The sequence below is a fragment of the Verrucosispora sp. ts21 genome (assembly GCF_002879555.1).
Lineage (GTDB): Bacteria > Actinomycetota > Actinomycetes > Mycobacteriales > Micromonosporaceae > Micromonospora > Micromonospora gifhornensis.
Genome location: NZ_PNOZ01000043.1, coordinates 1 through 56,052, shown reverse-complemented (window position 1 = coordinate 56,052; position 56,052 = coordinate 1). Strand labels below are relative to the sequence as shown.

The 56,052-nt window shown below is 72.2% G+C and carries 56 protein-coding genes and 2 pseudogenes (1 of these 58 only partly in view); 39 read left to right on the top strand and 19 right to left on the bottom strand.

Going from position 1 to position 56,052, the window contains the following annotated elements; translation table 11 throughout:
* Positions 1–147: the 5' portion of an LLM class F420-dependent oxidoreductase gene (locus tag C1A38_RS19350; protein ID WP_102659175.1), read on the bottom strand. It extends 906 nt beyond the left edge of the window; the window shows 147 of its 1,053 coding nt (coding positions 1–147); its start codon is at positions 145–147; its stop codon lies beyond the left edge, outside the window.
* 138 nt (positions 148–285) lie between these two features.
* Here C1A38_RS19350 and C1A38_RS19345 point away from each other — a divergent pair, with 138 nt between their 5' ends.
* Both C1A38_RS19345 and C1A38_RS19340 read left to right on the top strand, forming a co-directional pair.
* Positions 286–1,257: an aldo/keto reductase gene (locus C1A38_RS19345; RefSeq protein WP_013734348.1), complete on the top strand. Its 972-nt coding sequence runs from the start codon at positions 286–288 to the stop codon at positions 1,255–1,257.
* Positions 1,258–1,326: 69 nt separating this feature from the next.
* Positions 1,327–1,518, top strand: coding sequence for a DUF5703 family protein (locus tag C1A38_RS19340; protein ID WP_102659174.1), 192 nt, complete (start codon positions 1,327–1,329; stop codon positions 1,516–1,518).
* A 24-nt stretch (positions 1,519–1,542) separates the two neighbouring features.
* On the opposite strand, the gene C1A38_RS19335 is transcribed toward C1A38_RS19340, so the two are convergent.
* On the bottom strand, positions 1,543–2,268 hold the full coding sequence (locus tag C1A38_RS19335) for a YoaK family protein (RefSeq protein WP_102659173.1): 726 nt from the start codon (positions 2,266–2,268) through the stop codon (positions 1,543–1,545).
* Positions 2,269–2,567: 299 nt separating this feature from the next.
* On the opposite strand from C1A38_RS19335, the gene C1A38_RS19330 reads away from it, so the two are divergent.
* Complete coding sequence (locus tag C1A38_RS19330) at positions 2,568–4,586, top strand: helix-turn-helix transcriptional regulator (protein ID WP_199180258.1); 2,019 nt, start codon at positions 2,568–2,570, stop codon at positions 4,584–4,586.
* Positions 4,587–4,659: 73 nt separating this feature from the next.
* Here C1A38_RS19330 and C1A38_RS19325 read toward each other — a convergent pair whose 3' ends face one another.
* Positions 4,660–5,805: a cupin domain-containing protein gene (locus C1A38_RS19325; protein ID WP_199180257.1), complete on the bottom strand. Its 1,146-nt coding sequence runs from the start codon at positions 5,803–5,805 to the stop codon at positions 4,660–4,662.
* On the bottom strand, positions 5,789–6,034 hold the full coding sequence (locus C1A38_RS19320; RefSeq protein WP_102659171.1) for a hypothetical protein: 246 nt from the start codon (positions 6,032–6,034) through the stop codon (positions 5,789–5,791). The genes C1A38_RS19325 and C1A38_RS19320 overlap by 17 nt, the downstream gene beginning before the upstream one ends.
* A gap of 321 nt (positions 6,035–6,355) precedes the next feature.
* Between C1A38_RS19320 and C1A38_RS19315 the strand changes: the two genes are divergently transcribed.
* Entirely contained in the window at positions 6,356–6,694 is a 339-nt protein-coding gene (locus tag C1A38_RS19315; RefSeq protein ID WP_233196908.1) for a DUF1275 family protein, read from the top strand.
* Between the two features lie 79 nt (positions 6,695–6,773).
* On the opposite strand, the gene C1A38_RS19310 is transcribed toward C1A38_RS19315, so the two are convergent.
* Positions 6,774–7,421: a hypothetical protein gene (locus tag C1A38_RS19310; RefSeq protein WP_102659170.1), complete on the bottom strand. Its 648-nt coding sequence runs from the start codon at positions 7,419–7,421 to the stop codon at positions 6,774–6,776.
* A gap of 56 nt (positions 7,422–7,477) precedes the next feature.
* The gene (locus C1A38_RS19305) at positions 7,478–8,806 is read right to left on the bottom strand and encodes a M20/M25/M40 family metallo-hydrolase (RefSeq protein ID WP_102659178.1); all 1,329 of its coding nucleotides are present in this window, start codon (positions 8,804–8,806) and stop codon (positions 7,478–7,480) included.
* Positions 8,807–8,959: 153 nt separating this feature from the next.
* Between C1A38_RS19305 and C1A38_RS19300 the strand changes: the two genes are divergently transcribed.
* From C1A38_RS19300 to C1A38_RS19290, 3 genes are all read left to right on the top strand, one after another.
* Positions 8,960–9,559 (top strand): hemerythrin domain-containing protein, encoded by a 600-nt coding sequence (locus C1A38_RS19300; RefSeq protein WP_102659169.1) that lies wholly within the window; start codon positions 8,960–8,962, stop codon positions 9,557–9,559.
* A 77-nt stretch (positions 9,560–9,636) separates the two neighbouring features.
* Entirely contained in the window at positions 9,637–10,635 is a 999-nt protein-coding gene (locus C1A38_RS19295) for a LysR family transcriptional regulator (RefSeq protein WP_102659168.1), read from the top strand.
* Positions 10,636–10,654: 19 nt separating this feature from the next.
* Positions 10,655–10,891: a hypothetical protein gene (locus tag C1A38_RS19290; RefSeq protein WP_102659167.1), complete on the top strand. Its 237-nt coding sequence runs from the start codon at positions 10,655–10,657 to the stop codon at positions 10,889–10,891.
* Between the two features lie 57 nt (positions 10,892–10,948).
* Here the strand turns inward: C1A38_RS19290 and C1A38_RS19285 are convergent, their stop codons facing one another.
* Genes C1A38_RS19285 through C1A38_RS19280 form a run of 3 tightly spaced genes read right to left on the bottom strand, consistent with a single transcriptional unit; the run spans position 10,949 to position 14,050 of the window.
* Entirely contained in the window at positions 10,949–11,299 is a 351-nt protein-coding gene (locus tag C1A38_RS19285) for a DUF3140 domain-containing protein (RefSeq protein ID WP_013734360.1), read from the bottom strand.
* Positions 11,299–11,463 carry a hypothetical protein gene (locus tag C1A38_RS31430; RefSeq protein ID WP_199180256.1) on the bottom strand — a complete coding sequence of 55 codons (165 nt, stop codon included), beginning with the start codon at positions 11,461–11,463 and terminating at the stop codon, positions 11,299–11,301. Before C1A38_RS31430 ends, C1A38_RS19285 begins: the two co-directional genes overlap by 1 nt.
* A gap of 31 nt (positions 11,464–11,494) precedes the next feature.
* Positions 11,495–14,050, bottom strand: coding sequence for an ATP-dependent Clp protease ATP-binding subunit (locus C1A38_RS19280; protein WP_102659166.1), 2,556 nt, complete (start codon positions 14,048–14,050; stop codon positions 11,495–11,497).
* Positions 14,051–14,353: 303 nt separating this feature from the next.
* On the opposite strand from C1A38_RS19280, the gene C1A38_RS19275 reads away from it, so the two are divergent.
* The 11 genes and pseudogenes from C1A38_RS19275 to C1A38_RS31925 all read left to right on the top strand — a co-directional run.
* Positions 14,354–14,731: a hypothetical protein gene (locus C1A38_RS19275; protein ID WP_102659165.1), complete on the top strand. Its 378-nt coding sequence runs from the start codon at positions 14,354–14,356 to the stop codon at positions 14,729–14,731.
* Between the two features lie 241 nt (positions 14,732–14,972).
* Positions 14,973–15,233 (top strand): hypothetical protein, encoded by a 261-nt coding sequence (locus tag C1A38_RS19270; protein ID WP_013734364.1) that lies wholly within the window; start codon positions 14,973–14,975, stop codon positions 15,231–15,233.
* Between the two features lie 9 nt (positions 15,234–15,242).
* Positions 15,243–16,232 (top strand): hypothetical protein, encoded by a 990-nt coding sequence (locus C1A38_RS19265; RefSeq protein WP_102659164.1) that lies wholly within the window; start codon positions 15,243–15,245, stop codon positions 16,230–16,232.
* Positions 16,225–18,888 carry an FtsK/SpoIIIE domain-containing protein gene (locus C1A38_RS19260; RefSeq protein WP_102659163.1) on the top strand — a complete coding sequence of 888 codons (2,664 nt, stop codon included), beginning with the start codon at positions 16,225–16,227 and terminating at the stop codon, positions 18,886–18,888. Before C1A38_RS19265 ends, C1A38_RS19260 begins: the two co-directional genes overlap by 8 nt.
* On the top strand, positions 18,885–19,544 hold the full coding sequence (locus C1A38_RS19255; protein ID WP_102659162.1) for a hypothetical protein: 660 nt from the start codon (positions 18,885–18,887) through the stop codon (positions 19,542–19,544). The genes C1A38_RS19260 and C1A38_RS19255 overlap by 4 nt, the downstream gene beginning before the upstream one ends.
* Before the next feature lie 342 nt (positions 19,545–19,886).
* Complete coding sequence (locus C1A38_RS19250) at positions 19,887–20,306, top strand: TraR/DksA family transcriptional regulator (protein WP_043725316.1); 420 nt, start codon at positions 19,887–19,889, stop codon at positions 20,304–20,306.
* Positions 20,307–20,374: 68 nt separating this feature from the next.
* Entirely contained in the window at positions 20,375–21,010 is a 636-nt protein-coding gene (locus tag C1A38_RS19245; RefSeq protein WP_102659161.1) for a signal peptidase II, read from the top strand.
* On the top strand, positions 21,007–21,951 hold the full coding sequence (locus tag C1A38_RS19240; RefSeq protein WP_102659160.1) for an RluA family pseudouridine synthase: 945 nt from the start codon (positions 21,007–21,009) through the stop codon (positions 21,949–21,951). Before C1A38_RS19245 ends, C1A38_RS19240 begins: the two co-directional genes overlap by 4 nt.
* A gap of 43 nt (positions 21,952–21,994) precedes the next feature.
* Positions 21,995–23,032, top strand: coding sequence for a hypothetical protein (locus tag C1A38_RS19235; RefSeq protein WP_102659159.1), 1,038 nt, complete (start codon positions 21,995–21,997; stop codon positions 23,030–23,032).
* A gap of 96 nt (positions 23,033–23,128) precedes the next feature.
* Positions 23,129–24,622 (top strand): MinD/ParA family ATP-binding protein, encoded by a 1,494-nt coding sequence (locus C1A38_RS19230; protein WP_102659158.1) that lies wholly within the window; start codon positions 23,129–23,131, stop codon positions 24,620–24,622.
* Positions 24,619–25,295: pseudogene (locus tag C1A38_RS31925) on the top strand (DUF2567 domain-containing protein); the annotation flags it as partial. The gene C1A38_RS19230 and the pseudogene C1A38_RS31925, both read left to right, overlap by 4 nt.
* A 208-nt stretch (positions 25,296–25,503) precedes the next feature.
* On the opposite strand, the gene C1A38_RS19220 reads toward C1A38_RS31925, so the two are convergent.
* Positions 25,504–26,205, bottom strand: coding sequence for an LON peptidase substrate-binding domain-containing protein (locus C1A38_RS19220; protein ID WP_102659156.1), 702 nt, complete (start codon positions 26,203–26,205; stop codon positions 25,504–25,506).
* A gap of 107 nt (positions 26,206–26,312) precedes the next feature.
* Here C1A38_RS19220 and hisD point away from each other — a divergent pair, with 107 nt between their 5' ends.
* From hisD to hisF, 8 genes are read left to right on the top strand one after another with little or no spacing between them, the layout of a single operon-like run.
* Positions 26,313–27,689, top strand: a complete 1,377-nt coding sequence (gene hisD, locus C1A38_RS19215) for a histidinol dehydrogenase (protein WP_102659155.1) — start codon at positions 26,313–26,315, stop codon at positions 27,687–27,689.
* Complete coding sequence (locus C1A38_RS19210; RefSeq protein WP_102659154.1) at positions 27,686–28,801, top strand: histidinol-phosphate transaminase; 1,116 nt, start codon at positions 27,686–27,688, stop codon at positions 28,799–28,801. The genes hisD and C1A38_RS19210 overlap by 4 nt, the downstream gene beginning before the upstream one ends.
* Positions 28,801–29,412, top strand: a complete 612-nt coding sequence (gene hisB / locus C1A38_RS19205) for an imidazoleglycerol-phosphate dehydratase HisB (protein WP_102659153.1) — start codon at positions 28,801–28,803, stop codon at positions 29,410–29,412. The genes C1A38_RS19210 and hisB overlap by 1 nt, the downstream gene beginning before the upstream one ends.
* Before the next feature lie 34 nt (positions 29,413–29,446).
* Positions 29,447–29,620 (top strand): CG2302 family histidine operon protein, encoded by a 174-nt coding sequence (locus C1A38_RS31425; RefSeq protein ID WP_373306831.1) that lies wholly within the window; start codon positions 29,447–29,449, stop codon positions 29,618–29,620.
* Entirely contained in the window at positions 29,617–30,270 is a 654-nt protein-coding gene (hisH, locus tag C1A38_RS19195; RefSeq protein ID WP_102659151.1) for an imidazole glycerol phosphate synthase subunit HisH, read from the top strand. Before C1A38_RS31425 ends, hisH begins: the two co-directional genes overlap by 4 nt.
* Positions 30,271–30,321: 51 nt before the next feature.
* Entirely contained in the window at positions 30,322–30,645 is a 324-nt protein-coding gene (locus C1A38_RS19190; RefSeq protein ID WP_102659150.1) for a hypothetical protein, read from the top strand.
* A gap of 19 nt (positions 30,646–30,664) precedes the next feature.
* Positions 30,665–31,390, top strand: a complete 726-nt coding sequence (gene priA / locus C1A38_RS19185; RefSeq protein WP_102659149.1) for a bifunctional 1-(5-phosphoribosyl)-5-((5-phosphoribosylamino)methylideneamino)imidazole-4-carboxamide isomerase/phosphoribosylanthranilate isomerase PriA — start codon at positions 30,665–30,667, stop codon at positions 31,388–31,390.
* 10 nt (positions 31,391–31,400) lie between these two features.
* Positions 31,401–32,168: an imidazole glycerol phosphate synthase subunit HisF gene (gene hisF, locus C1A38_RS19180; RefSeq protein ID WP_013735060.1), complete on the top strand. Its 768-nt coding sequence runs from the start codon at positions 31,401–31,403 to the stop codon at positions 32,166–32,168.
* Between the two features lie 16 nt (positions 32,169–32,184).
* Here hisF and C1A38_RS19175 read toward each other — a convergent pair whose 3' ends face one another.
* Together C1A38_RS19175 and yczE are read right to left on the bottom strand one after the other, a co-directional pair.
* Positions 32,185–32,646, bottom strand: coding sequence for a hypothetical protein (locus C1A38_RS19175; RefSeq protein WP_102659148.1), 462 nt, complete (start codon positions 32,644–32,646; stop codon positions 32,185–32,187).
* A 143-nt stretch (positions 32,647–32,789) separates the two neighbouring features.
* Positions 32,790–33,443, bottom strand: coding sequence for a membrane protein YczE (gene yczE, locus C1A38_RS19170; protein ID WP_373306834.1), 654 nt, complete (start codon positions 33,441–33,443; stop codon positions 32,790–32,792).
* A gap of 61 nt (positions 33,444–33,504) precedes the next feature.
* Between yczE and yczR the strand changes: the two genes are divergently transcribed.
* Entirely contained in the window at positions 33,505–34,962 is a 1,458-nt protein-coding gene (gene yczR, locus C1A38_RS19165) for a MocR-like transcription factor YczR (protein ID WP_043721521.1), read from the top strand.
* Between the two features lie 56 nt (positions 34,963–35,018).
* Positions 35,019–36,317: a low temperature requirement protein A gene (locus C1A38_RS19160; protein WP_102659146.1), complete on the top strand. Its 1,299-nt coding sequence runs from the start codon at positions 35,019–35,021 to the stop codon at positions 36,315–36,317.
* A gap of 75 nt (positions 36,318–36,392) precedes the next feature.
* Here C1A38_RS19160 and C1A38_RS19155 read toward each other — a convergent pair whose 3' ends face one another.
* The 3 genes from C1A38_RS19155 to C1A38_RS19145 form a co-directional block, all read right to left on the bottom strand.
* On the bottom strand, positions 36,393–38,216 hold the full coding sequence (locus C1A38_RS19155; protein WP_102659145.1) for an AMP-dependent synthetase/ligase: 1,824 nt from the start codon (positions 38,214–38,216) through the stop codon (positions 36,393–36,395).
* A gap of 139 nt (positions 38,217–38,355) precedes the next feature.
* On the bottom strand, positions 38,356–39,288 hold the full coding sequence (locus C1A38_RS19150) for a terpene synthase family protein (protein WP_102659144.1): 933 nt from the start codon (positions 39,286–39,288) through the stop codon (positions 38,356–38,358).
* 126 nt (positions 39,289–39,414) lie between these two features.
* Complete coding sequence (locus C1A38_RS19145) at positions 39,415–40,044, bottom strand: TIGR03085 family metal-binding protein (RefSeq protein WP_102659143.1); 630 nt, start codon at positions 40,042–40,044, stop codon at positions 39,415–39,417.
* A gap of 162 nt (positions 40,045–40,206) precedes the next feature.
* Between C1A38_RS19145 and C1A38_RS19140 the strand changes: the two genes are divergently transcribed.
* Positions 40,207–42,075 carry an ABC transporter ATP-binding protein gene (locus C1A38_RS19140; protein ID WP_102659142.1) on the top strand — a complete coding sequence of 623 codons (1,869 nt, stop codon included), beginning with the start codon at positions 40,207–40,209 and terminating at the stop codon, positions 42,073–42,075.
* Positions 42,076–42,187: 112 nt separating this feature from the next.
* Positions 42,188–43,966: an ABC transporter ATP-binding protein gene (locus C1A38_RS19135; protein WP_373306832.1), complete on the top strand. Its 1,779-nt coding sequence runs from the start codon at positions 42,188–42,190 to the stop codon at positions 43,964–43,966.
* Here C1A38_RS19135 and C1A38_RS19130 read toward each other — a convergent pair whose 3' ends face one another.
* The 3 genes from C1A38_RS19130 to C1A38_RS19120 all read right to left on the bottom strand — a co-directional run bounded on the left by C1A38_RS19130 (position 43,967) and on the right by C1A38_RS19120 (position 46,116).
* Positions 43,967–44,557: a TetR/AcrR family transcriptional regulator gene (locus C1A38_RS19130; protein WP_102659140.1), complete on the bottom strand. Its 591-nt coding sequence runs from the start codon at positions 44,555–44,557 to the stop codon at positions 43,967–43,969.
* Positions 44,558–44,629: 72 nt separating this feature from the next.
* On the bottom strand, positions 44,630–45,385 hold the full coding sequence (locus C1A38_RS19125; protein ID WP_102659139.1) for an ABC transporter permease: 756 nt from the start codon (positions 45,383–45,385) through the stop codon (positions 44,630–44,632).
* Entirely contained in the window at positions 45,385–46,116 is a 732-nt protein-coding gene (locus C1A38_RS19120; RefSeq protein ID WP_013735049.1) for an ABC transporter ATP-binding protein, read from the bottom strand. The genes C1A38_RS19125 and C1A38_RS19120 overlap by 1 nt, the downstream gene beginning before the upstream one ends.
* A gap of 175 nt (positions 46,117–46,291) precedes the next feature.
* Between C1A38_RS19120 and C1A38_RS32475 the strand changes: the two are divergent.
* The 4 genes and pseudogenes from C1A38_RS32475 to C1A38_RS19105 all read left to right on the top strand — a co-directional run.
* Positions 46,292–46,975, top strand: a pseudogene (locus tag C1A38_RS32475) (phosphoribosyl-AMP cyclohydrolase); the annotation flags it as partial.
* Positions 46,976–47,224: 249 nt separating this feature from the next.
* Complete coding sequence (hisI, locus tag C1A38_RS31915; RefSeq protein WP_102659177.1) at positions 47,225–47,653, top strand: phosphoribosyl-AMP cyclohydrolase; 429 nt, start codon at positions 47,225–47,227, stop codon at positions 47,651–47,653.
* A complete protein-coding gene (locus tag C1A38_RS19110; RefSeq protein ID WP_102659138.1) occupies positions 47,650–49,203 on the top strand; it encodes an anthranilate synthase component I in 1,554 nt (517 codons plus the stop codon). The genes hisI and C1A38_RS19110 overlap by 4 nt, the downstream gene beginning before the upstream one ends.
* Complete coding sequence (locus C1A38_RS19105) at positions 49,200–49,727, top strand: Trp biosynthesis-associated membrane protein (protein ID WP_102659137.1); 528 nt, start codon at positions 49,200–49,202, stop codon at positions 49,725–49,727. The genes C1A38_RS19110 and C1A38_RS19105 overlap by 4 nt, the downstream gene beginning before the upstream one ends.
* A 67-nt stretch (positions 49,728–49,794) precedes the next feature.
* On the opposite strand, the gene C1A38_RS19100 is transcribed toward C1A38_RS19105, so the two are convergent.
* A complete protein-coding gene (locus C1A38_RS19100) occupies positions 49,795–50,046 on the bottom strand; it encodes a hypothetical protein (protein ID WP_102659136.1) in 252 nt (83 codons plus the stop codon).
* A 441-nt stretch (positions 50,047–50,487) separates the two neighbouring features.
* Here C1A38_RS19100 and trpC point away from each other — a divergent pair, with 441 nt between their 5' ends.
* The 5 genes from trpC to C1A38_RS19075 all read left to right on the top strand — a co-directional run bounded on the left by trpC (position 50,488) and on the right by C1A38_RS19075 (position 56,048).
* Entirely contained in the window at positions 50,488–51,291 is an 804-nt protein-coding gene (trpC, locus tag C1A38_RS19095; RefSeq protein WP_102659135.1) for an indole-3-glycerol phosphate synthase TrpC, read from the top strand.
* Positions 51,292–51,328: 37 nt separating this feature from the next.
* On the top strand, positions 51,329–52,588 hold the full coding sequence (gene trpB / locus C1A38_RS19090; protein WP_102659134.1) for a tryptophan synthase subunit beta: 1,260 nt from the start codon (positions 51,329–51,331) through the stop codon (positions 52,586–52,588).
* On the top strand, positions 52,585–53,403 hold the full coding sequence (trpA, locus tag C1A38_RS19085) for a tryptophan synthase subunit alpha (protein ID WP_102659133.1): 819 nt from the start codon (positions 52,585–52,587) through the stop codon (positions 53,401–53,403). The genes trpB and trpA overlap by 4 nt, the downstream gene beginning before the upstream one ends.
* A 175-nt stretch (positions 53,404–53,578) precedes the next feature.
* On the top strand, positions 53,579–54,850 hold the full coding sequence (gene lgt / locus C1A38_RS19080; protein WP_199180255.1) for a prolipoprotein diacylglyceryl transferase: 1,272 nt from the start codon (positions 53,579–53,581) through the stop codon (positions 54,848–54,850).
* 13 nt (positions 54,851–54,863) lie between these two features.
* Positions 54,864–56,048, top strand: coding sequence for an FAD-dependent oxidoreductase (locus C1A38_RS19075; RefSeq protein ID WP_102659132.1), 1,185 nt, complete (start codon positions 54,864–54,866; stop codon positions 56,046–56,048).
* The last annotated feature ends 4 nt before the right edge of the window (positions 56,049–56,052 follow it).

The following is a 56,052-nucleotide window of genomic DNA, read 5'->3' as shown; positions in this document are numbered from 1 at the left end:
GGCGAGCATGCTCGGCGAGTCGGAACCGTACGCCTCCGCCGCCCACACCACGGAGTAACCGAGCCGGTCCGCCTCCTGAGCCAGGGCCAGATGATCAGCCGGCGTGCTCCACGCTGTCTGGTATCCGAGGCTTAGCCCGAGTCGCACAGAGTCCTCCCCTATCCGCAGTCGCATCAGGTTACGCAATGGTGGCGGTAGGGACGATCACCGGCTCACCCCGAATCGCGAGCAGACTCGGCAGGAGCGAGGATATCGGTCTGGCCCGGTTCGAAATAAGGTTCAACCATGCAGCAGCGACCGCTCGGCCGAAGCGGGCTGGCGGTTTCCCGGCTCGCGCTCGGCACCATGACCTGGGGTCGGGACACCGACGCCGATGACGCGGCCGCCCAACTGAAGAGCTACCTCGACGCGGGTGGAAACCTCGTCGACACCGCCGACGTGTACGGCGACGGGGACGCCGAGTCGGTGATCGGCTCGCTGCTGGGCGGTCTGGTGCCGCGCGAGGAGCTGCTCATCGCCACCAAGGCCGGCCTGCGTCCCGGCGGCAGCCGGCGTCGGGACGGTTCCCGGGGGCATCTGCTGCGTACGTTGGACGCCTCACTGCGCCGGCTGGGCACCGACTACGTCGACCTGTTCCAGGTGCACGGCTACGACCCGCAGACGCCGTTGGAGGAGACCCTGGCCGCGCTGGACCACGCGGTGGCCAGCGGTCGGGTCCGCTACGTCGGCGTGTCGAACTTCTCCGGTTGGCAGACGGCCCGGGCGGCGGCCTGGCAGGCGGCCTGGCCGGGGCGGGCCCCGGTGGTGGCCGCCCAGGTGGAGTACTCGCTGCTGGAGCGGGGGGTGGAGCGGGAGGTGCTGCCGGCCTGCGACGCGCTCGGGTTGGGTGTACTGCCGTGGTCGCCGCTGGGTCGGGGGGTGCTGACCGGTAAGTACCGGCACGGTCGGCCGGCCGACTCCCGGGCGGTCTCGCCCCATTTCGAGAGGTTCGTCGCTACCTATCTGGAGCCGCGCTGCTCCAGCATCGTGGAGGCGGTGGCGACCGCGGCGGGGGGCCTGGGGGTGTCTCCGCTGGAGGTGGCGCTGGCCTGGATCCGGGACCGCCCCGGGGTGACCGCGCCGATCCTCGGCGCCCGCACCTGCGGGCAGTTGCTCGGTGCGCTCCAGGTGGAGCGGATGACCCTGCCCGAGGAGATCACCACGGCGCTGGACGACGTCTCGGCGGTGGAGGTCGGCTACCCCGAGCGCGACGGCTGACCCGCACGTCCGAGGCGAGGTCAGCCCCAGGGTGGCGGTATGGGGGTCGGCCTGGGCAGCATAGGGCTCATGGACTACGAATACGCGCCGCTGCGGCTGCCGCCGAACGTCGACCGGTTGACCGCCGCGGCGCAGTTGGCGATTCAGGCGGAATTCTCCGGCTGGGAGTTGGCCCAGGTGCGGCTGTACCGGGACGGCACCCGACAGGTGGTGCTGCGCCGCCGTCGGGTCAACCAGCCACAGCCGGGACTGTCGTACTGAGGGTGGGCGCGGCCCACGGGTGGGTCAGGACCGGTGCCGGATCAGGGGCGCCACGGCCAGCAGGGCGACGGTCGCCCAGGCCGGCACCCACAGCGGTCGGTGCTGTGCCACGGTCCCGAGCGCACCACCCACCGCGTAACTGGCGAGCGTCCACAGCCCGAGCAGGAAACCCTTCCTGGCCCTGGTGCGGCCCGTCGGTGGGCCGAGCAGCCAGCCGACGATCCGTTCGCCGGTCTTCGCCACCGTGCCCGACTGGTAGGTGATGGTGGTGGCCACCCCGGCGGTGCGGACGAACAGCGTGGCCAGGGCCCCCATCGCGAACCCACCGACAGCTGCCAGCAGCGCCCGAAGCTGCGGATTGTCCCGGCCGTACTGGAACACCACGTTGAGCGCCGTCCACAGCGCGACGGCGACCACGGCGACGGCAAGCCCACGGGACACCGGCGACCACCGACTGTCCACCGCGCGTAGCCGGCTGGTCAGGCCCGTTCCGACGATGAACGCCAGCATCGACGCCGCCGCCGTCGGCCAGGCCGGATGCCCACCGGCCGGTCCGATGCCCAGGAACAGCACGTTGCTGGACTGGTTGCCCACGAAGGCCCCGTAGCGCAGGAATGCGAAGGCGTCCAGGAAACCGGCGACCACCGTGGTCACGCCCAGCACCACGATCGGATGGCGGAACTCGCGGTACACGTCCTCCAGTTCGGGCCCGGACCGATTCGCCTCGGCAGGCGGTTCGGCACGTGACATCGGTTCTCCACACCTGGCTGTCCGTTCGGGCGGTCCCGTAGGGTTCGGCGTCGTTGCGACGGGTGCCGATGACTTCGCAACTTACCGAACCACGGTTACCGAATGGGTGGATACCACCGAATAGCCGGGGGTACCGAAAACGCCCACCGACAACTGTCGATCGCCGAATTTTTCTCGCGTGCATCTCGGTTTCCGGTCCGAATCCGACGCTCGTGTGGTTAGCCTCGCCATAACGGCTCCCGACTGCCAGTGGCGTCCGAGAGTCGAATTCGGGGAGGCACTGACCAAAGGTGATGGCGATGCCCGAGGCATCCGTGCGACGTCCCAAGATGTCCACCGGCGGGTCACCGGCGACAAGCGATATCGAGCGGTACGTCCTGCGGGTGATCGCCATCGCCGACGCGCCCTGCGAACTGTGGTTCCTCGACCGGCTGCTGGCCCGCGCGGGCGTGCCGACCTGGCCGGCGCTGGACACCACGCTGGAAGACCTGATCTCCCGGGGAACGCTCGTCGACAGCCCGGCCGGCCTGCGACTGGCCTCGTCGCGACTGCGCGACGGAGTGTTGGCCGAGACTCCGGCCTCGACGCAGCGGGGACTGCGGGAGAGCGCCGCCGAGGTGCTGGCCGACGCCGGCCGCCCGGCCCAGGCCGCCCGCCACCTGCTGCGGGCCATGCCGACGGCGGCGGGAACCACCCGAGAGTTGGCCGCCCGGTTGGCGACCGATCCGGCGGTGGGTCCGACCCTCTCGGCGGACCTGCTGCTCGCGGGCGGGCCACCCGACACGGCCGATCGTCTCCTGGACTGGCTCGTCGCCACCGCCGACAACCTCTTCCTCGCCGGGCGGCTCGCCGAGGCCATGCACCTGCTGCGCACCGAACTGGCCGTCGACCGGTACGGCCCACGCCAGCGCGCCCTGCTGCTGGGCCGGCTCGGCGCCTACTACGCCACCCAGCGTCCCTCGCTGTCGATGACCTACCTGGAACGGGCGCTTGACCAACACCTGGACGGCGCGCAGCGCAGCTGGACGCTCGCCATGCGGGCGTCGGTGGCCGCCCGGTTCGGCTACGCCGACAGCGGTGATCTGCTGGCCGAGGCGCAGCAGGCACATCGTGCCGTTCCCACCGCCGAGGGCGAGATCCGGCTGGCCCTGGCGCGGGCGGCCCAGGCCACGGCTGCCGCCGACCTGCCCAGCGCCAGCCGCATCCTGCAGGACGTCGACGCCGACGCGCCAGCGGCCCGCGGCCAACTGGTCTTCCTGCGGGTCGACCGGATCGCCAACCAGCTCTCCCTCGGCCGGTTCACCGACGCACGAAGCGCCCTCGATGCCGTCACCGACGAGATCGACACGCTCGGTGGCGTGGCCCGACCGCTGGTCACCGCGCTGGACTGCGTCGCTCGTCTGGCGGTGGGCGAGTTCGCCGAGGCCGGGGCACGAGCCCGGTTGGCCCTCGACGGGCCGCAGGCCGACGCGCTGACCGACGAGGCCCGTGCCACCCTGCTCGCCACCGTCGTGGAGGACCTGCTGCGTCGCGGCGAGGTCTCCATGGCCCGGGCCCTGCTGACGCCGGAGAAGCCGGCACTGGACTGGCCGGACGGCCTCGGGTGGTTCCACCTGGGCGCCGCCGCGGCCGCAGACCCCGAACCCGACCGGCACGCTCCCCTGCTCAGGGCGATCCTGGAAATGTCGAACCGGTCGGCGGCTCCCCTGCTGCTGGTGCCGCACCACGGCCCACGACTGGTCCGCACCGCCCTGCTGCTCGGCGACCAGCAGCACGCCCGGATCCTCACCAACCACCTGAAGCGGGTCGCCGGCACGGTGAACAACCGGCTCTGGCAGGGCATCGCCCATCATGCCGACGGGATCATCACCGGTGATCCCGCGGCGCTGGCCACGGCGGTGGCCCGGCTGCGTACCACGGCGGCACGTCCGGCGCTGGCCGATGCGCTGTTCGAGCTGGGTCGGTCGGCACGCGTACCGCGGGAGGAGGCGATCGACGTCCTCGACGAGTGCGCCGCCCTCTACGCGCGGCTCGGCGCCACCGGCGACCACGACCGGGCGCGGCAGCACCGCCAGCAGCTCGATGCCGGTACGCGCACCCGCAACGCGATCCGGCCCGACAGGCCGGCCGCACTGACCCCCGCCGAGGCGCGGGTCGCCGAACTGCTCGCCGGTGGCGCGACGAAACAGCAGGCCGCCGCCGAACTCTTCATCTCGTTCCACACCGTGGACACCCACCTACGGGCGATCTACACCAAGCTCGGCATCCGGAGTCGGGTACAACTGGCCCGCCTCTGGGACGCCCGCCCGCCCTCCTGACCTCGACGGACGCCCACACGCGGACACCACGACCGGGTGTGCTGGTCGTGGTGTCCGCGTACGCGGCTCGTCCTCAGTGCCGCTGCACGGCGTTCTTCACCTTCGGCAGCACCTCGATGACCTGCCGCTGCATGTTGAGGGTGTCGGCGACGACCTGCGGCGGGACATTGGCCAGCCACTGCGCCAGTGACATGTCCTCGAACTTCGCGGTCCGGAACAGTTCCAGGTACACGAACGGTTCGTCGCCGAGGTTCTCGATGTAGTGGCCCAGTGAGATCGGCACGTAGCCGACGTCGCCGCGTTGCAGGTTGAAGGTCCGGGCCGTGGAGCCGCCGCTGAAGACCCCTATCCGGCCCTGGCCGGAGATGACGTACTGCATCTCGGCGCCGTTGGGGTGCCAGTGAAGTTCCCGCATGGCGCCCGGTTCCAACTCCACCATCGCCACCGTCGTGGTGGTCGCGGCGGCGAAGTTGGTCGAGTCGGCGATGCGTACGCTGCCGCCCTCGAACCGCTCGGGCGTCTGGGAGAGGAACGCGTGCTTGAAGGTCCGCGGCACGTCGCCGGTGGGGCTGAAGACCCGCTGCTCGGCCAGCGGCGGAGGTACCTGCCCGTGGAACATGTACTTCTCGCGCTCCGGCAGGTTGCGCATCTGTTCCTCGGTCCAGCCGAAGTTCTTCGCGATCACCGACCTGGGCACGTGCGCGAGGAAGTCGGTCAGCTGGAAGGTGGCGTCCTCGGAGTAGCACCCGTCGTCGAAGACCAGGAGGAACTCCATGCCCTCCTCGAAGGCCTGGATGTAGTGCGGGATGCCCGCCGGGAAGTACCAGAGGTCGCCTTCCTTGACGTCTTCGAGGAAGTTGCGTCCCTCCTGGTCCACCGCGCCGATGCGGCCGCTGCCCTTGAGGATGATCGACCACTCGGACTGGATGTGCCAGTGCAGTTCCCGGTACGCCCCCGGGTCGAGCTTCATGTCGATGATCGCCAGGTCGTGCGCGATCGGCAGGAGTCGGTCGGTGATCTCCCGGGTCCAGCCGCCGCTTTCCCGGCGGGTGTGGGCCAGCGAGAACGGGAACACCATGTTGGGCAGCAGACCGTCGTCGGTCGACGGTGGGGTGACCAGGTCGGGATGGGTGTCGTCGATTGCCGGGTTACGCGGAAGGGTTCCGACAAGTGACCCGTTGCCGTTCGAGTGCATCCCGAACTCATCGGACTTGCGCATCGCGAACAACCTCTCGTTGAGGGGCCGCCATCTTGGCGACCCGGGATGGAACGAAGAGCGCGCGGACCCGCCCAGTGCCCTGGAGCGCGACCGCGAGTGGGATCGCGGCACAGAGGAAGGCGGCTGCCGCGATGCTCCAGATGGGCGCGCCGATGACGATTCCGACAGCGGTCAGAGCGGCGAACGAGTAGAACTTGACGCGCAGTCCGGCCGTGGAAACCAGATCCATCGCGGACCTCCTTCGTCGTGGAGAAAGTGCCGGAGAACGACAGATGTCCGGGAAGTCAAGGCACACCGACCAGCGCCCACAACTGCGATCCTGACGCGGAGGCGACGGATTCGGAATCACGCGATCGCGCCATTCGGCCGAATGCGACCTGGCGCGCCGACCGCTACGGTGTGCGGGCGAATCGGTGCCGTTTACGCGATTAGCGGTCGGGTAGTGTGCGCAATGTCCAGTCGCCAGAACAGAACCGGACCATCGGGCCGGCAGTCACCACAACGGTGGAACCGCACGCAACTCGACTTCCGGTATCCGCTGTTCGCTCTGATGCTGGGCACGGGTCTGGCGGGCGTGGTCGACGCCTTCGCGTTTCTGCGGTACAAGGTGTTCGTCGGGATCCAGACCGGCAATGTGGCCTCGTTCCAGACCGGCACGGTGCTGCGGACCACCCGGGGTCTCGCCGACTGGATCTTCGAACGCGGCGACACCAGCGGTGCCCGACGCATCGCCGGTCTCGGCCTGCTGTGTCTGGCGAGCTACGCGATCGGCGGCTACGTCGGCGCGGCCAGCGAGCAACGCCCGATCGTCACCTACGTGATCGCCTGGGCGCTGATCGTGGTGATGTTCGTCCTGGCGCTGTTGAAGCGACAGTCGCGAACGTCGTGAATCCCGTACCGCCGGGAAGCCCTACCGACGCCGAGCCGGCGCCGTCCTCGCGGACGACGCCGGCTCGGCGGTGTCGGTGTCAGTGCGCGTGCTCGGCCTCGTCGTCGAGGAACGGGTGCTCGTCGAGACGCCCGACGAGCCGGTCGTCGGCGGCCGGCTGGAACGGGCCGACCGGGTCGTCGTCGTCGAACGACTCCAGGTCGACCGGGGTGCCGACCTCGCTGACCATGACGACGCCGTCGAGCGGCTCCAACTCGGGCACGTCAAGCGCGGACAGCGAGCCGTCGCCGCTCTGCAGCAGCTCCAGCACGGCCTCGCCGACGCCCTCCACCGGCGGCACCTCCTCCTCGGCGGGGATGCCCTCGCGCCGGGCCGCCTCGGCGACGCGGATCAGCGCGGAGACGCTCGGCACCCGGTAGTCACGCCGCTGGCGTACCGAGATCACCTGGGGGTGCGGGTCGGTGGGCTCGACCCCGTCGGCCCCGGCGATGCGCTGGTCGACCTCGTCCGGGTCGATCGACTCGACATCCCACGGGGTGACCTCGCCGAAGGCGTCCATGAGTTGCTCGTCGTAGGCGAAGGACGCGTTGTTCAGCGCGACGTACGCCCGCCAGACGTCGTCATCGTCGATCCGGCCCTGCGCGGCGCGGACGGCGGCCAGGTGGTGACGGGCCGCTTCGATCACGCGCTCGAGAGCGGCATCCAGCTCACCGTGCTGGTCGGTCATAGGAGGCGTCCCTTTCAGGCTGTTTCCGTGATGTCCTGCCCGAACCGGGCGTGACATCAGCAGGTACGCAGGAACCGGTCGAGAACCCGCACGCCGAACTGTAGTCCGTCCACCGGAACCCGCTCGTCGATGCCATGGAACAACGCCGAGAAGTTCAGGTCGGCCGGCAGTCGCAGCGGCGCGAAGCCGAAGCAGCGGATGCCCAGTTGCGAGAACGCCTTGGCGTCGGTGCCGCCGGAGAGCATGTACGGCACCGGATGCGCTCCCGGGTCCTCGGCGCGCAGCGCGGCCGACATGGCCTCGACCAGCGCGCCGTCGAAGGTGGTCTCCAGCGCCGGCTGGCGTTGGATGTACTCGATCGCGATGTCCGGGCCGATCAGCTCCCGCAGCTGCCGCTCCAGCAGCTCCGACTGCCCGGGCAGGCTGCGGCAGTCGATGGTGGCGCTGGCTCTGCCGGGGATGACGTTCTCCTTGTACCCGGCGGCGAGCCGGGTGGGGTTGGCCGTGTTGCGGATGGTGGCACCGATGATGTTGGCGATCGGGCCGAGCTTGGCGATCGCCGTCTCCGGGTCCTCCGGGTCCAGCTCGATGCCGAGCAGTTCGGAGACCTCCTCCAGGAAGGCCCGGACGGTGTCGGTGACGACCACCGGGAAGCGGTGTCGCCCGATCCGGGCCACCGCCTCGGCCAGCGCGGTGACCGCGTTGTCGTCGTGCACCATCGAGCCGTGCCCGGGTCGGCCCTTGGCGTGCAGCCGCAGCCAGTCGATGCCCTTCTCGGCGGTCTCGATCAGATACAGCCGCCGTGACTCGTCCACCGAGTACGAGAAGCCGCCGACCTCGCCGATGGCCTCGGTGCAGCCGTCGAACAGCTCCCGGTGCCGGCTGGTGAGGAAGTGCGCGCCGTAGTCGCTGCCCGCCTCCTCGTCGGCGGTGTACGCCAGCACGATGTCGCGCGGCGGACGCACGCCGGTGCGCTGCCAGTGGCGTACCACCGCCAGGACCATCGCGTCGAAGTCCTTCATGTCGATGGCGCCCCGACCCCACAGGTAGCCGTCGCGCAGTTCGCCGGAGAAGGGGTGCACCGACCACTCGGCGGGGTCGGCCGGCACGACGTCCAGGTGGCCGTGGACGAGCAACGCTCCCCGGCTGGGATCGGTGCCGGGGATCCGGGCGATCACGTTTGCCCGGCCCGGCGCGGACTCGTGCAGCACCGAGTCGACGCCGACCTCCGCCAGCTTCTCCGCGGCGTACTCGGCGGCAAGCCGCTCGCCCGTACTTGTGGCGTTGTCGCCCGTGTTCGTGGTGTCGATACGCAGCAGGTCCCGGCAGAGGTCGACGACCTCGTCGGTCGGCGCGGGAAGGGCGGGGCGGGCGTCACTCGTCATCGCCTCTTCATACCAGCCGCAGGTCACGCCCATGCAGCGCCGGTCCAGCCCGGACCCCTGGGCGGGACGGTTTCGCATCCGACGGGTGCGGGTACTGCCCCGCGCCGAGATTGCCATATCATCGGCGCTCCACCCGCCCGCCGAGGAGGGACCGTGTCCGTCCACCTGCCGCCGCTACCCCCCACTCCCGGCGACGGCTACCAGCCCGCCGGGCGTAGCATCGCCGCCACCATCGCCGAGGAGCACCAGCAGCTGCTGGAGTTGACCCACCGGCTGGTCGAGCCCGGCCCCGACCCGGCGCACGGGCGGGAGATCCTCGTCGCCGCCCTGTCCCGGCACCTGTCGGCCGAGGAGCAGTACCTGCTGCCCGCCGTCCGCCAGGCGCTGCCCGACGCCGACGGGCCGGTCGCCGAGGTGCTGGCCGGTGACACCGCCCTGCTGATGGCGCTGCGGGGGCTTACCGACGACCGGCTGGCGATGGTCGCCCAACTGGTCGAGGCGCACGTGACGGCGGTCGACGCGCTGGTGCAGCGGTTGTGTGACGCCGCCACCGAGGAGGAGCTGGTCCGGCTCGGCAACCGGCTGGAGATCGCCGAGGAGGCCGCGCCCACCCGCCCGCACCCCGGCGTCCCGCACACCCCGCCGTGGAACCGCATCGTCGAGCCGGCGGTGGCGCTTGTCGACAAGCTCCGCGACGCGGTCACCGGTCGACACACACAGCTGAGCGAGCTGAAGGATCTGCCGCCACGCTGAGTGAGCCACGACATGTTCATGGTCGTTGATTCGTCCAGGCACTACCGCCAACTGCTCCGTGGCCCTACCGTCACGCTATGAATCTGGAGTTGCGCCACCTGCGGGTGGTCTGCGCGATCGCGGAGACCGGGAGCGTGACCAAGGCGGCCTCGACTCTCGGCCTGGCTCAACCGGCGCTCACCGCCCAGCTCCAGCGCATCGAACGGACCCTGGGCGGACCGCTGTTCGAACGGGACCGTCGTGGGGCCCGGCCCACCGCGCTCGGCGAGCTGGTGCTGGCCCGGGCCCGGGTGCTGCTGCCGGCGATGAAGGGCCTGCAGGACGAGGCGGCCCGGCTGGCCGGCGCGGGGGACGCGCCGCGCCGCTACCGCTTCGGCGGGGTGAACAGCCCGATCCTGGGCCGGCTGGTGCATCGGCTCGCCGCCGAGCAGCCACAGGCCCAGATCACCACGTACGCGTCGTGGTCGGTGGACGAGTTGGCCCAACTGGTCGCCGGTGGGCGGTTGGACTACGCGTTGACCGGGGTGTGCGGCGATTCCACCCCGTCGGCCGACTACGGGCTGAGCTGGCGGGAGGTCGCCGTCGACCCGGTGATGGTGCTGCTGCCGGAGACGCACGCGCTCGCCGACCGGGACGAGGTGGCGCTTGCCGACCTGCGCCACGAGCAGTGGGTGGCGGCGCCGGGGGACGGTTGCTTCGGGGACTGCTTCGCCGCCGCCTGCGCCCGCGCCGGCTTCACCCCCCGCAAGGTGTACGAGGCCGACGTGCGCGGCTGCATCGACCTGGTGGACGCCGGTGAGGCGGTGGCGTTGTGCCAGGCCACGTTCCGGCCGGTGGCCGGGTTGGTGACCCGGCGGTTGGCCGGTACTCCGCTGCGCTGGCGGCTGATGCTGGGCTGGCATCCCGAGTCCCCCGCCGCCCGGATGGCCGACCTGGTGTTGGAGACGGCGCTGACCTCGTACACCGACTCGCTGGCCCCGCATCCGGCGTACCTGGCCTGGTTGTTGCGCAACCCGTCGTTCGGTTTGCGGTCGACGGTGCCGGTGGTGGTCGAACCGGGGGTGCGAACGGCCTGATGGTGGGTAAAGGGCGGCCATGACCGACCTCTACCCCGCCGCCGACGACCGCGAGGTCCTCCGCGAGGCGGCCGCGCGGCACACCACCGCCGTGCGGGACGTGGAAGCGTTCCTCCGCCGGCTGCCGGAGGTGCCCGACCCGGCCGACCTGACCGAGTACGCCAACCTGATCACCCGCGAGGAGCAGGCCCGCGTCGACCGGCAGGCCGCCGCGGACGCCGCCGGGCTGGACTTCCCCAGCCTGGGCACCGAGTAGCGCCGACGCCGCCGTCGCGGCCCGAGAGGGGCCGTGACGGCGGCGTCGTGGGTCGACCTACCGCTCGACGAGTACGTCGTGTCCGAGGTCCAGCAGGGAGTGCCGCCACTCGTCGTCGGCGTTGCCCCGGCTGGGTCTGGCCGCGGTCAGGTCCCGGATGCGGTCCACCGCCTCGCGCATCACCTCGATGTCCTCCGGCGTCAGGTCGACCTTGCGCTTGCGCAGCACGGCGAGGATCTGCCGGCCCGGTTCGGGCAGGTCCAGGTCCGGGTTCGGGCCGAACGCCTCCTCGCCGGAGCCGCGGGTCAGCAGCCACTGCCGCAGCTGTTCGGACGGCACGTTGACCTCGGCGTGGAAGTCCTCCCAGAGCACTTCCACCTCGGGGTCGAGTCGCTGTTCGCGTACCATCAGCCCTCCTCTGCCGACGGCGACCCGGGTGTTTCCGGGTGCCCTTTGTCGATCCGGCCGTCCGGCCCCTCCGCCGGCACCTGCACCCGGGCGGGGTTCGCCGTCGGCGGCGCCACGATCGGGTCGGCACGGTCGTCGTCGCGGGTCTCCTCCGGTTCGGTCATCTGTACCCTCCCGGTCCAGGGACATTCCGTCTCAGCGCGGATGGGTGGTCGAGGCAGCCGTGTGGGCGCGCGACCCGCTCGACACGTCGAAGCTGAGCTGGCCGTCCTGGGCGTCGACGGTGATCTTCTGACCCGGGGAGAGCTGCTGTTCCAGCAGCATCCGGGAGAGCTGGTTGTCCACCTCGCGCTGGATGACCCGACGTAGTGGCCGGGCACCGAACTCCGGCTGGTAGCCGTGCTCGGCGAGCCAGTCGACACCGGCGGTGGTGAAGTCCACCTCGATGTCCTGGGCGTGCAACCGGCGGCGGGTCTCCTCCAGCAGCAGCCCGGTGATCTGGCGCAGCTGCGCGGCCTCCAACCGCCGGAAGATGATCACTTCGTCGATGCGGTTGAGGAACTCCGGACGGAAGTTCTCCTGCAACCGGCGCATCAGGCGTTCCCGCAGCTCGTCGCTCTCCTGATCGCTGCCGGGCGCGCCGGCACCGAAGCCGACGGATCGCTGACTACCGGTGATCAGCTCGGAACCGAGGTTGCTCGTCATGATCAGAACGGTGTTCTTGAAGTTGACAGTCCGACCCTGACTGTCGGTGAGCCGCCCGTCGTCGAGGACCTGCAACAGGATGTTGAACACGTCGGGGTGCGCCTTCTCGATCTCGTCGAGCAGCACCACCGCGTACGGGCGGCGGCGCACCGCCTCGGTGAGCTGGCCGGCCTCCTCGTACCCGACGTAGCCGGGTGGGGCGCCGACCAGCCGGCTGACCGTGTGGCGTTCCTGGAACTCGCTCATGTCCACCCGGACCATCCGGTCCGCCTCGCCGAACAACGCCTCGGCGAGGGCACGGGCCAGCTCGGTCTTGCCCACGCCGGTGGGTCCGAGGAACAGGAAGCTGCCCATCGGGCGCTGCGGGTCGGCCAGCCCGGTACGCGACCTGCGCACCGCCTCGGCCACCGCGTTGACCGCGTCGTCCTGCCCGATGACCTTCTCGTGCAGGTGGCCCTCCAGGCGCAGCAGCCGGTCCCGTTCCTCCTCGGTGAGTTGGCTGGCGGGGATGCCGGTGGCCCGGGAGACCACCTCGGCGATCTCCTCCGGCCCCACCTCGGGCACCTGGCTGCCGTTACCTTCGTCGCCGCGGGCGCGGCCGACCTGCTCCTCCAACTCGGCGACCCGGTCGCGCAGGGAGGAGGCGCGCTCGTACTGCTCGTCGGCGACCGCCTGCTCCTTGTCCCGGCGTACCTCTTCGAGCTGCTGTTCCAGGTCGCGGACGTCGGCGGCGGGGGTGCGGGTACGCAGCCGGACCCGGGCGCCGGCCTGGTCGATCAGGTCGATCGCCTTGTCCGGCAGGAAGCGGTCGGTGATGTAGCGGTCGGAGAGTTCGGCGGCGGCGACCAGCGCCTCGTCGGTGAACCGCACCTGGTGGTGCGCCTCGTAACGGTCCCGCAGGCCACGCAGGATGGCCACGGTGTCCTCGCCGCTGGGCTCGGGCACGAACACCGGCTGGAAGCGCCGGGCCAGCGCGGCGTCCTTCTCGATGCTGCGCCGGTACTCGTCGAGGGTGGTCGCGCCGATCACCCGCAACTCGCCCCGGGCCAGGGCCGGTTTGAGCATGTTCGAGGCGTCCATGCCGCCCTCGCTGCCGGCGCCGCCCGCACCGACCAGGGTGTGGATCTCGTCCAGGAAGATGATCAGCTCGTCCCGGTGCGCCCGGATCTCGTCGATCACCTTCTTCAACCGCTCCTCGAAGTCGCCCCGGTAGCGGGTACCGGCCACCAGACCGGCCAGATCGAGTTGGACCACCCGCTTGCCGAGCAGGGTCTGCGGCACGTCACCGTCGCAGATCCGCTCGGCCAGGCCCTCCACGATCGCGGTCTTGCCCACGCCGGCCTCACCGATGAGCACCGGGTTGTTCTTGGTCCGCCGGGACAGGATCTCCACCGCCTGCTCGATCTCGGCGGACCGCCCGATGACCGGGTCGATCTGGTCCATACGGGCCAACTCGGTGAGATCCTGGCCGTACTGGTCCAGGGTGGGGGTGCCGCGATCCGGACGCGGGTTGGTCATCGGGCCGCGCTCGGCGTTGGCGGCCTGCAACGACTCCGGCTGGATCCGGCCCGCGGCGAGCATCCGCCCGGCCGGCGACTCCGGGTTCAGCGGCAGCGCCATCAGAATGTGCTCGGGGCCGATGTAGTTCGCGCCCATCGCCCGGGACAGCTGGTGGGCGTCCAGCAGGGCACGCTTGGCCGCCGGGGTCAACGACAGGTTCGGCGGCACCTCACCCTGTGGTGCGCCGTCACCGCGCCCACCCAGGGCGTTGACCAGGGTGTCCGGGTCCGCGCCGGCACGGCGTACCAGGTCCCGCAGCGGTTCGCGTTGCAGCGCGGCCCAGAGCAGATGGTCGGTGTCCAGGTCGTTGCTCTTCTTCTGCGCCGCCCGGCGTGCCGCGTCGGCCAGCATCTCCCGGGCGTCGGCGGTCATCAGCCGGGTGATGTCGACCCGGTGCGCGGGCCGCCGCCCGCCCTCGCCCCGGCCGAAGTACCGGGCCAGGAACTCGTCCCACGGGTCCGAACCGAAGTCGCCGGGTCCAATCATGTCTGTCCTCCGCGGTCGGGCGCGAGACGGTCGGCACCGGCTACCCGGCCCTCGGCCGGACAAACGCCCCCCGCCCGCACCACCCGCACGAGCGAGGCCGCCGGCAAAAGTCTTGATCGACTCCCCGCCGACGAGCGCGACAGCGGGCCGTGGACGCGGCAGCGAGCATGATCGACTCGGTTTCGGCGTAGTGGCGGTATCGACGGCGGCGGGATGCCGCCACTACGCCGAAACCGTCTGGGCGGGACGGTCGCTCGGCGCGGCGGTCGCGCGGGCCGACCGGCCGGGTGGCATGGTGGGCCGATGGACGCGACTCCGCTGCTCATCGTGGACGCCGCCAACGTCGTCGGATCCCGGCCGGACGGCTGGTGGCGGGACCGTGCCGGGGCGACCGCCCGGCTGCGGGACACCCTGGTGCCGGTGGGTGGGCAGGGCGTGCCGCCGGAATTACCCCCGCCGGTCGAGGTGGTGCTGGTGGTGGAGGGCGCGGCCCGCGAGGTACCCGGGGTCGACGGGGTGCGGGTGGTCTCCGCCGCCGGCTCCGGTGACGACGCGGTGGTCGAGTTGGTCGCCGGAGCCGGCGACCGCCGTCGCCTGGTGGTCACCGCAGACCGGGCGCTACGGGACCGGGTCACCGTGCTCGGCGCCGAGGTGTACGGCCCGCGCTGGCTCCGCCCCTGACCCCGGCCACTGCCACTCCGGCCATCACCAACTCGGTCCACGGGTGGTGCCGCTGGAACGGCCCGCCGACCACATGTCGATCACTGTTGGTGATCTTCCGACCGCGGGTCCCACGAATCGGACTCACGTCTCCCGTGGTCGACAACCGGTCAGCTGGGCAGCAACACTGACAGGGCGGATGTTCGTTCCCCAACCGGCATAGGCTCTAATGGAGTCCTCCCCGCCCCCAGGAGGTTCCCGCGTGGCGAGCGTCGCCGAGCTCAAGGCAGCCATCGACATAGCGCTCCAACAGATCGGTGACGGCCAGAGCGCCGTGCAGGCTGCCGGCGAGAAACTGGCCGAGGCGCAGCAGACGCTCGCCGGCGCGTTGGAGGGCAGCGGACACACCACCGTCGAGGCGGCGCAGGCGTCGCTGACCCAGGCCAGTCAGGAGCTTGAGGAGTGCCTCGCCGCGACGCTCGTCGCGGTCGAGCAGGCCCAGCAGTACGTCGCGACGCTGTAGGGGCCGGGCGTGTCCATCGTCGAGGATGTCGGCGCGCAGGTCCGGGCCGCCGCCGAGGAACTGCCACTGGGTCTGCTGACGCAGGCGTTGGAGAAGTTCGGGCTGGCCACCGAGCGGCTGCGCTGGGTACGCCAGGAGTCCGCCAACCCGATGGGGGTGCCGGAGCTGTCCGCGGCCACCGAGCACGCCGAGACCGCCGGCTACGCGCTGCGGGTCGCCCAGGAGCAGCTGACCGCGTACCTGGCGGCGATCGGACTGGCACCCGACGGGGCCGCACCGCCGGCCGGGGCACCGGAGCGCAGACCCGTGCACGACGAACCGCGGGCGGCAGGGCCGGTGGCCGACGCCGCGCCGGAGGCGGCCGGCGACGTGCGGCTGCGCCGCTGGTGGGCGGTACGGGTGGCGGAGTTGACCGGTGGACGCGAGGGCCCGGCCGAGCAACCCGACGATCGGGTCACCGACTCCCAGGAACTGCTGCGCCGGGTGGTGCGTGGCGTACGCGCCGGCGACCGCGACCGGCTGCACCGGGAGCTGCGCGGGGCCCACGCCGACGTGGGCATGGGTCTGGCCGCGGTGGCACCGCCGCTGCTGCGCGACCTCGCCGGGCAGTTGCTCGGCCACCCGCCGCGCAGCGATGATCTGCCCCGGCTGCACCGCGAGCTGGACGGCCGGGTCCGCGACCTGCTGCCCGGCCTGCCCCCTCCGGTGCTGGACACCCTGCTGACCCGGGTCTGCCGGATGCCGCCGCCACGGCGCGGCAACGACGACCAGCCGCACGCCGCCGATCCGGCGGTCACCGCCGGTGTGCTCACCGGCGTGCTGCTCGACCGGCTCGGCCGGGACCTGCCGGACACGGGCGGCACCCCGCCGACACCGGACGCGACCGGGTCCGCCGACCACCGCCCGCCCCGCCGCGGGGCACCGTGGGTCGGGCCGCCGAGACGGCCTACCGCCGAGCACGGGATGACCGGCCGGCACGGGAACGGGATCGATGGCTGACCGGCGCAATCAGCTGGTCGCCCGGGTCCGGGAACTGCTCGCCGACGCACTCGGCGCGTCCCGGAACAGGTCGGCCGCCGCACAGACCGCCGTGGCGACCGCCCGGGAACGGGCGGTCCGCGTACGCCGGGCCGCGCTTGGCGTACCGCAGCGGGTGGGTGCCGAACGCGACCGGCGGCTCGCCGAGATCGACGCCCAGCACACGTCGCGGCTCGCGGCCCTGGCCCGGCAGGCGGCCGAGGCCGCGACCCGGGAGGCGCCCGGGGCGGGCTCGGCCCCGTGGGCGCAGTGGCGACCGACCCCCGCCGGGCGGGGTGAACAACCGGGCGCGACCCGCATCGGTACGGTGCTGCTGCCCGAGGCCGAGCCGGTGCCGGCGCTGGTGGCGCTGCTCGACGGCGGCCACGTCGCCCTCGACGGGGACGCCGAGGGCTGTGCCGCCGTGGTGTCCGCGTTGCTGCTGCGCAGTCTCGGTCGGGCCGCGCCGGGCGAGGTGCGGGTGGTCGGCTACGACCCCGATCATCTGGGCGGTGGACTGGCCGGATTCGCCCCGCTGGGCACCGCCGGGCTGCTCACCTTCGTCGGGCCGGGTGGACTGGGCCGGCTGCTCGACGACCTGGTGGAGCAGATCCGCCGGATCAACGAGACGGTGCTCGCCGGGGAACACGCCACGCTGCGCGAGTTGGCCGCCGCCACCGGTCGCCGACCGGAGCCGTGGCGGGTGGCGGTGCTGCTCGGCGGGGAGGAGTTGTCCCGGCACGAACGCGGGCAACTCGACCGGGTGGTCCGGGCCGGTGCCGCGTGCGGCGTACACCTGATCGTGCGGGGGGTGCCGCTGCCGGAGGATCCGACGGTCACCCGGGTGCGGGCCACCGGGGCCGACGCCCGGATTGGCACCCTGCCGGTACGCCTGGACCCGCCCCCACCGGCCACCCTGGTCACCGAGACCTGCCGTCAGATCGCCACGGTGGTCAGCGCCGGTCCCGCCCCCACCCCGTTCACCGACCTGCTGCCCGCGCCGGAGCAGATGTGGCGGGAGGACTCGGCGACCGGGCTGACCGCGCCGATCGGTGAGGGGCCGCACGGGCGGCCGGTGCTGGTCACCCTCGGCGACTATCCACCGCACGCGCTGATCGGCGGCCCGTCCGGCACCGGCAAGACCAACCTGATCTTCGCCTGGATCGGTGCGCTCGCCGCCCGCTACTCCCCCGCCGAGCTGGAGTTCTACCTGCTCGACTTCAAGGAGGGGGTGTCCTTCGCCCGGTTCGCCCAGGGCCGACGGGACCCGAGCTGGCTGCCACACATGCGACTGGTCGGCATCAACGTCAACACCGACCGGGAGTTCGGACTGGCGCTGCTGCGGTTCCTCGCCGAGGAGCTGCGCCGACGTGCCGACGCGGCGAAGAAGCACGAGGTCACCAAGCTGGCCGAGCTGCGTGCCGTGGACCCGACCGGCCACTGGCCCCGGATCGTGGCGGTGGTGGACGAGTTCCAGATGCTGCTGGCCGGGCGGGACGCGGTGGCCCGGGAGGCGGCCGACCTGCTGGAGGACCTGGCCCGGCGGGGTCGTTCCCAGGGCATCCACCTGGTGCTGGCCTCCCAGGACGTACGCGGCATCGAGGCGTTGTGGGGCCGCCCCGCGTTGGTCGCCCAGTTCACGCTGCGCATCGCGCTGCCCAAGGCGCTGCGGATCCTGGCCGAGTCCAACGACGCCGCGCAGTCGCTGCCGAAGTTCCACGCGGTGGTCAACGCCGAGTCGGGCCTGCCCGACGGCAACGAGGTGGCCCGGATCCCGTCGGCCAGCGACTGGGAGACCTGGAGCGAGCTTCAACACCGGCTGTGGCGGATGCGGCCGGCCGAGGCGGCGCCGGCGCGACTGTTCGACGGTGACGCGATCCCCCGGTTGGCCGACGCGCCGGATTTCCGGGCGTTGACGGCACCGGAGGTCGGCACGCCCCGCAACCCGGTCGCGCTGCTCGGCGAGATCATCGACGTACAGGCGCGGTCGGCGGCGTTGCGACTGCCTCGCGCTCCCGGACGGAACCTGGCCGTGCTGGGCACCCGGGTCGACGAGGCGTGCGCGGTGCTGGACGCGGCCGCCCGGTCCCTGGCCCGACAGCACCGCCCCGGTACGGCCCGGTTCTCCATCGCCTGCCTGGACCAGGACGCCGACCCGGCGACCCGAGCCCTGTACGAGGACCTCGCCGATGACGCCGCCTGGTACGACGAGGAGAGCGTGGCCGAACTGTTGGCCGAGACCGCCGACGGGCTGGGCGCACCGGGATCCAGCAGCACACCGCACTACCTGCTGCTGTTCGCCGTCGACGCGGCGGCCGGCGCGCTGGCCGCCCGCACCGGAAGGGCGACCGGTGCGGCACACCTGCGCCGGATCCTGCACGACGGCCCCGAACGGCGTACGCATGTGCTGGCGTGGTGGCGGGGGGTGGCCCGGATGCGCGCGGACCTGGGCGGACCGACCGCCCGCATCGACCAGATCGGGGCCTGGGTGGCGCTGGACACCCACGGCGGGGAGTTGGGCTCGCTGTACCCCGGCACGGGGCCGGACTGGTATCCCCGGCCGTGGCGTGGGCTCTTCTTCGACCGGGCGGTCCACCGCACCGGGCAGACCATCATCCCCTACGGACCGTCCCGATGAACGAACCGGTGACCAGCCAGACGTACGCGGCCCAGCTGCGGCGGCTCGCCGAACTGAGCGCGCGGGTGCAGCAACAGCGGGACGAGGCGCACGCCTGGTACGAGCAGCAGTGCGCGGCGGCCGACCGGGCGGTGGCCGAGTCGGCCGAGGAGGTCAACCGGGCCGAGCGGGAACTGGCCGCGGCGCGGGAGACGCAGGAGCGGGTCGACGCCGAGGTCGCGGTGCTGTGGCAGGAACTCAACGCCCGGCTGGGCGGTGGCGGACGACGGGCGGGCGCGCCGCCGGCACCGACACCCGACGCCACCGGTGACCCGTTGCCGCTGGTGGAGGGGGCACGCGATCTGCTGCGCCGTACCCGTCAGCGGGGCGAACTGCCGGGCAACGTCAACCCGCTGATGCTGCTGTGCGGGCTGGGCGGCGCGGTGCTGGCGTACGCCCTGGGGGCCGGCGCCCGTGCCCTGGGCGACCGCACCGACGGTGAACTCGCCGTCGGCCTGCCCGTGCTGGCCCTGGTGATCACGCTCCTCGGACCGGTGCTGGGCCTGATCCCGGCCCGCCTGATCGCCGACCGCCGCCACGCCACCCTCACCCCCCGCCCCGTCCTCCTGGTCGTAGCCGCCGGCCTGACCACCACCCTCCTCCTCCTCACCCTCTGACCCCACCCCACCCCACGCCCCACCGCACCCCACACCACGTCGATCAAGAGGTTTGCGTCACCTACGGCCGGATCCGAGACGCAAACTTCTTGATCAACTCGCGAGAGCGGCGGGGGTGGGGGTGGGAGTCTGTTAGGGTCGTTCCGATTTGGGGTGAATCGGGGCTGAAGGGGCGTTTCGGTGCGGCACGTTGTCGGACGCCTTTACGTTCCGTATCCTTGCGAACCTCCGGAGTGCGCGGCCACAGGGCCGCGCGCCCGTTTTGTACCTGGGGTGACCGATGCTGGTGGCCCCGGTCCAGGCACCGCGGACCTCCGCGGTTCCGTGGCATAGGGAGTGATGATGGCCAAACCAGCCGACACCAGGACCGCTGGGCGCAAGCCCGCGATGAAGTCCACCCGCAGTGCCGCGGAGACCGACAAGATCCGTGCCGCCCTGGCAGCGCGGCATGACGAGTTGCGCGCCGAGTACGATCAGACGCTGAGCGAGATCACCGAGCTGCAGCGCGAGCGCCTCACCGACTCGGCCGGGGACGACCAGGCCGACACCGGCACGAAGACGTTCGAACGGGAGCAGGAGATCTCTCTCGCCAACAGCATCTTGGAACGGATCACGCAGGTCGAGCGGGCTCTGGAGCGCCTCGACGAAGGTGGTTACGGCTGGTGCGAGCGGTGCGGCAACCCCATCCCGGTGGAGCGGCTGGCCGCCTTCCCGTCGGCCACCCTCTGTGTGACCTGCAAACAGCTGGCGGAGCGACGCTGACGGCGGGCTCCCCGGCGCTGGTGCACGGCGGTGCCACGGCACCGCCGTGATACGTCGATGGGGAGCAGATGAGCGCAGTACCGCCCGCTGAATCCGGCACCGCCGAGCCGGGCACCGCCACGAGATCGCGGCGTACACCCGCCACGATCCTGCTCGGCCTCGCGGCGTTTGCGGTGGTGGTCGACGTGCTCACCAAGCACCTGGCGCTTGTCGAACTGAGCGACCGTGAGCCGGTACGGCTGCTGGGCGGGGCCGTCTACCTCTCCTTGACCCGCAACAGCGGGGCCGCGTGGAGCCTCGGCAAGGACTACACCTGGATCTTCCCGTTGATCGCGATCGGCGTGCTGGCCTGGATCGCCTGGATGGGACGGACCCTGCGGTCGGTGCCCTGGGCGATCTCGCTCGGCCTGGTGGTCGGCGGCGTCACCGGCAACCTGATCGACCGGATCTTCCGGGCGCCGGGCTGGTTCGTCGGCCACGTGGTCGACATGATCAGCGTGTTCGACCCGTACGGTCGGGTGTTTCCGATCTTCAACATCGCGGACAGCGCCCTGGTCTGCGGCGTGATCCTGGCGATCGGCCTGGAGTTCACCGGCCGTCAGCGCGACGGCACCCGGCTGGTCGGCGACGACCGCAAGGGCACCGGGCGGGCTGCGGAGACCACGACGGAGAGCGCGGACGACGAGCGGCGGGAGCGGGCATGACGGGCACCTTCGCCGCCGGCGGCGACCACCGCAGCCTGCCGGTCCCCGACGGCCTCGACGGAATGCGGCTGGACCAGGCGGTCGCCCGGCTGTTCGGGCTGTCCCGGACGACCGCCGCCGCCCTCGTCGACGCCGGCGAGGCGCTCGTCGACGGCGCGGTGCGGCCCAACTCGCACAAGGTCCGGGCGGGGGCCTGGCTGGAGGTGACGCTGCCCGCGCCGGCCGCGGCGCCGGTGGTGGTGCCCCAGGCGGTACCGGGACTGCGGGTGGTCTACGCCGACGACGACATCGTGGTGGTCGACAAGCCGGTAGGGGTGGCCGCCCACCCAAGCCCCGGCTGGACCGGCCCGACGGTGATCGGCGGGCTGGCAGCGATCGGTCACACCATCGCCACCAGCGGCGCCGCCGAGCGTCAGGGCGTGGTGCACCGGCTCGACGTCGGCACCACCGGGGTGATGGTGGTGGCCAAGAGCGAGCAGGCGTACAGCGCGCTCAAACGGGCCTTCAAGTACCGCGAGGTGGAGAAGCGCTACCACGCGGTGGTGCAGGGGCACCTCGATCCGCTGCGCGGCACCATCGACGCCCCGATCGACAGGCACCCGCATCACGACTACCGCTGGGCGGTGGTTTCCGACGGTAAGCCGAGCATCACCCACTACGACACCCTTGAGGCGTTCCCGTCGGCGAGTCTGCTCGACGTCCGGCTGGAAACCGGCCGTACGCACCAGATCCGGGTGCACTTCTCCACCCTGCGCCACCCGTGCGTGGGTGACCTGACGTACGGTGCGGACCCGACTCTTTCCGCCCGGCTCAAGCTGGATCGGCAGTGGTTGCACGCCAGAGAGTTGAGTTTCGAGCACCCCCGTACGGGGGACGAGGTCCGCTTCGTCAGCGACTACCCTGACGATCTGGGACGCGCGCTGGAGATTCTCCGCGACTGACGCGCCCCGCCCGTCCCGACCCAACCGACGAGGGGGCCCGCCCGTGCGCGCCGGCGATCTGCTGCGGCAGCTGGATCAGCGACTGCTGCCCCGCCTCGCCACCGTGTTGACCCGGCTCGACCAGAAGACGGCCCGCGCCTCGCTGCTCAGCTGGGTGGCGGTGCTGTCCTGTGCCGCCGTGCTGTTCACCGCGGTGTTCGCCACCGGCGGCGCACCGTTGCCCGACCGTACGGTCGGCGAGGTGACCCGGGTGGGGATCGCCGACGGTGACTCGATTCCCCGCTACGAACGCACCGCCGCGGCGGACCTGGCCGGCCTGGCGCGCGGCGCATCGCTGGCCGAGGGCACCTACGCCCTGGTCTCGCTCTCGGAGTACGTTACCCCGCAGTCGCTCGCGGCCGTGGTCGGAGACGTCGGGGTGTCCTTCGTGTTCGGGCGGGTGCCGCTGCCGGACCGGCAGACCGAGATCGTGCGCATTCCGGCCCAGCGGCTGCCCGACGACGTCACGGCCGGCATGGCGGACCTGGCCGCCCGCAAGGCGCGCGAGGCCGCCGACTACCGGTCCCGGGCCGCCGCGCTGGTCGGCGGCGACCCGCAGGAGCGCGAGCTGCGCCAGCTGTACGTCAGTGGGGCGCGCCTGGCCGAGCGGGAGGCCGCCGCCTACCGGACGGGCTGCGCCTGTGTCTACGCCGTGGTGGTCCGGGCCGAACCGGCGGTGCTGCGTGGTGTGGCGGCCCGTCCCGGGGTACGGGTGGTCGATCCGGCGCCGGAGGTCCGGCGACTGGAGCGTACGGTGTTCACGCCGCCCCTGCCGGAACAGCGCGACGTGGCCCGTCCACCGATCGACCGGGATCTGCTGCCCAGCCCGTCGCCAAGTGCCGAGTCCCAGGCGCCGTCGCCGGAAGCGCCCGAGAATCGCGTGCCGCAGACGCCGGAAGTGACGGATTCGTCACCAGCGCCGGTTCCTTCCCGACCGGCCCCGACATCCGCCGCACCGTCGGCGGCTCCCACCTCGACAGACTCGCTGCAGGACGGCGACGTGGACGCTCTGGTGGAGGGCGGTGCGGAGCTGACACCGTGACGGTCGCCGACACATCGGTGGGTGTCCCGGTGTGGCTTCCAAACGGTTTCGTTCGTAGCCTGTCAGACGGAGACCGAGGCGCTGGGGAGGCGAGCCGTGGACGGCAGCGAGACCGGTTGGGGGCGGCCCGCTGAGCCGGCACCGCGGTGGCGGGCCCTGCTCGACCGAGCCCGCCTCGGCGGTCGCGGCGCTGAGCAGGCATCGACCGACCGGCAGGCCGAGGAACCGCCACCGCCGACCGAGCCGCTCCCGCGCCGCACGTCGGGCTCCGGCTACTCGGGGCGTGCCACGGCCGCGGGCCCACCGATGGATCGGGCGTACGGTGCCGAACCGGGCTACCGCGCCGAGGCGGGCTACCGGCTCGACGCCGCCCGCCCGGCCCCACAGACGTACCGCGGTCAACCGGGATACCAGCCGGAGCAGCCGGCCTATCCGCAGGTGCCGGAGCCACGTCGACCGGAGCCGGTGGAGTCGCGGTACACCCTGCTGGACAACGGTTACCGGCATGCCGCTCCGCCGATCGACTCCCGCTACGCCCTGCTGGACAACGGCTACCAGCCGCCCGCCCCGGCACCCGCGCCGCCGCTGCTGCCCGGTCCACCCGCGCCTCCTGCGCATCCGGGCCCTTCTGCGCATCCGGGCCCTTCTGCGCATCCAACGCCTTCTGGGTATCCGGGGCCTCCTGCGCCGCAAGGGCCCGCAGGGTCCCCGGCGGCGGTCGCGTCGGCCACGGTGGCCGGTCGCCCCGGGCGGATCGAATGGCGGGCGCAGAGCGTCGAGAACGAGTGGGATCGCGCCGCCGCCGTGCTGCGCAAGGACCTGGGCACGCCGCGGGTGATCGCCTTTGCCAATCCCAAGGGCGGGGTGCACAAGACCACCGCCACGGTGCTGGGCGCGGCAACCATCGGCAGCGTACGCGGACGCGGCGTACTGGCCTGGGACGACAACGAGTTGCGGGGCACCCTCGGGCTGCGCGCCGGCAGCGCCCGCCACGCCCGGACCATCCGGCATCTGGTCTCCGACCTGGTGCAGATCGAGATCCGGGAGGGCAATGACCTGCTGGAGGCCCTCGACGACTACCTGCGGCACGCCTCCGACGGGTCGTACGACGTGCTCGCCGGTGAGGAGAGCCCCCGGTTCGCCCAGCGGTTGGACCAGTTCACCGTCAAGCGGGTACTGGAACTGCTCCGGCGCACCCACGACGTGATCTGCGTGGACACCGGCAACAACGTGGAGAGCCCGAACTGGCGTACGGTGATGCACGCCGCCGACCAGCTGGTGGTCACCACGGTGCCGCGCGAGGACGCCGCGTTCAGCGCGGACTGGATGCTCGATCTGCTGCACTCCGAGGGCATGGGTGAGCTGGCCGACAATGCGGTGACCCTGATCTCCTGCCCCACGCCGGGGCGGCTGCCGCTGCAGAACGACCTGGAGAAGCACTTCGCCACCCGTACCCGTGCGGTGGCCGTGGTGCCCTACGACCCGGCCCTGGAGACCGGCTCCTCGATCGAGTATCACCAGCTCCAGGCCGAGACCCGACAGGCGTGGATGCAGGCCGCAGCGGTGATGCTGGAGCCGTTCGCCCGCTGAGGCGACCACACCGTGTACACCTCGCGTCGGAAGCTGCGAGGATCATCGGGTGAGCCCGGAGATCCCCGCCGTCGAACCGCCCGCAGCTGCCTGGCCGGCCGACCCGCAGACCCGCGTCGACGCACCGCGCCGGACTCTGGCGGTCGGCGGGGCGGCCGTGCTCTGCCTGACCCTGCTCGGTGTGCCGTTGGGGCTGCTGTGGGCGGTGATCTCCCCGGCCACTCCGGTGATCAAGACCGACAACGGCGCGGTCTACGGCCAACCTCAGCCGGAGCAGCCGGTCGCCGCTGACGGCTGGTTCAGCCTGCTCGGCCTGGCCTTCGGGGTGCTCGCCGGGCTCGCCCTGTGGTTCGTGCTGCGCCGTCGCCGGGGCCCGGTCGGGCTGTTCGTGGTGGTGCTCGGCGCGTTGGCCGCCGCGGTGGTCGCCTGGCAGGTCGGTCGGCGGGTCGGGTTGAGCACGTACGAACGTCTGCTGGAGACCGCGCCGGCGGGCACCGCCTTCACCAAGCCCGCCGACCTGCGGGCCGGTGGGATCGATCTGTTCCTCGGCGTGCTGCCGGTGCCGCACGGCAACCTGCTCCTGCCGGCGTTCGGCGCCGCGGTGACGTACACCCTGCTGGCCGGGTGGTCGCGGTGGCCGTCGCTGCGCCCCGAGCCGGAGCCCGACATGGCCCTGCCGTACCCGGCGGCCGGCTACCCGCCGGGCGTATACGGACCGGCACCCTGGCCGGCCGTGCCGGGCGCGGGAGGTGGCTACCCGCCCGCCGGACCCGGCGTCGGCCCGGCCGGCCCGTTCCCAGGCCCGGCCAGACCGGGTGGTTTCAGTCCGGGGGCGGTCGGGCCGAACGGGTTCGGTCCGGAGTCGGCGGGGGCGGACGGGGTCAGTTCGGGGCCGGCGGGGGCGTGGCCAGCTCCGCCAGCGGCACCGGAACCGCCCGCACCTGGCGCAGCAGAGCCGCCTCGCGGTTGAGCAGGGTCAGCTCGGCGCGCAGCCGGGCCGCCGTGTCGTCGATCGCGAGCAGCCGCTGCCGGTCCGCCACGCTCAGCGCCGCGGTCGCGGCCACCAGGTGGGAGAGCACGGTCGGATCCTCCGGCAGCTGTTCGGTCAGCTGACCGGCCTCGGGACGCATCAGGCCGAGGTACTGCCGGAAGACGGCGATCACCCGCGCCGCCAACAGGTTTGCCGCCTCGTCCGGACCGGTCGGCTCGGGCAGCCAGCTCACCTCGGCGGTCAGGTACGGCGCGGCCTGGCGGTCGAGCTGTTCGACGCGGAACCGGCGTCGCCCCACGGTGACGATGTCGAAGCCGCCGTCGGCCAACTCGGTGACCTGCCGGAGCTCGGCGGTGCAACCCACCTCGTGCAGCGTCACCTCCCCGTTGCCCGCGACGACCCGGCCGGGGGCGGGTGCCACCTCCCAGCCGCTGCGGATGGCCACCACCCCGAACTCGCGTGGCGCCCCCTCGGGCAGCTGCATGAGGTGCCGGATCAGGGCGCGGTAACGCTCCTCGAAGATGTGCAGCGGCAGCACCAGCCCGGGAAAGAGCACCGTGGCGAGCGGGAACACCGGCAGCCGTGCGGTCACGGAATCGAGGGTAGCCGCACCGGCGCGGTGACGAGTGTTCCGGCTCACCGTCCCGGCCTACGGGCGGCGCGGGCCGCTGCCCTGACGGGCCGCCTAGACTCGCAGGGGTGTTGAACCGCATCGACCTGCGCGGCGGCCTGACCGACCCGCGTGACCTGCTGCCTCGTGCCCAGCTCGACGTCTCGGTGGCTGTCGAGCAGATCCGTCCGCTCGTGACGGCGGTCCGTGAGCATGGTTACTCGGCGGTCCGCGAGGCCAGCGAGCGGTTCGACGGGGTGGCGCCGGAGGTGCTGCGGGTGCCCGTCGAGGCCATCGCGGCGGCGGAGAGCACGCTCGACCCGCAGGTGCGGGCCGCGTTGCTGGAGGCGATCGCCCGGGTCCGCAAGGTGCACGCAGATCAGCGTCGCGCCGATCACACCACCACGGTGGTGCCGGGCGGCACCGTCACCGAACGCTGGGTTCCGGTCGAGCGGGTCGGTCTCTACGTCCCCGGCGGTCTGGCGATGTATCCGTCGACCGTGGTGATGAACGTGGTGCCCGCCCAGGAAGCCGGTGTCCGGTCGCTGGTGGTGGCGAGCCCGCCGCAGAAGGACAACGACGGGTTGCCCGATGCGCGGGTGCTGGCCGCCTGCGCCCTGCTCGGTGTCGACGAGGTCTACGCCGTCGGCGGCGCCCAGGCGGTGGCCATGCTGGCGTACGGCTGTGCGGTCGACGCCGCCGGCAGCGCGCACTGCGCACCCGTCGACATGATCACCGGGCCGGGCAACATCTGGGTCACCGCCGCCAAGCGGCTGCTGCGCGGCGTGGTGGGCATCGACGCCGAGGCGGGCCCCACCGAGATCGCGATCCTGGCCGACGACAGCGCCGACCCGGTGCACGTCGCCGCCGACCTGATCAGCCAGGCCGAGCACGACCCGCTGGCGGCCAGCGTGCTGGTCACGCCGTCGGTGGCGCTGGCCGACGCGGTGGACCGCGAACTGGCCCGACAGGTGCCGGCCACCAAGCACGCCGAGCGGGTCGACACCGCGCTGCGCGGACCGCAGAGCGGCATCGTGCTTGTCGACGACCTGGCGGCCGGGCTGCGGGTGGTCGACGCGTACGCGGCGGAGCACCTGGAGATCCAGACGGTCGACGCGCGGGAGTGGGCGATGCGGGTACGCAACGCCGGGGCGATCTTCGTGGGCGCGTACTCGCCGGTGTCGCTCGGCGACTACTGCGCCGGCTCCAACCACGTGCTGCCCACCGGCGGTTGTGCCCGGCACTCGTCGGGGCTGTCGGTGCAGTCCTTCCTTCGCGGCATCCACCTGGTGGAGTACACCGAGGCGGCGCTGCGGGAGGTCGCACCGCACGTGGTCACCCTCGCCGGAGTCGAGGACCTGCCGGCGCACGGCCAGGCGGTAAGTGTCCGGTTCGGTGATCCCGTGAGCGCGAGGAGTGAGCCGGGTCTGCGAGCCCCGCAGTCGCGAGCCGGTGATCCCGCATGACCCGGCTGGAGGATCTGCCGATCCGTGACGACCTGCGCGGTCGGTCGCCGTACGGCGCTCCGCAGCTGGACGTGCCGGTGCGGTTGAACACCAACGAGAACTCGTACCCGGTGCCCGACGAGGTGGTCGAGGCGATCGGCAAGGCGGTCGCGGCGGAGCTGCGGGACCTCAACCGCTATCCGGACCGTGACGCGCTGGCGTTGCGCGCCGACCTGGCCGCCTACCTCGGTCACGGGCTCACCACCGAGGGGGTGTGGGCGGCCAACGGCTCCAACGAGATCCAGCAGCAGCTGCTCCAGGCCTTCGGTGGTCCGGGGCGGGTCGCGTTGGGCTTCGTTCCGGCGTACTCGATGCATCCGCTGCTGGCGCTGGGCACCGGCACCCGCTGGGTGCCGGCCCACCGGGGCGTCGATTTCGGTCTGACCGTCGACGAGGCGGTGGCCCAGGTCCGCGAACACCGACCCGACGTGGTCTTCCTCTGCTCGCCGAACAACCCCACCGGCACCGCGCTCGACCCGGCGGTGATCTCCGCCGTGCTGGACGTCGCGCCGGGGATGGTGGTGGTCGACGAGGCGTACGCCGAGTTCGCCCGCCCGGGTACGGTCAGCGCCCTGGCGGTGCTGCCCGGGCATCCCCGGCTGGTGGTCACCCGCACGATGAGCAAGGCGTTCGGGTTCGCCGGTGGCCGGCTGGGCTACCTGGCGGCCGATCCGGCGGTGGTGGACGCGGTGCAGCTGGTCCGCCTGCCGTACCACCTCTCCGCGCTCACCCAGGCCGCCGCGCGGGCCGCGCTGGCGCACCGCGACGCCCTGCTCGGCACGGTCGCCGCGATCATGCAGCAGCGCGACCGGATCGTCACCGAGCTGCGTCGCCGTGGCCTGCGGGTGGCCGACAGTGACGCCAACTTCGTGTTGTACGCCGTCGACGGTGACCAGACCCTGGCCTGGCAGGCGATGCTGGATCATGGTGTGCTGGTCCGCGACGTCGGCCTGCCCGGCTGGCTGCGGGTGACCGCGGGTACGCCCGCCGAGACCGACGCCTTCCTGGCAGCCATCGATCAGATCCAGCGCGCGGGCCTGTCAGCCCCGCAGCCGCGACCGAAAGGCACATGATGAGCCGGACCGCCCGGGTGGAGCGGATCACCAAGGAGACCAAGGTCCTGGTCGAGATCGACCTGGACGGCGCCGGAGCGGCGGAGATCAGCACCGGGGTCGGCTTCTACGACCACATGCTGAACCAGATCGCCCGGCACGGCGGCTTCGACCTGACCGTGCAGACGGTGGGTGACCTGGAGATCGACGCGCACCACACGATGGAGGACACCGCGCTGGCGCTCGGTGCCGCGTTCGACCAGGCGCTGGGGGACAAGGCCGGCATCCGCCGGTACGGCTCGGCCACCGTCCCGATGGACGAGGTGCTGGTCCGGGCCGCCGTCGACCTGTCCGGTCGGCCGTACGTGGTGCACGACGAGCCGCAGTTGGCGCCGTACATCGGGCCGGTCTACCCGACCAGCATGACCCGGCACATCTGGGAGTCCTTCGGCCAGGCGGCCCGGATCACGCTGCACGTGGACGTGCTCCGGGCGGCCCGTCCGGGCGGTCACCCGGACGCCCACCACGTGGTGGAGGCACAGTTCAAGGCGGTGTCCCGGGCCCTGCGGGAGGCGACCGCGATCGACCCGCGGGCGGCCGGCGTGATCCCGAGCACCAAGGGCGCGCTGTGACGGCCGCCGGGCGGTACGGGCGGGGGTGGCGCCGGTGAGCGGGGTGCTGCCGACGCTGCTGCTGATCTTCGCCGGGGTGCTGGTCGGTGGGACGTGGTCCCTGCACCGGCAGGGCGCACCGCGTGGCGCGGTGGTGGTCACCGCGCTGCTTGCGGTGCTGGCCACCGTCGCCGGGGTGCTGTGGTTGCTGCCCGGGGAGGGATCGTGACGGATCAGCGCACCTCCCGTCGTCGGATCGTGGTGCTGGACTACGGCTCGGGCAACCTGCGTTCCGCCGAGCGGGCCCTGGCCGCCGCCGGTGCCGACGTGACGGTCACCGACGACCTGGTCGCCGCGGCCGACGCCGACGGTCTGGTGGTGCCCGGCGTCGGTGCCTTCGCCGCCTGCATGGCCGGCATCGAGGCGCTCGGCGCCGGCCCGGTGATCGCCGGGCGGGTCGCCGCCGGCCGTCCGGTGCTGGGCATCTGCGTGGGCATGCAGATCCTCTTCGAGTCCGGCGACGAACACGGTGTGATCACCAAGGGGCTGGGGCTGCTGCCGGGCAACGTGACGCGGTTGCCCGCCGCCCGGCTGCCGCACATGGGCTGGAACACCGTCGCGCCGCCGGTGGGCTCGGTGCTGTTCGCCGGGTTGCCGGCCGACAGCCGGTTCTACTTCGTGCACTCGTACGCCGTCTGCGACCCCACCGCACTTCTCGCGGCCGGTGCCCGGGTCACCACCGCCCACCACGACGCCGATTTCGTCGCCGCGGTGGAGCGGGGGCCCCTGTCGGCCGCCCAGTTCCACCCGGAGAAGTCCGCCGAGACCGGTGCCACGTTGCTGCGCAACTGGCTGGACACCGTACCCACCGATGGCTGACCCGAACGGCCGGCCGGTCGGGTCCGACGGCCGGGTGCCGCGGAGGTCGCGGTGAGCAAGGAGCGAGCCCGCCGCCGTGCGGCCCGGGAGGCGGAGGCGGCGCGCCGACGGGTGGCCCGGGAACGGGCGCTGGCCCGCCGGGCCCGACGCCGGGCACTGATCCGGCGGATGGTGCCGACCGTACGACGGGGTCGGACGGGACGTCTGTTGAGGTATTCGCGCCGTGAACGGGCCACCATCGTGGCGCTGACACTGGCCGCGATCGCGCTGATCTGGGTGCTCGTGCCCGACCTGGCGCTGCGCGTCGTGTTGATCGTGCTGTTGCTGCTCGTACTGCCGGTGATCGTGGTGGTCGCCCTGGACCGCCGTTCCTGATCTGGAAGGACAAAGACACGTGAGCCTCACTCTGTTGCCCGCCGTGGACGTCGCCGACGGCCAGGCCGTCCGGCTCGTGCAGGGCGCCGCCGGCAGCGAGACCACCTACGGCGACCCGCTGGAGACCGCCCTGGCGTGGCAGCGGGACGGGGCCGAGTGGATTCACCTGGTCGACCTGGACGCGGCGTTCGGCCGGGGCTCCAACGCCGACCTGCTCGCCGAGGTGGTGCGCCGCCTCGACGTGCAGGTGGAGTTGTCCGGTGGCATCCGCGACGACGCCTCCCTGCGCGCCGCCCTGGCCACCGGGGCGACCCGGGTGAACATCGGCACCGCCGCCCTGGAGGATCCGCAGTGGTGTGACCGGATCTGCGGCGAGTACGGCGACCGCGTCGCGATCGGTCTGGACGTGCGGGGACGAACCCTGGCCGCCCGGGGCTGGACCCGCGACGGCGGCGACCTGTACGAGGTGCTGGAGCGGCTCGACAAGGCCGGTGCCGCCCGCTACGTGGTCACCGACATCACCAAGGACGGCACCATGCGCGGGCCGAACCTGGACCTGCTGCGGGAGGTGTGCGCCCGCACCGACGCGCCGGTGATCGCCTCCGGCGGTGTCTCGACGCTTGACGACCTGCGTGCGCTGGCCACCCTGGAACCGATCGGCGTCGAGGGCGTGATCGCCGGGAAGGCGCTCTACGCCGGCGCCTTCACCGTCGCGGAGGCCCTGCGGGCCCTCGCCGAGCAGTGAGGACAGTGTCATGACGGTGGCGGTACGGGTGATCCCCTGCCTCGACGTGGACGCGGGGCGGGTGGTCAAGGGCGTCAACTTCCTCGATCTGCGTGACGCCGGTGACCCGGTCGAGTTGGCGGCGGCCTACGACCGGGCCGGCGCGGACGAGTTGACCTTCCTCGACGTGACCGCCTCGTCAAGTGACCGGGGCACCATGCTGGACGTGGTGCGGCGTACCGCCGAGTCGGTCTTCATCCCGTTGACCGTCGGCGGTGGCGTGCGGGCGGTAGCGGACGTGGACACCCTGCTGCGCGCCGGTGCCGACAAGGTCGGGGTGAACACCGCGGCGATCGCCCGGCCCGAGTTGATCGCCGAGATCGCCGACCGGTTCGGTCGGCAGGTGCTGGTGCTCTCGCTTGACGTGCGCCGGGCCCCGGCCGGCACCACCCCGAGCGGCTTCGAGGTCACCACGCACGGCGGCCGGCGCGGCACCGGGCTGGATGCCGTGCAGTGGGCGCAGCGGGTCGCGGAGTTGGGTGCCGGTGAGATCCTGCTCAACTCCATGGACGCCGACGGCACCAAGGCCGGCTTCGACCTCGAACTGATCGGCGCGGTACGCCGGGTGGTGGACGTGCCCGTGGTGGCCAGCGGCGGCGCCGGCGAGGTGGCGCACTTCCCGCCAGCGATCGGTGCCGGTGCCGACGCGGTGCTGGCCGCCAGCGTCTTCCACTTCGGTGAGCTGACCGTCGGCGAGGTCAAGGACGCGCTGCGGACGGCGGGTCACCCGGTCCGCTGACGCCCTGCGCGGTCGGTCAGCTGCGCCCGGAGTGGCCCTCGGGGGACTGCCGGGGCATCGGGATGGTCCGCACCAGATATTCCTGCACTGCGGCGGCGTGCTCGGCTTCGTCCAGGTGCCATTCGGCGGTGCCCGGCGCGTGCCGGCGGTCGAGCACGTTCTGCACGGTGTCGACAGTGGTGGCCAGCCCGGCGGTGGGTCGGGACCGCCAGAGCCGCTCACCGGCCGGGGTGATCCGGAACCAGCCGTCGGCGACGTCGACCAGGCCGGCGCCGAGCAGCCGCCGGATCGCCTCTTCGATGTCGTGCCGTTCGGGGATGCTCTGGTCGAGATGGTCGGCCGTGGAGAGCACGTCGGCCAGGCGTACGCCCTCGGGGCGGCGGGTGGTCGGAGACCGCCGGTGCCGCCCCGCGCCGCTGGCGATCACCAACGAGACGAAGATCCATGCATCCGTCCGGCGCCAGGCGTTCTCCCCCATGTGGAGATTCTGCCGTCCGATCGGTGCCATGAAAACACCACCCACCCAAGCGTTACGCCACGTGATGTGCGGGCTCGAATGGTCGGCGTTGACCTGGGTGTTGCTCGCGGGTGCTCGGCGATGATGGTTGCGTTGAGTGATTGTCAGGCGGTCGGGGCCGGCTCGATCCGTGGTGTCGTCGTCCCCGGTTGCGGCTCCGGCACGTCGAACCGGGGCAGGAAGAACTGCGCCAGCGGCCCGATGGCCAGCGCGTAGGCGATCGTGCCGACGCCGAGTTTGCCGCCCAGCAGCGCGCCCACGGCCAGCACCACGACCTCCATGACGGTACGGACCAGGCGCAGCGAACGGCCGGGTCGGCGGGCGGTGAAGCCGGTCATCAGCCCGTCACGGGGACCGGGCCCGAGGCGGGCGCCGAGGTAGAGGGCGGTGGCCATGCCGTTGCCCACGATCCCGGCGGTCAGCAGGGCGATCTGGGCGGCGAGCGGCTCCACAGGTGGCAGCAGGGCCAGGGTCAGGTCGACCGCCAGGCCGACCACGACGGCATTGGCGAGGGTGCCGATGCCGGGCCGTTGCCGCAGCGGTATCCAGGCCAGCAGGACCAGCAGGCCGACGGCGATGACCACCGTGCCCATGCTGAGTCCGGTGAGTCGGGACACGCCCTGGTGGAACACGTCCCACGGGTTCAGGCCGAGTTCGGAGCGGACCATCAGCGCCATGCTGGCGCCGTAGAGGAGCAGCCCGCCGAAGAGTTGCACCAGGCGTCGGACCGGACGGTGGCGCAGGTTGCCAATGAGCATCACGCATGCCACCCTAGGGGCCAATTCGCGCCTTTGAAGAGCCAATATTCGGGGAGTGGCTGTGACAAGTCAGGTGCGGGGAGCCCAATTGGCCCGCCTGCTCGGGCAATGGCATGCGCTCCCGGGCCGTCGACGCAGTCCGGACTACGCCGCGCTGGCCGGTGCCGTACGCGGCCTGCTCGCCGACGGTCGGCTACCGCTGGGCGTACGCCTGCCGGCCGAGCGGGACCTGGCCGAGGCGTTGCAGATCAGCCGTACCACTGTCACCGCCGCCTACCGCGAGTTGCGCGACAGCGGGCATCTGGCCAGCCGGCGGGGCGCGGGCAGTTGGACGATGCTGCCCGGTACGCACCGCGTGGCGAGCAACGGGCTGTGGATCCCGCTGGACGACCGGGAGATGCTCGACCTCGGTGTGGCGGCGCTGGCCGCACCGCCGGAGCTGCTGCCGGCCGCCCGCGCGGCGGCCGAGGACCTGCCGCGCTACCTCGGCGGAGCGGGATACCACCCGATCGGGATCATCGAGCTGCGGGAGGCGGTGGCACAGGCGTACGTCGACCGTGGGCTGCCCACCTCACCCGACCAGATCATGGTCACCAACGGCACGCAGCACGCGCTGGACCTGGTGCTGCGGCTGGCCCTGGCCCCCGGTGGCAGCGTGCTCGTCGAGTCGCCGAGCTACCCCAACGCGCTGGCCGCGCTCGCCGCCCGACGGGCTCGGATCACCACCCACGGCCTGTCCGCCGAGCTCGACGGCTGGGACGCCGACCTGATGCTCGGCTCGCTGCGCCAGGTGCGCCCGCGCGTCGCGTACCTGATCCCCGACTTCCAGAACCCGACCGGCCATCTGATGCCGGCAGAGCTGCGGGAGCGGCTGGTGGCCACCGCCCACGCGGTCGGCACCGACCTGGTGATCGACGAGTCCTTCGTGGACCTGTCGCTGGACGACGCCGTGCTGCCGCCGCCGACCGCCAGCTTCGACCGGCACTCCCGGGTCGTCAGCATCGGCGGCATGAGCAAACCGTTCTGGGGCGGGCTGCGGATCGGCTGGATCCGCGCCTCCGCCCCGCAGGTGCAGCGGCTGGCCGCCGCCCGGGTGGGCGTCGACATGGCCAGCCCGGTCCTGGACCAACTGGTCGCCGTGCACCTGATGGCCGCCGCGCCGGCCATCGTGGCCGCTCGGCGGGCGCAGCTGACCGAACAACGCGACGCGTTGCTCGGCGCGCTGGCCGCGCGGCTGCCGGAGTGGCGGGTGAGCGTGCCGCGCGGTGGCGTCACGCTCTGGGCGGAGCTGGATGGGCCGATCTCCAGCGCCTTGGCGCGGGCGGCCGAGGAGGTCGGCGTACGGCTGGCGCCCGGTCCCCGCTTCGGCCTGGACGGCACCCTGGAGCGCTTCCTGCGACTGCCCTTCACCCTGCCGTCGGCCGACCTGGTCGAGGCGGTCGGACGGATCGCCGCGGTCCGCTACGACCTGGACCGGGGCGGGGCACCCCGCTGGCGGGAGCCGAGCGTCATCGCCTGAACCGGCACCTGTCGATTCGACCCCGCCGCCGCGGCGCGGGCGGGCAGACTGCCGAGGTGGACGATGGTGGGCGGGTGCGCTGGTCGCGAGGGGTGTGGCCGAGCGCGCCCGGCTCCCGCGTCACCCGCCTGGAACTCTTCTACGACCTGGTCTTCGTCTTCGCCTTCATCCGGGTCACCACGCTCACCGCGGAGACCCCCACCGCCCGTGGGCTGGTGCAGTGCCTGATCGTGCTGGCGCTGCTCTGGTGGGCGTGGACCGGCTTCGCGGTGGTCGGCAACGTGGTCCGTACCGACCAGGGCGTCCTGCCGTTCCTCACGTTCGCCACGACGGCCGCGGCCTTCGTGTTCACCCTCGCCATGTCGCAGGCGTTCCGGGACCAGCCCGGTGACCTGTCCGGACCGCTTGTCTTCGCCGTCTGCTACTTCGCGGTGCGGGCCAGCCAGGTGGCGATCTTCGGGTGGCTGGCTCGCGGCGATCCGGAGTTGCGCCGCCATTTCCTGCTCGTGGCCGGGCGTGGACTTCTCGTCGGGGTGCTGGTGCTGGCCGCCGCACTGCTGCCGCAGTCGTTGACCACCGACACGGGCGAGATCAGTCTGCGGCTGACGCTGTGGATCGTCGCGCTGGCGGTGGAGTACGGCGCCGGGTTGTTGTTGCGGGGCAGCGGCTGGACGGTGTTGTCGGCCGGTCACTGGGCGGAACGGCACGCGCTGATCGTGCTGGTGGCGCTCGGCGAGACGATCATCGCCCTCGGGTTGGGCGGGGGAATCGACACCGAGTCGCCGTTGACCTGGCGGGTGGTCGTCGCGGCGCTGCTCGCCGTGGCGGTGGTCAGCTCGTGGTGGTGGGCGTACTTCGACACCATGGCGTTGGCCATGGAGCAGGTGCTGCACCGCACCCGGAACCGGTTGGCGCGTGCCCTGCTGGCCCGGGACGCGTACACCTATCTGCATCTGCTGCTGGTCGCCGGCCCGGTCCTGTTCGCCCTGGGGCTCAAGGGACTGATCGGCGGGCGGAGCACCCCGGGCGGCGAGCTGCCGGTCTTCGACCTGGCGGTGCTCTACGGCGGGGCGGCGACCTACCTGGTCGGGTTGGCGGCGCTCGGCTGGCGGGTGTTGCGTCTGGTGCGCTGGCCGACCCTGGCCGCGGTGGCCGGGTTGGCGCTGCTGGCGCCGGTCGCCGCGCGGCTGCCGGCGGTGACGGCGCTGGCGCTGCTCACCGGGATCATGCTGGTGGCGACAGTGGTGCAGACGTGGGTGGACACGCCGCTGCGCCGCGAGGTGCGCGAGACGGCGTGGGCCGAGCAGGTCGCCGCCGAGGCCGAGCAGTCCGAGTGGCGTCGACGGCACCTGTGAGCGGCCCGACCTGGCTGCGCGCCGAGCCGGCCCCGCGGGCGGGGCCGGCTCGGCCAGGTGCGCGCGGGCGTGCCGTCAGAGCTCGACGACGGTGCCGGTGTACATCTTGTCGATCTCGGTGGAGAAGTTGCTCTCCACCCCGCGACGCTTGATCTTCAACGACGGGGTGATCTCGCCGTCCTCGATGGTCAGGTCACGCGGCAGAATGGTGACCCGCTTGATGGTCTCCCAGCGGTTGAGCTTGCTGTTCAGTTGCGCGACGTACTCCTCGACCATCGCCTTCGCCTCCGGCGAGGCGACGATCTCGGCGTACGGCCGACCCTCCAGCGGCGTGCCCGCCGCCCAGCCGGCGATGGCGTCCGGGTCGAGCGTGACAAGCATGGTGCAGTAGTTGCGGGCCTGGCCGATGACGACGGCCTGCGAGGTGTACGGGCAGGTCGCCTTGAACATGCCTTCGATGTACGACGGGGCGACGTACTTGCCGCCGGAGGTCTTGACCAGGTCCTTCTTCCGGTCGGTGATCCGCAGGTAGCCGTCGGCGTCGAGGTCGCCGATGTCGCCGGTGCGGAAGAATCCGTCCTCGGTGAAGGCGGCGGCGGTCTCCTCGGGCAGGTTGTGGTAGCCACGCATCACCGGTCGACCCTTGATCAGGATCTCGCCGTCAGAGTCGATGCGGCACTCCAGGTCGCCCATCGCCTTGCCCACCGTGCCGATGCGCAGCCCGTCCGGCGGATTGACGAAGTTGCCGGCGCTGGACTCGGTGAGCCCGTAGCCCTCGGAGATCGGCAGGTTCGCGGCGGCGAAGAAGGTGGCGATCTCCGGGCTGAGCGGGGCGGCCCCCGACACCAGGACCCGGATCCGGCCACCGAGGCGGGCCTGGAGCTTGCTGAAGACCAGCTTCTCGGCCAGCGCGTACTTGAACTTCAGCCCGCCGGGCAGCGGCTTGCCGGCCTGCTCCAGGGCGACCTTCTCCTTGCCGACCCCGACCGCCCAGGCGAAGATCTTCGCCTTCGCGCCACCGGCGTCCTGCGCGGTGGTCACCGACTTGTTGTAGACCTTCTCGAAGACCCGGGGCGCGCCGCACATCAGCGTCGGCCGGACCACCGAGAGCAACTCGACAAGCTTGTCGACCCGACCGTCGACGTACGTCGGCAGGCCCACGTGGGTGGCCCCGCAGAGCAGGGTCTTGCCGAACGAGTGCGACAGCGGAAGCCAGAGGTACTGCAGGTCGTCGTCGCGGAGCAGCCCGACCGCCTCCTGCGCGACACCCTCCCAGCACCAGCCGCCGTGCAGCAGTTCGACGCCCTTGGGCCGGCCGGTGGTGCCGGAGGTGTAGATCAGGGTGGCCAGGTGCTCGGGGCCGATCTTGGCGACCAGGCGGTCGATCAGTTCCGGATCGTCGGCGAGCCGCTCGGCACCCTGCTGTTCGAGCTGGGCGAGGGTCAGCTGGGGGACGGCCGCCGACGGGTCCGGCTCACCGTCGATGAGGACCACGTGGGTCAGCGCGGGCAGCTGCGCACCGGCGATCTTCGCCGCCTGTCCCGGGTCCTCGGCGAACAACACCTTGGAACCGGAGTCGGAGATGATGTACGTGGCGTCGTCGGGTTCGGTGGTGGGGTAGACCGTGGTCGTCGCGCCACCGGCGCACATGATGCCGAAATCGGCGATGATCCAGTCGAGGCGCGTGTTCGCCAGGATCGCCACCGGATCCTCCTGGCCGACACCCAGACCGTGCAGACCGGCGGCGACCGCCTTGGCCCGCTCGGCGACCTGGGACCAGGTCAGCCAGACCGGGGCGTTGTCCGGACCGGGGCGGCCGAAAGCGTGACGATCCGGGGTGGCTGCCACGCGCTTGAGGAACATGTCAGGAATGGAGCGGTACGGTACATCGAGAGCCATCGCTGTAGCCGCCTTCAGGGGGGTGGAGGCGTGACCATCGTCACGGCAGTGTTGGTTACCGAAGGGTATTGCCTGTGCGAGGCATCGGCTAGACCTGCGGATCATCCAGCAGGCCCGTTTGCCGTGCCGAACGCCTGTCTCAGGCGTACCGCTCCGCTGCCAGGGACCAGTCGTAGGTCGCCCGAATCCAGTTCCGTCGCGTCGTCAGCGCGGGTCGTACCGCGTCGCCGTGCTGCGCCAACAGGTTGCTCTCGGTGTTCAGGTAGGCGCCGAGTTCGCGGTTGAAGCGCGCCGCGGCGGCCCGCATCGCCGCCCGCTCGTCCCCGGTCTCCCGGCTCAGCACGGTGACCAGGTTGTGCGCGTCCGGGCCGGTCCGGTGCTCCTTGCGGTACGAGAAGACGTCGTTGCACCAGCAGATCAGGTTGGCGGCGAGCAACTCCAGCGCGGCCCACTGCGGGTCGGCCCGGCGTTCGGCCGGTGGGAGGCCGTCCAGGGCCAGGTCGGTCAGGGCGAGGCTGGGGAACACGCCGCCGGTGTGCCGGCGCATCTGCACGTACTCGTGCACCGGAGGTACCCGGTCGTGCTCCCGGTTGGCCGCCTCCCACAACAGTGCGAGCAGGTATTCCCGCATGGCGGCGGTGAACCGCAGCAGCACGGCCGGCCGGCCGTAGGCGCGTACCCGCCGGCACAGGTCGGCCAGGGCCAGCCCCAGCGGGCCCGCTGCCGGTACGGTGCCCGGCCCGCCGTGCAGGTCCAGCACATCCAGCAGGGCCGCCATCGTGGGCGCGAGACGCGTCGGATCATTGCCCAGACCGTCCTCGTCGCAGGCGTCGTCCATCACGAAGAGCCAGGTGATCAGGTCGGAGAGCAGGCGCAGGCGGTCACGGGGTGCCTGTGGGCAGGCCCGGCTGGCGAGCCCGGCGGCGTCGGCCCGGCGTAGCCGCTGTCCGTTACTGATCAGCCCTAACTCTTGTGCCCAGTTCTCGCTCTCCCGAGCCACCACGTCGGTGTCGTCGTGCTGAGTCGTGGTGAAGGGGGGCTCGTGCAGTACCGAGAGCGCTAAGGTTCGCATGGAGTTCCCTGTTCCGCCGCCCCCGGGGCGGAGCGGCGCGGCCAGAGTACGGGAGCGGCGATCAACGCAGGGTGTTGGCTGTATAACGTTTTCGGTTCTGTTCGCTGGCCGCTTCTGCACATTGGGCTAAAAGCCCAGCTTTGCTCCACGTAGCCGATCCGCCGGACCGGGGGCGCCGTCGACCTCCACTTGGGCCACCCGCTGCCGTCCGGACAGGAACAGGATCAGCTCGCCCGGCGCGCCCACCAGCCGCAGCGGTTCGCCGCCCCGGCCGGTGGCCACTTCTCCGTGCCCCGGCGCGACGACTGTCAGCTGGGCCGGGAAACGGCGTAGCGCCATTCGGGCCAGGGTGGAACTGCGCCGCCACAGTGCCTGGTCCAGTTCGGCCGGCAACTGGCGCGGCTGCCACTGCGGCTGGGCCCGGCGTACGTCCTCGTGGTGGATGAAGAACTCCATCATGTTTGCCAACTCGTCGGTCAACGGGTTGCTCATCGGGCTCCACACCGGAGGATGGCGTACCTGGTCGAGCAGGTGCGCCCAGTCGCTCGCCGCGACCTGCCGGCGAATCCGCTCGCCCCGATCGCGCAGCGGGGCGAGCACAAGACCGGCGGCGGCGTCCGGTCGACGCTCCCGTACCACGAGGTGCGCGGCGAGGTCGCGAACCGTCCAACCCTCGTTGATGGTGGGGGCGTCCGGTCCCAACTTCGACATCAAGTCGGTGAGCGCCTGGCGTTCGGATCGGGCGTACCGCGGCATGACTGCGATGGTAGGTGCAACTGACCGATCCTGCCCGGTTCGCCGATGCGCGGGGTTGCTCCGGCCGGGGGTGACGTCGGACATATCCTCCCGGGGTCGGCGGGACGAGCGGGCAGCGGTAAGGATGAGAGAGGATACTGGCGGCTTACGGCGGGGGAGACAGTGGCGAGCGGGACAAGTCGGGAGGTGCTCGGTCGCGGGCTGGGCGTCCTGGGACGGGCCATCCGCGAACAGCCGAGGATCTTCGCGGTCGCGGTCAGCGGCAGCGTGCTGTTCGGCGCGATGGTGGTGGCCAGCGCGTTCGTGGTCGGTCGGGTGGTCGGCGACGTGGTGGTCCCGGCGATCGAGAGCGGCTCGGTCGGGGTGAGTGCCCTGGTCATCGCGGCCACCGCGCTGTTCGGGCTCAGCGTGCTGCGGGTGGTCGGCATCTTCGGTCGGCGACTCGGCGCGGGATACATGCAGTACCGCCTGCAGGCCGACTACCGGCGTCGGGTCACCCGCCGCTACCTCGACCTGCCGTTGTCCTGGCACCACCGCAACGCCACCGGCACGCTGCTGTCCAACGCGAACTCCGACGTGGAGGCGGCCTGGCAGCCGATCGCCCCGCTGCCCTTCGCGGTCGGCACGCTGGTGATGCTGGTCGGCGCGGTGTCGTTGCTCTTCTTCACCGACTGGGCGCTGGCGCTGGTCGGGCTGGCGGTGTTCCCGGCACTGTTCGCGCTCAACGTCGCCTACTCCCGGCGGATGGCACCGCGGCAGGCCCGCGCCCAGCGGCTGCGGGCCGAGGTCAGCGGAATCGCCCACGAGAGCTTCGACGGCGCGCTGGTGGTCAAGACGATGGGCCGGGAGAGCCAGGAGACCGCCCGGTTCGCCGACCGGACCGGACAGCTGCGCGACGCGTTGATCTCCGTCGGCCGGCTGCGCGGCATCTTCGATCCGATGCTGGAGACCCTGCCCAGTCTCGGCACCCTGGCGGTGCTTGTGGTCGGTGCGTACCGCCTGCGCCAGGGGGCCATCGACGTGGCGGAACTGGTGAGCGTGGCCTTCCTCTTCACCGTGCTGGCGTTTCCGGTGCGGGCGATCGGCTGGGTGCTGGCCGAGCTGCCGCGCAGCGTCGCCGGCTGGGACCGGGTCAGCCGGGTGCTCGACGCCACCGGCGAGATGCCGTACGGCGAGCAGCGGCTCGCCCCCACCACCGCACCGGCCTCGCTCACCTTCACCGACGTCGGCTTCGCCTACGAGCCCGCCGAGGCGCACCTGCCCGGCGCGCAGGTGCTCGGCGAGGTCTCCTTCAGCGTCGAGGCCGGCAGGACCGTCGCCCTGGTCGGGCCGACCGGCTCCGGCAAGTCGACAATCGCTTCGCTGGCCGTACGGCTGGTGGATCCGCTGGCCGGCACGGTCCGCATCGACGGGGTGGACGTGCGGCAGTTGACCGCGGATTCGCTCGCCGACAATGCCGCTCTGGTGGCGCAGGTGCCGTTCATCTTCGACGACACGATCCGGGCGAACGTCTCGCTGGACCGGCCGGGCATCGACGACGAGGTGGTCTGGAGCGCGTTGCGGTTGGCCGAGGCCGACGGTTTCGTCGCCGCCCTGCCCGACGGGCTGGACACCATGGTCGGCGAGCGGGGCACCTCGCTGTCCGGGGGCCAGCGGCAGCGACTCACCCTGGCCCGGGCGCTGGCCGGACGTCCCCGGCTGCTGGTGCTCGACGACGCGACAAGCGCGGTCGACCCTCGCGTGGAGGCGGCCATCCTGGCCGGGCTGCGCTCGTCGGCGACCGGTGGCCCCGGCGCGTCGATCCTGGTGGTGGCGTACCGCCGGGCGACCATCGCGCTCGCCGACGAGGTCATCTACCTGGAGCAGGGCCGGGTGCTCGCCCGCGGCACCCACTCGACGTTGCTGGCCACCGTGCCGGGCTACGCCGACCTGGTCACCGCCTACGAGCAGGCCGAGGTCGACCCCGAGAACAGAACGGACGACTACGACGAGGTGGCCCCCCTGCCCTCCGGCCTGGAGGTGGACCGGTGACCGCGAGGAATGCAGCGCAGCGGAGTCCCGCAGTCGGGAACGAAAGGCGGGTCCGGTGACCGCGAGGAATGCAGCGCAGCGGAGTCCCGCAGTCGGGAACGAAGGTGAATCGGTGAGCGTGGAGAACGCGGCGTCGGAACGGGCCGAGTCGACCTGGGCGACGCTGCGCCGTGGCCTGGCCCTGTCCCCGGAGTTGCGGGTGGGCCTGGCCGGCACGCTCGGCCTGGCGTTGGTCTACATGCTCGGCCGGGTGGCCGTACCGGTGGCCGTGCAGCAGGGCATCGACCGGGGCATCGTCGGTGGGCTCGACCTGAACGCCCTGTTCGTCGTGGTGGCGGTGACCGCTGCGGTGCTGGTGGTGACCACCGCCTGCGGCTACCTGATGATGCGACGACTGTTCACCGTCAGCGAGACCGCGTTGGCCGGTGTACGGGTGCGGGCCTTCCGGCACGTGCACGACCTGTCGATGTTGCACCAGCAGTCCGAGCGGCGGGGTTCGCTGGTGTCCCGGGTGACCAGCGACGTCGACCAGATCACCCAGTTCCTCCAGTGGGGTGGCGTGATCCTGCTGGTCAACCTGGGTCAGTTGGCGGTCACCACAGTGGTGATGCTGGCGTACTCCTGGCAGTTGACCCTGGTGGTCTTCGCCGCCTTCGTGCCGGCGGTCCTGGTGATCCGGCTGCTTCAGCGCCGACTGGCCGCCGCGTACGGGGTGGTCCGGCAGCGGACCGGCGCGTTGCTCGGCGCGGTCGGGGAGAGCGTGGTGGGCGCGCCGGTGATCCGGGCGTACGGCATCGCCGGGCGGACCGCCCGGCGGCTGGACCAGGCGATCGACAGTCAACGGCAGGCCCAGCAGAAGGCGATCCGGATCAGCATCCTGGGCAGTTCGGTCGGCGAGTTGGCCGCCGGGGTGGCGCTGGCCGGGGTGGTGGTCGTCGGTGTGCTTCTCGGTGCCGACCAGACGCTGAGCATCGGCGAGGTTACCGCGTTCCTGTTCCTCGTGACGTTGTTCATCCAGCCGGTGCAGATCGCCACGGAGGTGCTCAACGAGGCGCAGAACGCCATCGCCGGCTGGCGTCGGGTGCTTGATGTGCTGGACGTGTCCCCGGACGTGGCCGACCCGGGCGAGCAGGGGCGGGAGTTGCCGTCCGGCCCGTTGGACATCCGGTTCGCCGGGGTGAGTTTCGCCTACCCGAACGGCCCGACGGTGCTGCACGACGTCAGCCTGGAGATCCCGGCGAAGAGCCGGGTGGCGGTGGTGGGCGAGACCGGCAGCGGCAAGACCACCTTCGCCAAGCTGCTCACCCGGCTGATGGACCCGACGCGCGGTGACGTGCTGCTCTCCGGGGTGCCGCTGACCGACGTACGGTTCGACTCGCTGCGGTCCCGGGTGGTGATGGTGCCGCAGGACGGCTTCCTGTTCGACGCCACTGTCGCCGACAACGTCCGCTTCGGCCGCCCCGAGTTGACCGACGAGCAGCTCACCGCCGCCTTCACCGAGTTGGGGCTGAGTGACTGGCTGGACGGCCTGCCGGCCGGGTTGGCCACCGGGGTCGGCGAGCGTGGCGAGGCGTTGAGCGTGGGGGAGCGGCAGTTGGTCGCGTTGGCCCGGGCGTACGTCGCCGATCCGGACCTGCTGGTGCTGGACGAGGCGACAAGCGCGGTTGACCCGGCCACGGAGGTCCGGCTGCAACGGACCCTGGATGCGGTGACCCGGGGCCGGACCACCCTGGCCATCGCGCACCGGCTCTCCACGGCGCAGAGCGCCGACGAGGTGATCGTGGTGGACCGGGGCCGGATCGTGCAGCGCGGTCCGCACGACGAGTTGGTCGCCGACCCGGATTCGGTCTACGGCCTGCTCTACGCCTCCTGGCTGGAACAGACCCGCTGATCAGAGCGGGGCGGTGAGGTAGCGCCCGATGGTGGGGGCGATCGCGGCGACCAGGACCTCGGGATCGGCGGTGGCGATCGGCTCCAGCCGGATCACGTGCCGCATCACCGCCAGCCCGACCAGTTGGCTGGCCAGCAGTGACCCGCGTAGCGGCACCTCCGCCGGGTCGACGTCGACGTGGTCGAGGATCGGGCGCAGCACGTGGATGGTGACGAACTCGCGCAGCAGCCGGGCGGTCCATTCGTTGCTGACCGCGGAGCGCAGCATGGCGATCCCGGCGGTGCCGGCGGGGGAGTCCCACACCGAGAGGAAGGTCCGCACGATCCGTTCGCCGAGGCCCGCGCGGTCGCCGGTGAGCACCGCGGGCAGCACCTCCCGGGGGTCGAACGGCGCCTGCATGGCGGCCAGGAAGAGCTGGTCCTTGCTGCCGAAGTAGTGGTGCACCAGGGCCGGGTCCACTCCGGCGGCGGCGGCGATGGCCCGGATCGTGCTGCCGTCGTACCCCCGCTGCCCGAAGGTGGCCCGGGCCGCGTCGAGGATCACCTCGCGGGTCGCCGGGTTGCCGGGGCGTCGACCGGTCCGCCGTGCCATCGTCCTCCTTCCGCTCGGTGCCACGCCGCGTCCGGGCCGCCGACGTGTCAGCCGGCGGCCCGGACGCGGGTGTCAGCTGCTGCGTCGTCGCAGGGTGGCCGCGGCGAGCAGCAGCGCCAGCACCGCCACGGCGGCGACCACGGCCACGTTGCGCCACATCGTGGCGGTCGGCTCGGCGTGCGCGCCCACCTCCTGCAGAGCCTCGACGGCGTACGTCAGGGGCAGCGCGTCGCTTACCGCCTGCAACCAGCCGGCCATCTGCTCCCTCGGTACGAACAGCCCGCAGAGCAGCAGCTGCGGCGCGACCACGACCGGCATGAACTGTACGGCCTGGAATTCGGTGCGGGCGAAGGCGCTGCACAGCAGGCCGAGCGCGACGGCCAGCACCGCGTTCAACGCGGCGATCATGATCACCAACCCGCTGCTGCCGGCGGTGTACAGGTCGAAGACCCAGTACGCCACGGCCGAGGCGATGGTGGCCTGTACCGCGCCGGCCAGCCCGAAGGCGATGCCGTACCCGAAGAGCAGGTCGGCCTTGGCCAGCGGCGTGGTCAGCAGTCGTTCCAGCGTGCCGCTGGTCCGCTCGCGGAGCATGGCGATGCTGGTCACCAGGAACATGATGATGAACGGGAAGAAGCCGAGCATGACCAGCGCGATCCGGTCGAAGGCGGACGACGTTCCCGGCACGCTGGGCTGGTCGGCGTACATGTAGTAGACAAGCGTGAGCAGCACGGTGGGCACCACCACGAGCAGGGCCACCGTACGCCGGTCGTGGCGCAGTTGACGCAGGATGCGCCCGACGGTGGCGACGAGAATCCGGCTGTTCATCACGCCTCCCCGGCCTGCGTCGTCTCGGCCGCCCTGATCAGCCGCAGGAACGCCTCGTCGAGGTCGTCCACCCCGGCGGCGGACCGGACGGCGTCCGGCGTGTCGTCGGCGACCAGCCGTCCGGCGCGGATCAGCAGCAGCCGGTCGCAGCGGGCCGCCTCGTCCATCACGTGACTCGACACCAGCAGCGTCGTCCCGGCCGCGGCCAGTTCGTGGAAGCGGGCCCAGAGGTCGGCGCGCAGCACCGGATCCTGACCGACAGTCGGTTCGTCGAGCACGATCAACTCCGGGTCACCGACAAGTACGCAGGCCAGTGATGCCCGGCTGCGCTGCCCACCGGAGAGGTTGCCCACCAACTGTCGTGCCGCGGCGGCCAGACCCACGTCGGCCACAGCCCGGTCCGCCTCGTCCGCGCCCCGGCCGTGGAGGGTGGCGAAGTAGCGGGCGTTCTCCCGGACCGTGAGGTCGGCGTAGACGCTCGGCGCCTGGGTCAGGTAGCCGACCCGGTGCCGCAGACCCGCCGAGCCGGCCGGCTGACCCAGCACCGTCACCGCGCCGGCCGTGATCACCTGCACTCCGACGATCGCCCGCATCAGGGTGGTCTTGCCGCTTCCGCTCGGCCCGAGCAGCCCGGTGACCGAGCCGCCGGGAACGACGGCGTCGATGCCGTCCAGAACTCGCCGTCCGCCCCGGTCCACGACCAGGCCCCGGACGGCGATCGCGTCGACCATCGTCCACCTCCCAACAAACTCATCAACTGTTGAAATCAACGCTAGTTGAATTAGGTCGACCGGGAAAGGCCGGAAGTGAATCGCGGGCTGATACCACGGGCAACTAATGATTTAACGGACACGGAGTCCGTCATCGGGCATTGCACCTAGATCGGACCTGCGGCAGGATGGCGCAGTGGATCACGCTCCGTCATCGGACAGCCGATTCTTCGACGACTGGACCGCACGGCTGCGGGCGAGCGCCGACCGACCCGTGGTGGGCATTCTGCTCCGCGGCAGCCACGCCCGTCGGGCCGCCACCGCCCACAGCGACGTCGACGTCGACGTTCTGGTCGGCGGTGGTGCGCCGTACGCGGCCCGCCGGGCCTACATCGCGGAGCATTCCGGCCGGCTGACCCATGTCTCGGTCGCGGCTCGGGACATCCGCTCGTGGGTGACCCGACTGGGCGAACCGGCCGACTGGGCGTTCGGCCTGCCCGTGACGGCCCCCGCCCGGCTGCTGTGGGCGGATCCGCGCTGGCGGGCCCGCATCGATCTGCCGGTGCTCTGCCAGCCGGCCGACGAGCCACGGCTGGAGGAACTGATCGCCAGCCTCGGCAAGGTGGCCGCGGCCCGGGACGCCGACGACCGGCTCGGGGTCCGGCTCGCCGCCGCCGACCTGGCGCGGCTCTGCCCCTCGGTGCTGCGACTGGCCAACCCCTCCGTCCGGGTGGTGTCCCGCCGGTTGGCGTTCGCCGCCGCGCTCGACCTGCCGGTGGCGCCCGCCGGCTACCGCGAGGCCATGCTGCGCTGTCTCGGGTTGCGGCCCGGCTCGACCCGCCAACTGTGGGCGGCCGCGGCCCGGCTGGTGACCGGCATCCTCCCGTTGATCCGCCCGTACGCCGCCGAGGTGGCGGAGGTCGGCGGCGCGGACCTCGCCGCCGCCCTGCTCGACGGCCGGCTGGATCGTTACGTGGCCCAGCTGGGTCACCCCGCGGTCCCACCCCAGCACACCGGCCAGGAAGCCGCCGCCCTGCCGCCGCCGGGTCGCGAGTCGACCGGGGCGGTGCCGTCCGACGGTCGGGAGGCCGCTGGGGTACCCGCGCCGCGTGCGGAACAATGGCTAACTGTGCCCGTACCTGACGCGCCGGTGACCGGCGCCCACCGCGAAGAGTCGCCCCCGCCCGGCGGCCCGGACCGGCCGTCCCGGCTCGATCCGGCGATCGCCGCCCGGCTGCGCCGGACCCCCGACGGCCTGGTGGCCGCCGTGGTCCGTCAGCACGACAGCGGTGAGGTGCTGATGGTCGCCTGGATGGACGACGAGGCCCTGCACCGCACCCTGACCACCGGCCGGGCCACCTACTGGTCGCGCAGTCGCCGGGAGTACTGGGTCAAGGGCGCCACCTCGGGCCACCACCAGTACGTCCGCTCCGTCGCGCTGGACTGTGACGGCGATGCCGTGCTGGTCAGCGTCGACCAGGTGGGTGCCGCCTGCCACACCGGGCAGCGCACCTGCTTCCACACCGAGCTTCCGGTCACCGGCGAGGTGACCTCGTGACCGACGGCCGGGTGAGCCCGGACGAGACCACCTTCACCGAACTGGCGGCCCGCTGGCGGGTGGTGCCGGTGACCCGCCGGCTGCTCGCCGACGCGGAGACTCCGGTCGGGGTCTACCGCAAGCTCGCCGGTGGCCCCGGCACCTTCCTGCTGGAGTCCGCCGAGCAGGGTGTCGGCTCGGCGGGGCTGGCCTGGGCCCGGTACTCCTTCGTCGGCGTACGCAGCAGTGCCACCCTTGTCGAACGCGACGGCGCGGCGGCCTGGCTCGGCACGCCCCCGGCCGGCCTGCCGACCACCGGCGACCCCGTCGAGGTGCTGCGAGCCACGGTGGCCGCGCTGGCCGGCCCGCCCGGCGACCCGCAGGGTGGGATGCCGCCGTTGACCGGGGGCATGGTGGGCTACCTCGGCTACGACCTGATCCGGCGGTTCGAGCGGCTGCCCGCGCTCACCGAGGACGACCTGGCCGTACCCGAGCTGGGCATGATGCTCGCCACCGACCTGGTGGTGCTCGACCACTTCGACGGCTCGGCGATCCTGGTCGCCAACGCGATCCTGCCGCCGCAGGACGAGCCGGGCCGCGAAGCGCTCGTCGCCGCCGCGTACCACCACGCGGTGGGCCGGCTGGACGCGATGACCACCGCGCTGTCGCGGCCCATCCCGCCGATGGTCTCCACGGTGCACCGCCCACCCGTCGGCGAGGTGCGCAGCCGTACCCCCGACGGCGGCTACCCCAAGGCGGTCGAGGCGGCCAAGGAGGCGATCCGGGCCGGCGAGTGCTTCCAGATCGTGCTGGCCCAACGCTTCGAGCGGGACACCGCCGCCGACCCGCTGGACGTCTACCGGGTGCTGCGCACCACAAACCCCAGCCCCTACATGTACCTGCTGCGCTTCGACGACTTCGACATCGTCGGGTCGTCGCCCGAGGCGCACCTGAAGGTGACGATCGAGGACAGCGGCGAGCGGCGTGCCCTGCTGCACCCGATCGCCGGTACCCGCCCGCGCGGCGCGACCCCGGAGGCCGACGCCCGTCTCGCCGCCGAACTGCTCGCCGACCCGAAGGAACGGGCCGAGCACGTCATGCTCGTCGACCTGGGCCGCAACGACCTGGGTCGAGTCTGCCGGCCCGGCACCGTCGAGGTGCCGGAGTTCGCCACCATCGAGCGGTACAGCCACGTCATGCACATCGTCTCGACCGTGGTCGGCACCCTGCGCGAGGACCGCACGGCCTTCGACGCGCTGGCCGCGACGTTCCCGGCGGGCACCCTCTCCGGTGCCCCCAAGGTGCGCGCCATGGAGATCATCGAGGAACTCGAACCGGTACGCCGTGGCCTCTACGGCGGCACGGTCGGCTACTTCGGCTTCGGCGGCGACCTCGACATGGCCATCGCGATCCGGACCGCCCTGATGCGCGCCGGACGCGCCTACGTCCAAGCCGGTGCCGGGGTGGTGGCCGACTCCGACCCGGCCGCCGAGGACCAGGAGACCCGCAACAAGGCCGCTGCGGTGCTGGCAGCCATCGCCGCCGCCGAAACCCTGAGAGCGGCCCGATGACCGCCCGGCGTGAGTTGGCGTACGCCGTGCTGCTCTGCCTGGCGGGTGCGGGGCTGGCGCTCTGGGCGGTGACCCGCACCTGGGTGCTGGACTCCACCACGTCGTCTGCCCTCGACGAAGGGGGTACCGGCGCGCAACTGCTGCCCTGGCTGCCGGCGCTCGCCCTGGTGGGACTGGCCGGCGGGGGTGCGGTGCTGGCCACCGGAGGTTGGCTGCGCCGGGTGCTCGGTGCGCTGCTGGCGCTGTTCGGCCTCGCCCTGGCCGGCGGCGGTGGCTACGGGCTGCTGGCGGACCTCGGCGACCAGGTCAGTTCGCAGTGGCCCGCGCTCACCCTGCTCGGTGGCCTGATGGCGGCGGCCGGCGGGGCGTTGACCGCGCTGCACGGAAACCGTTGGCCGGCGATGAGCGCCCGGTATGAACGCCGATCGCGGCGTGACGCCGACACGTCCGGCCCCATCCAGGGCGCCGGCACCGTGGAAGCCTGGGAAGCACTCGACCGGGGCGAAGACCCCACAGTGCGCTGAGCTCTGCGTCGGACCGGAGGCTGGTGAGTTCGGCGACCTGCTGAGCGGCGGGGTGCGGCCGGGCTTGTCAGCTGACGGGTTGGCGGTCGCGGGTGCGGGCGGCGGCCAGCTCGGCGACCAGTTGGTTCAGGGCGGCGCGCTGGTCGGCGCGGGCGCGGTCGGCGCAGATGGCTTCCCAGGCGTTGCCCTGTGCGGTCCGGATCCGGGTCGGACCGACCACGGCGCGCTCGACCGTGTGGACGACACCGACGGCGAGCGACGCGACGGTACGGGAGATGGTGGTGAGTCCGATGGTCTGCTGCCGCGCGGAGGAACTCATGAGAACCCCGAAGAGATCGTCGTGGTGGAGGGGCAAGCGCGTCATTGAGTTTGCCCGAGAACGATGCTGCGCGGCTCACGTTTCGTAGTGATGACTGCAACGTCAACTCTGCGGTAGTGGTCCTGACCAGGCAAAGGGTCGTTCGTCCTTGAGCTAGCTCACAGCATCGACGACTGTCGTGGTGGGTCGTGGGTTCGCGCCGACCAAGCGCGCGCATGGGTGTCTGTCGATGGGGCGGTGACGTAGAGTCACGGTACGTTTGCGCAAGTCGGCCATTATGCCCGAGCCATTTCGTGAGGAGCGCCATACCCCCGGCGGGCGGTGCCTGGCAGTGCCCCCTAGCATCGGCCCATGACACCCGGAGAGGGGAGTCCGTTGGTGACTGCTGAGCATGCGCACGCGGAGGGGGACGAAGCCGGTTCGTCGGCCGCCCCGACAAGCGTGCTCGACGAGATCCTGGCCGGCGTCCGCGAGGACGTGGCCCGGCGGCAGGAGCAGGTTCCGCTGGAGCGGATCCGCGAACTCGCCGCCGCCGCCCCACCGCCGTTGGACGCGTACGCGGCCCTGCGTCGGCCGGGCGTCGCCGTCATCGCCGAGGTGAAGCGCTCATCGCCGTCCAAGGGCCAGTTGGCGGAGATCGCCGACCCGGCCGAGCTGGCCGGCGAGTACGCCGCCGGTGGGGCCCGGGCGATCAGTGTGCTCACCGAGGGGCGCTGGTTCGGTGGCTCGCTGGACGACCTCGCCTCGGTGCGCGCCGCGGTGAACGTCCCGGTGCTCCGTAAGGACTTCGTGGTCTCCAGCTACCAGGTGCACGAGGCCCGTGCGCACGGCGCTGACCTGGTGCTGCTGATCGTCGCCGCGCTGGAGCAGAACGTGCTTGTCGGCCTGCTGGAGCGGATCGAGTCGCTGGGCATGACCGCGCTGGTCGAGGTGCACGACGAGGAGGAGGCCGACCGGGCTCTGGAGGCCGGTGCGCAGGTGATCGGCGTCAACGCCCGCGACCTGCGTACCTTGGAGGTCGACCGGTCGGTGTTCGAGCGGATCGCACCGGGGCTGCCGAGCAGCGTCGTCAAGATCGCCGAGTCCGGCGTACGCGGTCCGCACGACCTGATCCGGTACGCCTCCGCGGGTGCCGACGCGGTCCTCGTCGGCGAGGGCCTGGTCACCAAGAAGAGTCCCCGCGAGGCGGTGGCCGAACTGGTCAACGCCGGAAACCACCCGGCCACGCCCCGCCCGGTGCGCTGACGTCGTACCGGTTGTCCTTCGAGGGAGAGGTTCCCCGATGAGCGCAGGTCACGGCAGGAGCACCGCGGAGTCGGCCGGTCCGGCGGCGCAGTTCCCGGACGCCGCCGGTCACTTCGGTCGTTTCGGCGGGCGGTTCGTGCCGGAGGCGCTGGTCGCGGCCCTGGAGGAACTGGACGTCGCACACCGTACGGCGATGGCCGACGAGGCGTTCCGCGCCGAGTTCGCCGCGCTGCTGCGGGACTACGCGGGCACCCCGTCGCTGCTGTACGAGGCCCGTCGCTTCTCCGCCCGCGTCGGTGCCCGGGTCCTGCTCAAGCGCGAGGACCTCAACCACACCGGCGCGCACAAGGTCCGCAACGTGCTCGGCCAGGCGTTGCTCACCCGGCGGATGGGCAAGAAGCGGGTGATCGCCGAGACCGGCGCCGGTCAGCACGGCGTCGCCACCGCCACCGCGGCCGCCCTGTTCGACCTCGACTGCGTGGTGTACATGGGTCAGGTCGACACCGAGCGGCAGGCGCTGAACGTGGCCCGGATGCGGATGCTCGGCGCCACCGTCGTCCCGGTGACCACCGGCAGTCGTACGCTCAAGGACGCGATGAACGAGGCGATGCGCGACTGGGTCGCGAACGTCGACGACACGCACTACCTGATCGGCACCGCCGCCGGCCCGCACCCGTTTCCGGCGCTGGTCCGCGACTTCGTCCGGGGCATCGGCGACGAGGCCCGGCAGCAGTGCCTCGACCTGACCGGCGCGCTGCCGGACGCGGTGACCGCGTGTGTCGGCGGCGGCTCCAACGCGCTGGGCATCTTCCACGCCTTCGTCGACGACCCGCAGGTGCGGCTGTACGGCTTCGAGGCCGGCGGTGAGGGGGTGGCCAGCGGCCGGCACGCGGCCAGCATCACCGGTGGCTCCGCGGGCGTCCTGCACGGCACCCGCACCTACGTGCTCCAGGACGCCGACGGGCAGACCGTCGAGTCGCACTCGATCTCCGCCGGCCTGGACTATCCGGGTGTCGGCCCGGAGCACGCCTGGTTGCACGACACCGGGCGAGCCAGCTACCTGCCGATCACCGACGACGAGGCGATGGCGGCGTTCGAGCTGCTCTGCCGTACCGAGGGCATCATTCCGGCGATCGAGAGTTCGCACGCGCTCGCCGGCACCCTGGCCATCGCCGGGAAGCTCGCCGCCGAGCTGGGCCGGCAGCCCACCATCGTGGTCAACCTTTCCGGCCGGGGCGACAAGGACGTGCACACCGCCGGCGGGTACTTCGGCATCCTGGACGGGGAATCGGCATGAGTGAGCAGCAGAGCCGGATCGGGGTGGTCTTCGACAAGGCGCGGGCGGAGGGTCGGGCGGTGCTGATCGGCTGCATGCCGGCCGGGTTCCCCACCGTCGAGGGCAGCATCACGGCGATGAAGGCGATGGTGGCGGCCGGGGTCGACGTGATCGAGCTGGAGATCCCGTACTCCGACCCGGTGATGGACGGCCCGGTCATCCAGCGGGCCAGCGACATCGCCCTGGCCGGGGGCGTACGCACCCGGGACGCGTTGCGGATCATCGAGGAGGTCACGGCCACCGGCGCGCCGGTGGTCACGATGACCTACTGGAACCCGATCGAGCAGTACGGCGTGGACGCGTTCGCCCGGGATCTCGCCTCGGCCGGTGGCACCGGACTGATCACGCCCGACCTGATTCCCGAGGAGGCCGGCGAGTGGCTGGCCGCCTCGGACGCCCACGGGCTGGACCGTACGTTCCTGGTCGCGCCCTCGTCGACGGACGAGCGGTTGGCGATGACTGTCGAACACTGCCGCGGTTTCGTCTACGCCACCGCGCTGATGGGGGTTACCGGGGCCCGTACGCAGACCTCCGAGGCGGCGCCCGTGCTGGTGTCCCGGGTCCGCAAGGTGACCGACCTGCCCGTCGGCGTCGGCCTCGGGGTCGGCACCGGCGCCCAGGCGGCCACCGTCGCCGGCTACGCCGATGGCGTGATCGTCGGCAGCGCCCTGATCCGCTGCCTCCTCGACACCCCCGACGAACCCACCGCCCTCACGGCCCTCACCACCCTCACCACCGCCCTGTCCACCGGCGTCCGCCACCCCACCACCCCCTAGCCCCGCCCCCCCTTTTCCCGCCGATCATGCACTTTTGGTCGCCCTTATGCCTGGAATGCCAGGGTTTGTAGGGGCGGGAAGTGCAAGATCGCGGGGAGTGGGGGTGGGTGTGGGGGTGGTCGCGGTAGGTGGGCCGGGGTGACGGTGGAGGGGTTGGCAGCGGTAGGGTGCGCGCGTGAGTCTCGCCTCGCCGACGTACCTTGCCGCCATCCCCAGCCCGAGCACCGCCGTGTGGCACCTCGGGCCGATACCCCTGCGGGCGTACGCGCTGTGCATCATCGCCGGCATCGTGGTGGCCTGCTGGGTCACCGACCGGCGACTGCGCCAGCGTGGGGTCGCTCCCGGCGCGGTGCTGGACATCGCCCTGTGGGCGGTGCCGGCCGGCATCATCGGCGCCCGGATCTACCATGTGATCACCTCACCCGCGGCGTACTTCGGCACCGGCGGTGACCCGATCAAGGTCTTCTACATCCACGAGGGTGGGCTCGGGATCTGGGGGGCGGTCGCCGGTGGCGCGGTCGGCGCCTGGCTCGCCGCCCGGCAGTTGGGCATCCCCTTCGCGGTGGTCGCCGACGCGCTGGCACCCGGCCTGCCCCTGGCGCAGGCGGTCGGCCGGCTCGGCAACTGGTTCAACAACGAGCTCTACGGCAGTCGGACCGACCTGCCGTGGGGCCTGGAGATCCACCGGATGGACGGCGGGCAGGCGCTGCGCGACGAGGCGGGCCGGCCGATCCTTGAGGAAGGGCTCTACCACCCGACCTTCGCCTACGAGGCGCTGTGGAACGTCGGCGTCGCGGCGCTTGTCTTCTTCCTCGACCGCAAGCTGCGGCTCGGCCGAGGCCGGGCATTCGCGCTGTACGTGATGGGCTACACCGCCGGCCGCTTCTGGATCGAGATGATGCGTACCGACGAGGCGAACACCATCCTCGGCGTACGCCTCAACGTCTGGACCGCCGCGCTGGTCTTCCTCGGCGCGCTGGCGTACTTCCTGCTGGTCCGCGGCCCGCGCCAGTACCTGATCCCGATCGGTGCTTCCGCCGCCACCTCGACGGCGGCCTCCGACGTCTCCCAGGTGGACCTCTCCGCCCGGCAGGCGGGCGAGCAGCCGGCCGCGCCGGACGGCTACCGGGTGGTCAGCGAGGAGCAGTTCCGCCACTGGCAGGAGACCGGCGAGGCGCCACCCGAGCACACCGGCACCGACGATCCCGCAACGGGCACCACCGGTGCTTCCGTAACGGGCACCACCACCCGCGTCGCCGGAACGGGCACCACCGCGACCGGCGCTTCCGGGACGGGCACCACCGCGAGCGGCGACGCCGTGACGGGTGAGTCGGTGACCGCCGCAGGCCGGTCCGACGATGCGGCAACGGCCGAGGAACGGCCAGGCGACGCGGCCACCGACGGCGGTGCGGCCGCCTCGGCTCGGCCCGCCGAGCGCGACAGCTGAACGAGGGGGCGGTATGCGGACCGCGGTGGTGGTCGGCGGCGGGTTGGGTGGCCTCGCGGTCTCGGGTGCGCTGGCCCGATCCGGCTGGCAGGTCACCCTCCTGGAGCAGGCCGACCGGATCCGCCCGGAACCGACAGCCGTCGTGCTCTGGCCGAACGGGGTCCGCGCCCTCCGTGCCCTGGATCTCGGTGCCGGCCTGGACGCGGTCGCCACGCCGCTGCCCGATGGTGGGGTACGCCGTCCCGACGGTCACTGGCTGGTCCAGCCGCGCCCGGTCCCGGTCGAGCGGCTTCCCGTCGTGGTGCACCGCGAGGACCTGCACGACGCGTTGATCGCAGGGCTGGGTGACCGGGTCGAGCTGCGTACCGGGGTGACCGTACGAACGGTGCGAGCGACACCGGGGGCCCGCCCCGCCGTCGGCGACGGCCGGCACCTGTACGAGGCCGACCTGGTGGTGGCGGCGGACGGCGTCGACAGCGTGATCCGTCGTCAGCTCGCCCCCGGGGCCAACGTGGTCAGCTCCGGATGCGCCGCCTGGCGGGCGGTGATCCCCTGGTACCGGGCACCCAACCTGTCCGAGTCGGTCAGCGGCGAGATCCTCGGCGCGGGCTACCGCTTCGTGGCCGCCTCACTCGGCGAGCGGGGCTCCTCCGGCGCTTCCAGCCGAGGCGGCATCTACTGGATGGCCACCGCCGCAGGCGCTGCCCGGCCCGAGCCGCCGCAGACCCAGTTGGCGCTGCTGCGTCGCTGGTACGCCGGCTGGCCCGGGCCTGTCGAGGAGTTGCTGGCCGCCACCGAGCCTGACGACCTGGTGCAGCAGGAGATCCGTGAGCTGCGCCCGTTGCCGAAGGCGTACGGCTTCCCGCTCGGACCGGGCGGGGTGGTGCTGCTCGGCGACGCCGCCCACGCCATGCCGCCGCATCTCGGCCAGGGGGCGTGCCTCGCCTTCGAGGACGCCGCCACGCTCGCCGTGTTGCTACGTGAGTCGACGCTGCCCGACGCGGTGCTCGCGTACGACCGGGCGCGTCGCCCCCGCGCGGCCGCCGTGGTCCGTCAGACCCGTCGGATGTCCGCCGTGCTCCAGACCCGAGGCCGACTGGCCCTGCGCGCCCGCGACGTCGCCCTCAACACCATCACCCCGCGCATCCTCGGCACCGCCGCCACCGTAGCCGCCCAGTGGCGCCCCCCACCCCCCTAACCCG

Coding starts and splice junctions, on each gene's coding strand:
- C1A38_RS19345 (WP_013734348.1), top strand. CDS start 286: ATGCAGCAGCGACCGCTCGGCCGAAGCGGGCTGGCGGTTTCCCGGCTC.
- C1A38_RS19340 (WP_102659174.1), top strand. CDS start 1,327: ATGGACTACGAATACGCGCCGCTGCGGCTGCCGCCGAACGTCGACCGG.
- C1A38_RS19335 (WP_102659173.1), bottom strand. CDS start 2,268: ATGTCACGTGCCGAACCGCCTGCCGAGGCGAATCGGTCCGGGCCCGAA.
- C1A38_RS19330 (WP_199180258.1), top strand. CDS start 2,568: ATGCCCGAGGCATCCGTGCGACGTCCCAAGATGTCCACCGGCGGGTCA.
- C1A38_RS19325 (WP_199180257.1), bottom strand. CDS start 5,805: ATGCGCAAGTCCGATGAGTTCGGGATGCACTCGAACGGCAACGGGTCA.
- C1A38_RS19320 (WP_102659171.1), bottom strand. CDS start 6,034: ATGGATCTGGTTTCCACGGCCGGACTGCGCGTCAAGTTCTACTCGTTC.
- C1A38_RS19315 (WP_233196908.1), top strand. CDS start 6,356: ATGCTGGGCACGGGTCTGGCGGGCGTGGTCGACGCCTTCGCGTTTCTG.
- C1A38_RS19310 (WP_102659170.1), bottom strand. CDS start 7,421: ATGACCGACCAGCACGGTGAGCTGGATGCCGCTCTCGAGCGCGTGATC.
- C1A38_RS19305 (WP_102659178.1), bottom strand. CDS start 8,806: ATGACGAGTGACGCCCGCCCCGCCCTTCCCGCGCCGACCGACGAGGTC.
- C1A38_RS19295 (WP_102659168.1), top strand. CDS start 9,637: ATGAATCTGGAGTTGCGCCACCTGCGGGTGGTCTGCGCGATCGCGGAG.
- C1A38_RS19290 (WP_102659167.1), top strand. CDS start 10,655: ATGACCGACCTCTACCCCGCCGCCGACGACCGCGAGGTCCTCCGCGAG.
- C1A38_RS19285 (WP_013734360.1), bottom strand. CDS start 11,299: ATGGTACGCGAACAGCGACTCGACCCCGAGGTGGAAGTGCTCTGGGAG.
- C1A38_RS31430 (WP_199180256.1), bottom strand. CDS start 11,463: ATGACCGAACCGGAGGAGACCCGCGACGACGACCGTGCCGACCCGATC.
- C1A38_RS19280 (WP_102659166.1), bottom strand. CDS start 14,050: ATGATTGGACCCGGCGACTTCGGTTCGGACCCGTGGGACGAGTTCCTG.
- C1A38_RS19275 (WP_102659165.1), top strand. CDS start 14,354: ATGGACGCGACTCCGCTGCTCATCGTGGACGCCGCCAACGTCGTCGGA.
- C1A38_RS19260 (WP_102659163.1), top strand. CDS start 16,225: ATGGCTGACCGGCGCAATCAGCTGGTCGCCCGGGTCCGGGAACTGCTC.
- C1A38_RS19255 (WP_102659162.1), top strand. CDS start 18,885: ATGAACGAACCGGTGACCAGCCAGACGTACGCGGCCCAGCTGCGGCGG.
- C1A38_RS19250 (WP_043725316.1), top strand. CDS start 19,887: ATGGCCAAACCAGCCGACACCAGGACCGCTGGGCGCAAGCCCGCGATG.
- C1A38_RS19245 (WP_102659161.1), top strand. CDS start 20,375: ATGAGCGCAGTACCGCCCGCTGAATCCGGCACCGCCGAGCCGGGCACC.
- C1A38_RS19240 (WP_102659160.1), top strand. CDS start 21,007: ATGACGGGCACCTTCGCCGCCGGCGGCGACCACCGCAGCCTGCCGGTC.
- C1A38_RS19210 (WP_102659154.1), top strand. CDS start 27,686: ATGACCCGGCTGGAGGATCTGCCGATCCGTGACGACCTGCGCGGTCGG.
- hisB (WP_102659153.1), top strand. CDS start 28,801: ATGAGCCGGACCGCCCGGGTGGAGCGGATCACCAAGGAGACCAAGGTC.
- hisF (WP_013735060.1), top strand. CDS start 31,401: ATGACGGTGGCGGTACGGGTGATCCCCTGCCTCGACGTGGACGCGGGG.
- C1A38_RS19175 (WP_102659148.1), bottom strand. CDS start 32,646: ATGGGGGAGAACGCCTGGCGCCGGACGGATGCATGGATCTTCGTCTCG.
- yczE (WP_373306834.1), bottom strand. CDS start 33,443: ATGCTCATTGGCAACCTGCGCCACCGTCCGGTCCGACGCCTGGTGCAA.
- C1A38_RS19155 (WP_102659145.1), bottom strand. CDS start 38,216: ATGGCTCTCGATGTACCGTACCGCTCCATTCCTGACATGTTCCTCAAG.
- C1A38_RS19150 (WP_102659144.1), bottom strand. CDS start 39,288: ATGCGAACCTTAGCGCTCTCGGTACTGCACGAGCCCCCCTTCACCACG.
- C1A38_RS19145 (WP_102659143.1), bottom strand. CDS start 40,044: ATGCCGCGGTACGCCCGATCCGAACGCCAGGCGCTCACCGACTTGATG.
- C1A38_RS19130 (WP_102659140.1), bottom strand. CDS start 44,557: ATGGCACGGCGGACCGGTCGACGCCCCGGCAACCCGGCGACCCGCGAG.
- C1A38_RS19125 (WP_102659139.1), bottom strand. CDS start 45,385: ATGAACAGCCGGATTCTCGTCGCCACCGTCGGGCGCATCCTGCGTCAA.
- C1A38_RS19120 (WP_013735049.1), bottom strand. CDS start 46,116: ATGGTCGACGCGATCGCCGTCCGGGGCCTGGTCGTGGACCGGGGCGGA.
- C1A38_RS19105 (WP_102659137.1), top strand. CDS start 49,200: ATGACCGCCCGGCGTGAGTTGGCGTACGCCGTGCTGCTCTGCCTGGCG.
- C1A38_RS19100 (WP_102659136.1), bottom strand. CDS start 50,046: ATGAGTTCCTCCGCGCGGCAGCAGACCATCGGACTCACCACCATCTCC.
- trpB (WP_102659134.1), top strand. CDS start 51,329: ATGAGCGCAGGTCACGGCAGGAGCACCGCGGAGTCGGCCGGTCCGGCG.
- trpA (WP_102659133.1), top strand. CDS start 52,585: ATGAGTGAGCAGCAGAGCCGGATCGGGGTGGTCTTCGACAAGGCGCGG.
- C1A38_RS19075 (WP_102659132.1), top strand. CDS start 54,864: ATGCGGACCGCGGTGGTGGTCGGCGGCGGGTTGGGTGGCCTCGCGGTC.